This is a genomic window from Rhizobium sp. CFBP 8762 (assembly GCF_014841565.1).
Lineage (GTDB): Bacteria > Pseudomonadota > Alphaproteobacteria > Rhizobiales > Rhizobiaceae > CFBP-8762.
In genome coordinates, this window is the sequence record NZ_JACYUD010000002.1 from 57,157 (window position 1) to 114,395 (window position 57,239).

At 56.7% G+C, this 57,239-nt stretch carries 56 protein-coding genes and 1 riboswitch (1 of these 57 running past the window's edge); of the genes, 29 read left to right on the forward strand and 27 right to left on the reverse strand.

Annotated elements, in window-relative coordinates:
- Positions 1-35 precede the first annotated feature (35 nt).
- The 3 genes from IFT84_RS05465 to IFT84_RS05475 form a co-directional block, all read right to left on the reverse strand.
- Complete coding sequence (locus tag IFT84_RS05465) at positions 36-722, reverse strand: hypothetical protein (RefSeq protein ID WP_192117667.1); 687 nt, start codon at positions 720-722, stop codon at positions 36-38.
- 78 nt (positions 723-800) lie between these two features.
- The gene (locus IFT84_RS05470) at positions 801-2,144 is read right to left on the reverse strand and encodes an O-antigen ligase family protein (protein WP_206757391.1); all 1,344 of its coding nucleotides are present in this window, start codon (positions 2,142-2,144) and stop codon (positions 801-803) included.
- Positions 2,145-2,148: 4 nt separating this feature from the next.
- A complete protein-coding gene (locus IFT84_RS05475; RefSeq protein WP_342212835.1) occupies positions 2,149-2,922 on the reverse strand; it encodes a glycosyltransferase family 25 protein in 774 nt (257 codons plus the stop codon).
- 335 nt (positions 2,923-3,257) lie between these two features.
- Between IFT84_RS05475 and IFT84_RS05480 the strand changes: the two genes are divergently transcribed.
- A complete protein-coding gene (locus IFT84_RS05480) occupies positions 3,258-4,103 on the forward strand; it encodes a transglutaminase-like domain-containing protein (protein ID WP_192117670.1) in 846 nt (281 codons plus the stop codon).
- Here the strand turns inward: IFT84_RS05480 and IFT84_RS05485 are convergent.
- A complete protein-coding gene (locus IFT84_RS05485; RefSeq protein ID WP_192117671.1) occupies positions 4,054-4,962 on the reverse strand; it encodes a transglutaminase family protein in 909 nt (302 codons plus the stop codon). The two genes, IFT84_RS05480 and IFT84_RS05485, sit on opposite strands and share 50 nt — an antisense overlap.
- 189 nt (positions 4,963-5,151) lie before the next feature.
- Here IFT84_RS05485 and IFT84_RS05490 point away from each other — a divergent pair, with 189 nt between their 5' ends.
- Genes IFT84_RS05490 through IFT84_RS05500 form a run of 3 tightly spaced genes read left to right on the forward strand, consistent with a single transcriptional unit; the run spans position 5,152 to position 7,126 of the window.
- Entirely contained in the window at positions 5,152-6,066 is a 915-nt protein-coding gene (locus IFT84_RS05490; RefSeq protein WP_192117672.1) for a DnaJ C-terminal domain-containing protein, read from the forward strand.
- Between the two features lie 3 nt (positions 6,067-6,069).
- Entirely contained in the window at positions 6,070-6,384 is a 315-nt protein-coding gene (locus tag IFT84_RS05495) for a chaperone modulator CbpM (protein ID WP_192117673.1), read from the forward strand.
- Between the two features lie 13 nt (positions 6,385-6,397).
- Positions 6,398-7,126, forward strand: coding sequence for a YoaK family protein (locus tag IFT84_RS05500; RefSeq protein ID WP_192117674.1), 729 nt, complete (start codon positions 6,398-6,400; stop codon positions 7,124-7,126).
- 3 nt (positions 7,127-7,129) lie between these two features.
- On the opposite strand, the gene IFT84_RS05505 is transcribed toward IFT84_RS05500, so the two are convergent.
- Both IFT84_RS05505 and IFT84_RS05510 read right to left on the reverse strand, forming a co-directional pair.
- Positions 7,130-7,609, reverse strand: coding sequence for a DUF2938 domain-containing protein (locus tag IFT84_RS05505; RefSeq protein ID WP_192117675.1), 480 nt, complete (start codon positions 7,607-7,609; stop codon positions 7,130-7,132).
- Positions 7,610-7,688: 79 nt separating this feature from the next.
- On the reverse strand, positions 7,689-9,596 hold the full coding sequence (locus tag IFT84_RS05510; RefSeq protein ID WP_446737578.1) for an AI-2E family transporter: 1,908 nt from the start codon (positions 9,594-9,596) through the stop codon (positions 7,689-7,691).
- 384 nt (positions 9,597-9,980) lie between these two features.
- Between IFT84_RS05510 and IFT84_RS05515 the strand changes: the two genes are divergently transcribed.
- The 3 genes from IFT84_RS05515 to IFT84_RS05525 all read left to right on the forward strand — a co-directional run bounded on the left by IFT84_RS05515 (position 9,981) and on the right by IFT84_RS05525 (position 12,774).
- Positions 9,981-11,441, forward strand: coding sequence for an amino acid permease (locus tag IFT84_RS05515; RefSeq protein WP_192117677.1), 1,461 nt, complete (start codon positions 9,981-9,983; stop codon positions 11,439-11,441).
- Between the two features lie 11 nt (positions 11,442-11,452).
- Positions 11,453-12,394, forward strand: coding sequence for an asparaginase (locus tag IFT84_RS05520; RefSeq protein WP_192117678.1), 942 nt, complete (start codon positions 11,453-11,455; stop codon positions 12,392-12,394).
- Between the two features lie 149 nt (positions 12,395-12,543).
- Positions 12,544-12,774, forward strand: a complete 231-nt coding sequence (locus IFT84_RS05525) for a hypothetical protein (protein WP_192117679.1) — start codon at positions 12,544-12,546, stop codon at positions 12,772-12,774.
- A gap of 318 nt (positions 12,775-13,092) precedes the next feature.
- On the opposite strand, the gene IFT84_RS05530 is transcribed toward IFT84_RS05525, so the two are convergent.
- From IFT84_RS05530 to IFT84_RS05540, 3 genes are all read right to left on the reverse strand, one after another.
- Positions 13,093-13,239 carry a DUF1127 domain-containing protein gene (locus IFT84_RS05530; protein WP_192117680.1) on the reverse strand — a complete coding sequence of 49 codons (147 nt, stop codon included), beginning with the start codon at positions 13,237-13,239 and terminating at the stop codon, positions 13,093-13,095.
- Between the two features lie 198 nt (positions 13,240-13,437).
- Complete coding sequence (locus IFT84_RS05535) at positions 13,438-14,058, reverse strand: cytochrome b (protein ID WP_192117681.1); 621 nt, start codon at positions 14,056-14,058, stop codon at positions 13,438-13,440.
- 32 nt (positions 14,059-14,090) lie between these two features.
- Positions 14,091-14,516, reverse strand: coding sequence for an Lrp/AsnC family transcriptional regulator (locus IFT84_RS05540; RefSeq protein ID WP_192117682.1), 426 nt, complete (start codon positions 14,514-14,516; stop codon positions 14,091-14,093).
- Between the two features lie 161 nt (positions 14,517-14,677).
- Here IFT84_RS05540 and IFT84_RS05545 point away from each other — a divergent pair, with 161 nt between their 5' ends.
- The 4 genes from IFT84_RS05545 (at position 14,678) to IFT84_RS05560 (ending at position 19,544) form a co-directional block, all read left to right on the forward strand.
- Positions 14,678-15,337 carry a peroxiredoxin gene (locus IFT84_RS05545; RefSeq protein WP_192117683.1) on the forward strand — a complete coding sequence of 220 codons (660 nt, stop codon included), beginning with the start codon at positions 14,678-14,680 and terminating at the stop codon, positions 15,335-15,337.
- Between the two features lie 383 nt (positions 15,338-15,720).
- Complete coding sequence (locus IFT84_RS05550; protein WP_192117684.1) at positions 15,721-16,602, forward strand: LysR family transcriptional regulator; 882 nt, start codon at positions 15,721-15,723, stop codon at positions 16,600-16,602.
- Between the two features lie 179 nt (positions 16,603-16,781).
- Positions 16,782-18,200 (forward strand): aspartate ammonia-lyase, encoded by a 1,419-nt coding sequence (gene aspA / locus IFT84_RS05555; RefSeq protein ID WP_342212836.1) that lies wholly within the window; start codon positions 16,782-16,784, stop codon positions 18,198-18,200.
- A 39-nt stretch (positions 18,201-18,239) separates the two neighbouring features.
- Positions 18,240-19,544: a dicarboxylate/amino acid:cation symporter gene (locus IFT84_RS05560; RefSeq protein ID WP_192117686.1), complete on the forward strand. Its 1,305-nt coding sequence runs from the start codon at positions 18,240-18,242 to the stop codon at positions 19,542-19,544.
- 106 nt (positions 19,545-19,650) lie between these two features.
- Here the strand turns inward: IFT84_RS05560 and IFT84_RS05565 are convergent, their stop codons facing one another.
- The 6 genes from IFT84_RS05565 to IFT84_RS05590 form a co-directional block, all read right to left on the reverse strand.
- A complete protein-coding gene (locus tag IFT84_RS05565; protein WP_192117687.1) occupies positions 19,651-20,694 on the reverse strand; it encodes a siderophore-interacting protein in 1,044 nt (347 codons plus the stop codon).
- A gap of 40 nt (positions 20,695-20,734) precedes the next feature.
- Positions 20,735-22,015 carry an LLM class flavin-dependent oxidoreductase gene (locus IFT84_RS05570; RefSeq protein ID WP_192117688.1) on the reverse strand — a complete coding sequence of 427 codons (1,281 nt, stop codon included), beginning with the start codon at positions 22,013-22,015 and terminating at the stop codon, positions 20,735-20,737.
- A 2-nt stretch (positions 22,016-22,017) separates the two neighbouring features.
- Positions 22,018-22,791 carry a 3-oxoacyl-ACP reductase gene (locus tag IFT84_RS05575; RefSeq protein WP_192117689.1) on the reverse strand — a complete coding sequence of 258 codons (774 nt, stop codon included), beginning with the start codon at positions 22,789-22,791 and terminating at the stop codon, positions 22,018-22,020.
- A 47-nt stretch (positions 22,792-22,838) separates the two neighbouring features.
- A riboswitch (TPP riboswitch) is annotated at positions 22,839-22,947 on the reverse strand.
- Positions 22,948-22,985: 38 nt separating this feature from the next.
- Positions 22,986-24,815, reverse strand: a complete 1,830-nt coding sequence (locus tag IFT84_RS05580; RefSeq protein ID WP_192117690.1) for a putative bifunctional diguanylate cyclase/phosphodiesterase — start codon at positions 24,813-24,815, stop codon at positions 22,986-22,988.
- A 41-nt stretch (positions 24,816-24,856) separates the two neighbouring features.
- Positions 24,857-25,342, reverse strand: a complete 486-nt coding sequence (locus IFT84_RS05585) for a hypothetical protein (protein WP_192117691.1) — start codon at positions 25,340-25,342, stop codon at positions 24,857-24,859.
- A 247-nt stretch (positions 25,343-25,589) separates the two neighbouring features.
- Entirely contained in the window at positions 25,590-25,874 is a 285-nt protein-coding gene (locus IFT84_RS05590; protein ID WP_192117692.1) for a hypothetical protein, read from the reverse strand.
- 215 nt (positions 25,875-26,089) lie between these two features.
- On the opposite strand from IFT84_RS05590, the gene IFT84_RS05595 reads away from it, so the two are divergent.
- From IFT84_RS05595 to IFT84_RS05605, 3 genes are all read left to right on the forward strand, one after another.
- The gene (locus tag IFT84_RS05595; RefSeq protein WP_342212837.1) at positions 26,090-26,794 is read left to right on the forward strand and encodes a TIGR02117 family protein; all 705 of its coding nucleotides are present in this window, start codon (positions 26,090-26,092) and stop codon (positions 26,792-26,794) included.
- Positions 26,795-26,870: 76 nt separating this feature from the next.
- Positions 26,871-27,617, forward strand: a complete 747-nt coding sequence (locus tag IFT84_RS05600) for a GntR family transcriptional regulator (RefSeq protein WP_192117693.1) — start codon at positions 26,871-26,873, stop codon at positions 27,615-27,617.
- Positions 27,618-27,637: 20 nt separating this feature from the next.
- Positions 27,638-28,774 (forward strand): M24 family metallopeptidase, encoded by a 1,137-nt coding sequence (locus IFT84_RS05605; RefSeq protein WP_446737579.1) that lies wholly within the window; start codon positions 27,638-27,640, stop codon positions 28,772-28,774.
- 10 nt (positions 28,775-28,784) lie between these two features.
- Here IFT84_RS05605 and solA read toward each other — a convergent pair whose 3' ends face one another.
- From solA to IFT84_RS05620, 3 genes are read right to left on the reverse strand one after another with little or no spacing between them, the layout of a single operon-like run.
- A complete protein-coding gene (gene solA / locus IFT84_RS05610; protein ID WP_192117695.1) occupies positions 28,785-29,930 on the reverse strand; it encodes an N-methyl-L-tryptophan oxidase in 1,146 nt (381 codons plus the stop codon).
- A 26-nt stretch (positions 29,931-29,956) separates the two neighbouring features.
- Positions 29,957-30,595 (reverse strand): 2-dehydro-3-deoxy-6-phosphogalactonate aldolase, encoded by a 639-nt coding sequence (locus tag IFT84_RS05615; RefSeq protein ID WP_192117696.1) that lies wholly within the window; start codon positions 30,593-30,595, stop codon positions 29,957-29,959.
- 41 nt (positions 30,596-30,636) lie between these two features.
- Positions 30,637-31,575 (reverse strand): 2-dehydro-3-deoxygalactonokinase, encoded by a 939-nt coding sequence (locus IFT84_RS05620; RefSeq protein ID WP_192117697.1) that lies wholly within the window; start codon positions 31,573-31,575, stop codon positions 30,637-30,639.
- A gap of 239 nt (positions 31,576-31,814) precedes the next feature.
- Between IFT84_RS05620 and IFT84_RS05625 the strand changes: the two genes are divergently transcribed.
- The gene (locus tag IFT84_RS05625; RefSeq protein WP_192117698.1) at positions 31,815-33,338 is read left to right on the forward strand and encodes an aldehyde dehydrogenase (NADP(+)); all 1,524 of its coding nucleotides are present in this window, start codon (positions 31,815-31,817) and stop codon (positions 33,336-33,338) included.
- A gap of 48 nt (positions 33,339-33,386) precedes the next feature.
- On the opposite strand, the gene IFT84_RS05630 is transcribed toward IFT84_RS05625, so the two are convergent.
- Positions 33,387-33,989, reverse strand: a complete 603-nt coding sequence (locus IFT84_RS05630) for a DUF922 domain-containing Zn-dependent protease (protein WP_192117699.1) — start codon at positions 33,987-33,989, stop codon at positions 33,387-33,389.
- Positions 33,990-34,127: 138 nt separating this feature from the next.
- Here IFT84_RS05630 and IFT84_RS05635 point away from each other — a divergent pair, with 138 nt between their 5' ends.
- The 10 genes from IFT84_RS05635 to IFT84_RS05680 all read left to right on the forward strand — a co-directional run bounded on the left by IFT84_RS05635 (position 34,128) and on the right by IFT84_RS05680 (position 43,926).
- Entirely contained in the window at positions 34,128-35,369 is a 1,242-nt protein-coding gene (locus IFT84_RS05635) for an ABC transporter substrate-binding protein (RefSeq protein WP_192117700.1), read from the forward strand.
- Positions 35,370-35,508: 139 nt separating this feature from the next.
- Positions 35,509-36,381 (forward strand): carbohydrate ABC transporter permease, encoded by an 873-nt coding sequence (locus tag IFT84_RS05640; RefSeq protein WP_192118284.1) that lies wholly within the window; start codon positions 35,509-35,511, stop codon positions 36,379-36,381.
- A gap of 2 nt (positions 36,382-36,383) precedes the next feature.
- Positions 36,384-37,292, forward strand: a complete 909-nt coding sequence (locus tag IFT84_RS05645) for a carbohydrate ABC transporter permease (RefSeq protein ID WP_192117701.1) — start codon at positions 36,384-36,386, stop codon at positions 37,290-37,292.
- Positions 37,293-37,296: 4 nt separating this feature from the next.
- The gene (locus IFT84_RS05650) at positions 37,297-38,385 is read left to right on the forward strand and encodes an ABC transporter ATP-binding protein (RefSeq protein ID WP_192117702.1); all 1,089 of its coding nucleotides are present in this window, start codon (positions 37,297-37,299) and stop codon (positions 38,383-38,385) included.
- A 64-nt stretch (positions 38,386-38,449) separates the two neighbouring features.
- Entirely contained in the window at positions 38,450-39,196 is a 747-nt protein-coding gene (locus IFT84_RS05655) for a sugar phosphate isomerase/epimerase family protein (RefSeq protein ID WP_192117703.1), read from the forward strand.
- A 10-nt stretch (positions 39,197-39,206) separates the two neighbouring features.
- Complete coding sequence (locus IFT84_RS05660; RefSeq protein WP_192117704.1) at positions 39,207-40,358, forward strand: Gfo/Idh/MocA family protein; 1,152 nt, start codon at positions 39,207-39,209, stop codon at positions 40,356-40,358.
- A 113-nt stretch (positions 40,359-40,471) separates the two neighbouring features.
- Positions 40,472-41,557: a glycosyltransferase gene (locus IFT84_RS05665; RefSeq protein WP_192117705.1), complete on the forward strand. Its 1,086-nt coding sequence runs from the start codon at positions 40,472-40,474 to the stop codon at positions 41,555-41,557.
- 5 nt (positions 41,558-41,562) lie between these two features.
- On the forward strand, positions 41,563-42,654 hold the full coding sequence (locus IFT84_RS05670) for an acyl-CoA dehydrogenase family protein (RefSeq protein WP_192117706.1): 1,092 nt from the start codon (positions 41,563-41,565) through the stop codon (positions 42,652-42,654).
- A 1-nt stretch (position 42,655) separates the two neighbouring features.
- Positions 42,656-43,357: a PIG-L deacetylase family protein gene (locus tag IFT84_RS05675; RefSeq protein WP_192117707.1), complete on the forward strand. Its 702-nt coding sequence runs from the start codon at positions 42,656-42,658 to the stop codon at positions 43,355-43,357.
- Positions 43,330-43,926, forward strand: a complete 597-nt coding sequence (locus IFT84_RS05680) for a class I SAM-dependent methyltransferase (RefSeq protein ID WP_192117708.1) — start codon at positions 43,330-43,332, stop codon at positions 43,924-43,926. Before IFT84_RS05675 ends, IFT84_RS05680 begins: the two co-directional genes overlap by 28 nt.
- On the opposite strand, the gene IFT84_RS05685 is transcribed toward IFT84_RS05680, so the two are convergent.
- Both IFT84_RS05685 and IFT84_RS05690 read right to left on the reverse strand, forming a co-directional pair.
- Positions 43,927-44,238, reverse strand: coding sequence for a DUF2218 domain-containing protein (locus IFT84_RS05685; RefSeq protein WP_192117709.1), 312 nt, complete (start codon positions 44,236-44,238; stop codon positions 43,927-43,929).
- Positions 44,239-44,281: 43 nt separating this feature from the next.
- Positions 44,282-45,343: an AI-2E family transporter gene (locus IFT84_RS05690; protein ID WP_192117710.1), complete on the reverse strand. Its 1,062-nt coding sequence runs from the start codon at positions 45,341-45,343 to the stop codon at positions 44,282-44,284.
- Positions 45,344-45,581: 238 nt separating this feature from the next.
- On the opposite strand from IFT84_RS05690, the gene IFT84_RS05695 reads away from it, so the two are divergent.
- The 4 genes from IFT84_RS05695 (at position 45,582) to IFT84_RS05710 (ending at position 49,195) form a co-directional block, all read left to right on the forward strand.
- Positions 45,582-47,459, forward strand: coding sequence for an MFS transporter (locus IFT84_RS05695; RefSeq protein ID WP_192117711.1), 1,878 nt, complete (start codon positions 45,582-45,584; stop codon positions 47,457-47,459).
- A gap of 19 nt (positions 47,460-47,478) precedes the next feature.
- Positions 47,479-48,183 carry an SDR family oxidoreductase gene (locus IFT84_RS05700; RefSeq protein ID WP_192118286.1) on the forward strand — a complete coding sequence of 235 codons (705 nt, stop codon included), beginning with the start codon at positions 47,479-47,481 and terminating at the stop codon, positions 48,181-48,183.
- A gap of 20 nt (positions 48,184-48,203) precedes the next feature.
- Entirely contained in the window at positions 48,204-48,632 is a 429-nt protein-coding gene (locus IFT84_RS05705; protein WP_192117712.1) for a copper chaperone PCu(A)C, read from the forward strand.
- 68 nt (positions 48,633-48,700) lie between these two features.
- On the forward strand, positions 48,701-49,195 hold the full coding sequence (locus IFT84_RS05710) for a YciE/YciF ferroxidase family protein (protein ID WP_192117713.1): 495 nt from the start codon (positions 48,701-48,703) through the stop codon (positions 49,193-49,195).
- Between the two features lie 51 nt (positions 49,196-49,246).
- Here the strand turns inward: IFT84_RS05710 and treY are convergent, their stop codons facing one another.
- The 6 genes from treY to IFT84_RS05740 all read right to left on the reverse strand — a co-directional run.
- On the reverse strand, positions 49,247-51,718 hold the full coding sequence (gene treY / locus IFT84_RS05715; protein ID WP_192117714.1) for a malto-oligosyltrehalose synthase: 2,472 nt from the start codon (positions 51,716-51,718) through the stop codon (positions 49,247-49,249).
- Between the two features lie 3 nt (positions 51,719-51,721).
- A complete protein-coding gene (gene treZ / locus IFT84_RS05720) occupies positions 51,722-53,551 on the reverse strand; it encodes a malto-oligosyltrehalose trehalohydrolase (RefSeq protein WP_192117715.1) in 1,830 nt (609 codons plus the stop codon).
- 126 nt (positions 53,552-53,677) lie between these two features.
- Entirely contained in the window at positions 53,678-53,884 is a 207-nt protein-coding gene (locus tag IFT84_RS05725; protein ID WP_192117716.1) for a hypothetical protein, read from the reverse strand.
- 84 nt (positions 53,885-53,968) lie between these two features.
- Entirely contained in the window at positions 53,969-55,429 is a 1,461-nt protein-coding gene (locus IFT84_RS05730) for a PepSY-associated TM helix domain-containing protein (protein ID WP_192117717.1), read from the reverse strand.
- Between the two features lie 39 nt (positions 55,430-55,468).
- A complete protein-coding gene (locus tag IFT84_RS05735; RefSeq protein WP_206757392.1) occupies positions 55,469-55,870 on the reverse strand; it encodes a DUF2946 family protein in 402 nt (133 codons plus the stop codon).
- Positions 55,871-55,991: 121 nt separating this feature from the next.
- On the reverse strand, positions 55,992-57,239 hold the 3' portion of the coding sequence (locus IFT84_RS05740) for an NAD(P)/FAD-dependent oxidoreductase (RefSeq protein ID WP_192117719.1). It continues 84 nt past the right edge of the window; 1,248 of the gene's 1,332 nt are visible here — the last part of the coding sequence; its start codon lies beyond the right edge, outside the window; the stop codon is at positions 55,992-55,994.

Consider the following 57,239-nt stretch of genomic DNA (forward strand, 5'->3'; position numbering starts at 1 on the left):
TCAACGTTATGCGATTAAATTATCGGGGCGGAGCTTCAGCTGGATTTTGCTGGCCATATCGAGACTTTCGCGCCGATCACGCTTTTGTCGATTTGAAACAGTCTGATCCGGGATTGTCCACCCAGAAGGCACAGGTACACACCAAGTTCCGCCAGCTCTTCGCTTACCTGTGCAGCGCCTGAGGTCCAACTCCCAAACAATCCATAATGACGCTCGGCAGCCGTCAGCATGATCAAGCACCCTGCCATGAGTACAAGCTCGGCCCACGGCATGGCCCGCTCCTTCATCATGTCAAAGATGCTGCGCCAGCCTTTGTTCAGCAGAAAGATACCAGCAGACAGCGTGATTACGAGAGCTAAAAACGGATAGACATAGGGCTTGTACCAGAGGACCGACGACGAGTACCACGGCCCGATGTCCGTCATATCAAGCGGAGCGCGCAATACAGCACCCCAACTGAGTTCGCGCCCGATGCAAAGCACCCACAACGGTGCAATGGCAAGCCAGACCCAATTATCCAGCAGGTCCTGGCCCGAGACATACCAACTCACTGCGAGAAACAGTCCCAGAAACAGGACCACGTCCTGCGTGAGTTCTATTGGTCCATTCTCCCACCCAAACCACTCTGGCAGCAAATAGCCTAAAGGGATTGCAGCGATTAAAAAGAAAACAGCAACGCATCGCTGAGCAAATAATGCCCTGCTTACACCAGAATGATACATAAATTACACCTCGGCGCTGAGTGCGCCTAAAAATATGAGCAAATAAATACCTCATATTTTTAATAGGTCAACTAATGTTCAGTTTACCAAAGTTGGCTCGGCTGTTTGGGACGGTTGTTGCGCGGTCTGCATTTTTATAGCGCAGAAGAAGGCAAATGCCCCGGTCAGAACGAAAAAAGCTTCGCCAATTGCCAGCCGATTGTTGGAGTTGCTGCCGATGGTGACCAGGAAATAAAAAATGGAAATCCAGTAGCATGTCCACGCACTTCGGCTGATCAAACCCCGGCGGTAGCATGCCCGTACCTGATTGAGGAATCCGATCAGGATGATATCAAACACGACAAGTCCAAACAGCCCGTGCCTCACGAGTATTTCGAGATAGGCATTGTGCATCAGCGTGAAGCCAACGGATGCATATTGCGTTTGGTCCCAAAGGCGAATCCAGCTGTTACCGTGACCGACCCATGGAGCAGCGGAAAACAGCTCCCACGCATTGGACCAGATCTGCAGCCGCGCGTTCATGGAGAACGGGACGTCCGGCGATCGAATCGCTTCGGTCAAGCGTTGGCCAACGGCTTCTCCCGTCGCAATATCCTCAACAATATCAATGGCGGAAACGGCAGTCGGCCCTGCCGTATGCCACATATTGTCTCGGGACACCGACACACCAATAACCATAACGGCAACGAAGCCACCCGCCAGCGCCACGCCGACCCTTCGGCTAACACGGATGTGAGTCATGGCCGAGATCGCGATCAAAGGGATGGCCAGTGCCATGGCAAGCCAGACACCTTTGGATTTTGAACCGAAAATATTAAACAGGCAGAGAATCTGGATCAGTGGCGAGATGGCGCAGGCCACCTTTCCCATCCAGCTGGCGTTGATCCCCCGTGAGATCCAATACATCAGCCAGTAGAAGGCGCCAATTGTGAGAAAGCCGCAAGCGACAGCCCCGTGGATCTGATTTTTATGCAGAAGCGGCGTAACGTTAACACCGGTTATGATCGTTCTGTATTGGGTGGTGACCAGCAAACACATAAGGGTCACGATGAAAAAAATGGAAATTGTTTCCGCCAGACGGTGGCGTACTTGATACAGGGCGACGCCTAGAATGGGAAAAAACATAGGAAATACATAGAGCCATTCCGACGAGCCCTTGTCATGCAGCGGCGTCATCGCCAAAAGCCAGACAAAGCGGGTGAAGGCATACAAGCCCCACCCCATACACAACCAAGCCAGCCAATTGACCCGGACGAAAGCAAGCTCACGCCGAAAAGCAGCGCTGCCCAGTGCCGCCAGCAGCAGCATCGCATAGCGATACGCATCGCTTTCCACCAAAGCAGCGGACAGGATGACAGCCCACAGGAAACACATCGCAGCCATTGTTCCATGGACACGTGTTCTAATGCCGGTTTTGACCATACATTCACATCCTGAGCGCGTAAGCGATCCGACAGAGATAATCGCGAGCGCGAAACAGGTGTGTCGTAACACGCTTAAGGCGAGGAATCTTGGTTTTTCGATATTGTGACGAGTTTCCGATGGCCGTATCCCGTCGGTAAGGCCCCAGTGTGGTCACGTTGTGCTGGACGGTGAACGTTTCCACGCCGGTCTCCCAACCGCGCTCCAGCGCTATGTCGTAAGGTAGTTTCATGGTTGCAATGGCGCTCAGCAACGATGCAGCGCCTGTTCGTGTTACATAATAGCAGGCAGCAGAACCTTGCGGACCATGCAGGCAGCGCCCTACCCTGTCGCCCAACGTGGTTTTCAGCTTTTGACGAAACCCGCGCGCGCGATTGTTGAGCAGCTTGACAATGCCGGCTTGCGGCAGGGCATCATGGATCGCCAAGGCACGATCTATAATATCCGGCCTTAGTTCTGCATCGTCTTCCATGACGATAGCGATCTCAACCTCTTTAGGTGTTTGTAGAAAAGCCTGCATAACGTTCAGATGGCTGCGGTAGCACCCGTATTCTCCCGGCATCATGACATGACCGTGCAAACGAAGAAAACTGGCTGTATCGGTATCGATACGGTCTTCCACCGGAACACATGCGCCGTCGACGGCGGGAATACGTGTTAATGGTAAACCCATTTGCTGGGCCATTGTACTGACTCGTTGCCAGCGCTTTTCGGAGCGATCAAGATTGATAATGTATATATTCGCTCGCAAAGACGACTCACCTTGTTCCGATTGCAATTGCGTCGTTCCAAACGCGTACTAGATCATATGCGGCAAAACGAATTAACAAATAAGTCCACTGTGTGCTAAGCGACGGTTACATTCAATATGCGGAATATTTCATAGAGTTATTTCAGTCACAGAAGTGACTGGCGTCTATATACAAGTAAATTAGCCACATCTACCCCCCAAGATCGGGGGGAACCGTCGGAGACCCGCTTAAAACGTTTTTTGCGAGTTGGTATTTGAAAAGCTCTGTCATACGATACGGAGCCGATGGACGGATGAACCTCCAATCGACCGCAAGCGCCCGGTTGAGTGACGGCATGGTGGCGACGAGGGACTGAACCCATATGCTAATTCGCTACGGCTATGACATTACCGTTTACTGCTATGGGCCGACGCCTATGGTGACGCAGCTTGCACCGCGACGGGAACGCGCAGCGGATGTGCGCTCACCGGATGTCATCGTGACCAATCCGCCCATTGAAACGACGACCTATCTCGATCTTTTCGGCAACACATGTCGCCGTTTCATCGCCCCCGCTGGCCGTTTGCAAATCTGGGGCGATGGCAGCATGGAAGACAGCGGCGAGTTGGACCCCTTCCACCCGGAAGCACAGGAAGTGCCCGTCGGTGATCTGCCCGATGAGTGCCTTCTTTACCTGACGGGCAGCCGCTATTGCGAGACCGATCGGTTGAGCCAGATTGCGTGGGATCTATTCGGGCAAATTGCACCCGGCTGGGGGCGCGTTCAGGCCATTTGCGATTTCGTCAATCAACATATCACGTTCAGCTATCAGAATGCCCGCTCAACCCGCACGGCACTGGATGCCTATCAGGAGCAGATCGGCGTATGCCGGGATTTTGCCCATCTGGCCATTGCGTTTTGCCGGTGCCTGAACATTCCGGCCCGTTACGTCAATGGCCATCTGGGTGACATCGGCGTGCCGTTGTTGAACCCGATGGACTATAGCGCGTGGATGGAAGTGTATCTCGGTGGTCAGTGGCACACATTCGATCCGCGCAACAACAAGCGTCGAATCGGTCGTATCGTCGTCGCCTATGGTCGCGATGCGGCGGATGTTCCGCTGATCATCTCATTTGGACCCCATGATCTGACCAATTTCCGGGTGTGGACCTACGAGATCAACGAGGACATCGAACCGACCCATCAGGGCTCGGAACCTCCGTTGTAACATTCACCTGTACCGACATTCCAGCGTAGTCGCTCGCATCCCCGCTGTAGCTGCCCGTTAAAGGAGCAGCCTGGCGGGAATGCCTCGCCACCGCCACTCGAATCAGGTCGCGGTTGCCGACAATGCCATTGGTTGGATCGAACTCGACCCATCCAGCCCCTGGAAGATAAATCTGGCACCACGCGTGGGTGGACCCGCCCCCGAGGTTGCTTGCCCCGTCCCGGTCCGGCACGTAGATATAACCGGTTACAAACCGCGCGGCCAAACCCAGTGCGCGCGCGGCCTCCATCATCAACAGTGCAAAATCACGACAGGTTCCGCGCCGGGCCTGCAACGTCTGCACCGGTGTCTGGGTGCCGCTCTCCACCCGTCGGGCATAGACAAACCCCTCGCGAATGGCATAGCACATCGTCATGAGAAGACGTCCGGTCTCGGTTGGCTGGCCGACCCGAAGAAACTGCCGCGCCCATTTTTCGACCTCGTTCTTGGGGTCGGGGTAATGGCGCTCGATGGTGCGCTCGAGATCAGGCAATTCCTGCATGTCGTAAACAAAAGGATAGGTCAGTGCGGCTTCGTCAATCTCGAGCTGCAAGTCTACCTGTGGTGTGTGTTCCAGCCGTATCAAGGTTTCAAATCGCAGTGTTGTCGCCGGGGTTGTGAAACCCACCAGCGCAACGCAGTTTCCAAAAACATCGTGAATCCAGCGCACATAGGCAGGCTCAGGCTCTACGTTCAGCGTGGCTTCCAGCAAAAGCTGATCAAAACTGTCGCGCGGCCGGAACATCAGTCGATGCTCACCGAACGAAACCGGCTTTTTATAATGGTATTCCGTGATGTGCCGAACGGCAAAAATGGTCATGGTACGGGCTGCTTTGCGTTGCCGGCGAGCAATGGCTTGAGGGAGGAAGCGGGTGCGGTTCATACCATGAAATAAAAGTGCGACAAACAAAAGTTCGTATCACAGAAGCAGTCGTAAACCTGTCGACATTTAACGCTGCGCCGCGATATCCTATATAAACACAGGATAACCCGAGACAAGGAGACCTGAATGAGCCGCGATCCCTATGAGATACTGGGCGTAGCGCGGGACGCCACGCAGAAGGATGTGCAGAGTGCGTTTCGCAAACTGGCGAAAAAATATCATCCCGATTTGAACCCAGGCGATACCAAAGCGGAAGCACGTTTCAAGGAGATTTCGACAGCAAACGAAATTCTTGGCGACGAGGAAAAGCGCAAACGTTTCGACCGCGGCGAAATCGATATGGACGGAACCGAACAGGCACCGCGCAGCTACTATCGCGATTATGCCAATGCCGGTTCCAGCCGCAGTGCCTACGGCGATGCGAAGGGGTTTTCAAACTTTGGAGACCCGGAAGATATCTTCTCCAGTTTCTTTTCCCGACGTGGAGGCGATGGCGCGTCCTCGCGGGCTAAGGGGCAGGATCGGCAGTATTCCATGGAGGTGGATTTCATCGACGCGGTAACGGGGACCAAAACACAAATCAAATTGGCAGAAGGCCCCGCCCTCGATATTCAGATTCCTCCAGGAACGCGGGACGGCCAGACGCTGCGGTTGCGCGGCAAGGGCGACGCAGGTTTCGGTGGTCAGAAAGGCGACGCGCTGATTGACATTCATGTCCGGCCTCATCGTTTCTACACCCGCGACGGAGATGACATCCGGCTTGATTTGCCAATTAGCCTAGGTGAGGCGGTTCTGGGCGGCAAAATCAGGGTGCCGACGCCATCTGGCCCGGTCAGCGTGACGCTGCCTGCACATTCCAACAGCGGAAAGGTGCTGAGGTTAAAGGGCAAAGGTGTTCCAAAAGTCAAAGGCGGTAGCGGGGATGTGTATGTGACGCTGAAGGTAACGCTGCCGGAGAAATCCGACACCGAGCTGTCGGATTTTATCACCCAGTGGCAGGCTGCGCATTCATACGATCCTCGCAAAGGTATGGGAGAGTGAGCGATGAATCGACTGGAATTCTGCGAGTACCTGCATGTTGAACAGGGGATCGTTGATGTCTGGGTTGCGCAGGCGTGGCTTATCCCGGATATCAGCGGTGGCGAAGCCTTCTTTCGCGATTCGGACCTGGCCCGAGCGCGGCTTATTCTGGACCTGTCCGAGCGTATGGGTCTGAACGAGCCGGGTGTCGATGTTGTGATGGACTTGGTTGATCAACTGCACAGTCTTCATGCGGTGCTGACAAATATTATATCGGCTATCGAGGTGCAGGAACCCGACGTGAAGATCAGCATCCTCCGCCACGCTCGGGAACGCTAGCGGTGGTTGACCCATGTTGATCCGCCAAGGTGTTGACCGCGATGAACGGATTGATCGTCGGTTGGCCATGTCGCTTGCCGGTATTGCGGGTGCGCTCAATGCCGCTGCGTTCTATGCAGTCGGTTTTTTTGCAGCAAACATGACCGGCAACGTTTCATTGCTCTCAGACCATATCGCTCTTGGTGACTGGATATCCGGATTTTTCTACCTGTTTGTGGTTCTCGTTTTTATTCTTGGGGCGGTCGTTTCTACGGTCGCTATCGATGCAGGCCGAAGCCGCCATCTCGGGGCCATTTACGCCTATTGTATACTTGCCGAAGCGTTTCTGCTTGCATTGCTGGGCGCGGCAGATCTCTGGTTGCTGTCCACCTTGCGCGCCCCGGTGCTTGTGCTAGGGCTGGCGTTTTTGATGGGGCTACAAAACGCCGTGGTGACCCGTATTTCCGATGCGCGTGTCCGGGCCACGCATGTCTCGGGTATGGCAACGGATATCGGTATCGAACTTGGCATGGCACTGGATATTGCACGCGGTCGGGTTCACGACGCAGAAGCCGCTCAAAACCGCTCCAAATTGCTTCTGCATGTGTACACGGTTCTGGCATTTCTGATCGGGGGTGTCGCTGGTGTGCTGGTGTACCGTATAACGGGCGGATGGCTGCTTATCGCAGCAGCGGCGCTGCTTGTTGCAATCGCTTTCTCAGGCATTGCAGACGTTCGCCGTCAGAGGCGCACAGGAAATTAAGGGTCAACGAACCAGCAGGGCGGTACAATACAGGCCAACCGCGAATACAATATGCGCCAGTATGTTGAGGCTTCGGACCTTGTTGGAGTTTGGCGTTTTGGAAGCAGCCCAACCCAGCCCCAAGCCCGGTTGCAACAGGAACCATCCTGCCCCCACGGTGATGAGGCCGAATATCAGAGCAGGCAGGAAAGTTGGATTTGCAAGCCACTGCGTTCCAGTAAACACCACCAGCAGAAACGCGTAGACAATACCAACACCATAATGGCCGATCCATCCTAACGCCAACTCACCGCTGTAAGGCGGAGCATCCGCGATACTGTCGTGAAACACTTTGCCGCTTTTCAGGTGCCAGAACCAGCGCCCAACAGGTGCCCAGTTTGCACGCGCTTGGCCAAAAAATGCCGCCAGTATCAACGCCCAGATGTCCATCAATACGGTCGCGCCAATACCAATCGCAACACACCGCCAGAAAATATCGATCATGAACTGCCCCGAAATGAAAGTCCCACAAGACAATCATCTCAGACAGTTAGATGCAAGAGGCGGCGATTTCGATTTTCTTTTAAACTTCTGCAAGAGCGTTGGTTTTGAACCGTGGACGCGCCATTTTTCGCAGCACAGGCTTCAACTTGACGGGACCGACTTCACTCAAGGCCGCTTTCACAGCTTCGGTGAGCGTGATGGCGACGAAGTCCGCATTGATATCCGCGGCTTCGATCACGGGATAATCCTGCCCGTTGCACGACGGCATCAGGATGCCAACACGCACATCCGGGTTCAGCCGCTTCATCCGTCGCACCGCCAGACGGGCATGGGACTTTGAGCCGCCGTTGAGGAATGTGATCACCACCGTATCCAGAGCTTTGATCGGCAACTGTCCAATGGAGCGATTATCGGTGGTAAAATGTTCGGCCAGTGTCGCTTCCGCTCCCTGTATTTCCAGAGTTTGAGACAGCATGGCAGCGGCGGCATCGTCAATTGCACCTCGTCCGCCGATACACAGAATTGTGCGACCCGTACCATCAGGAAGTTCGAGTTCGGCCGCCTCAGGATCGATATCGCTCGCGTCGTTCTCATCCTCATCTTCGTTTTCTTCCTCGGTTGCGGTATCCGAGAGATTGTCGACGAGCGTCATAGCACTGCTTGCAAACAAGTCGATCTGTTGATCTGACATCACCCCACGCTGTCTATCCCGCTCCCCGAGCAGCAATGCGGGTAAACCAACCTGATCATAGTAGTCAACCAGGTATTCTTCTTCCAAAAATTCCTCGGCATTATCCGTTGCTTCATTCGGATCGCCGGACAGCAGGCGTTGATACAGCTTCTCCTGCGGCTCCAGCACCGGCTCATTGCCCAGCAGAACGTCAAGGAAACTGAACTGCGGAACGTAGCGCCCCAGAACGACCAGACATACTGTCAGCGGTGTTGATAGCATAAGCCCTAACGGTCCCCACAGCCACGACCAGAAAATCGCTGAAATGATGATTGCCAAGGGAGACAGCCCTGTATGCGAACCATACAGCCAAGGCTCCACAACGTTGTTGCTCACAAGTTCCGTAACGATGAACAGCGTTGCCACCCACAGCAACAACGACCAGCCGGGCGCAATGGCCAGTGCCAGAAACAGCGGCAAAACCATGCCAATCACTGGTCCGATATAGGGCACAAAGCGCAGCACCAGCGTCAGCAGCCCCCAGAGGATAGCGTTGGGTATGCCCAGAAGCCAAAGGCCAATCGTAATCGGCAGAGCGTAAAGACAATTCACCACCAGTTGCATGAGTAAATATTTGCCGACGCGTTTGCCTGCATCTTGTAGCGCGGCTGTCGTGCGGTGCAGATCGCCCAGTCCGACCAGACGAATGAACCGGTCCCGCAAGTCCTCGCGCTCCAGCAGCATAAAGACGACAAGCACGATCACCAGACCAGCCGTAGCAAATGGGCTGATCAAGGGCAGAATGAAGTTGCCAAGGGTCTGGATCGGGTTTGACCGGGAGACGATCTCCACCGGCATCGGTTCGCGCTGTGGCACGGCCGGTGTAGGCTCGGCCTGGCTCTCGGTGGCACTGTACTGCATCTCCGCACCAACCCGCTCAACGATCTTGCTGATGTGGTCGAATACGCCGTTACCAGCCCCCGCTTGCCGAAGAGCCTGAACCTTTTCGACAATGTTACGCTGGTAGGTCGGTATATTTTCAGCCAGATTCGCAACTTGAGTAGCAACAACAAAACTGAAAAGCCCGATTGCACAGAACGACGATACAACAGCGATGATGACGGCAGCGATTTTTGGTACTGAGCGCTTGCGCAGGAACGATACAATTGGTGCAAGCGTGAAGGTCAAAAGCAACGACAGTGCAAGCGGTACGAAAATTTCCTGCCCAACGCGTAAGATGACCGCCACACCAATGAGTATCAGAATGGTACGACCAGACAGCGCACGGCTTGCCAGCGTCTCGTCTCCTACATACACATCCGGCCGTCCCCCCGAAACGAGCTTCGAAACACCCTTATCCACGGTCATCCCCATTTTTGTCTGAACTTGCCCGCCCGCCTCGGCCACATTCGGGGCAATATCACGCAGAACTTCGCTGCAAGCCGTTGGTTCCGTTGATTAGAGCGTATTTTGCTAAAAAATGAAATCTTGCTGCTAATGCCGAAGTTTACAGGCCGATATCTCCGGCATGGCCTTCGATCGTGGTTGACTGAAGTCTTCTTGACGATTTGCTGAAATTCCTGTTTAGACCCCCGGAATCTGGCTTGCAGCATCACAGAATCCGAGCGAAGGCCGAAGTTGTGTTTATGCGGCCTCTGATGTCACAAAACTAAACGTGGTGCTTGGGGAGGAGCTTTCTAAATGGACAAGAACATCGAGGCGATGGCCAAACGTGAGGTACAGACGCAAGAGGATCGCGGCTTCCACAAGGCTTTGAAAGGTCGCCAGATTCAAATGATAGCCATTGGCGGTGCTATTGGAACAGGCTTGTTTCTCGGTGCCGGTGGCAGGCTCGCTGTTGCTGGCCCTGCATTGGTTTTCGTCTATGCGATTTGCGGATTCTTTGCATTTCTGGTGTTGCGTGCGCTCGGTGAACTCATCATGCACCGCCCTACTTCCGGATCGTTCGTCTCCTACGCACGGGAATTTTACGGCGAGAAGATGGCCTTTGCGGTCGGCTGGATGTACTGGCTGAACTGGGCAATGACCTCGATTGCAGATGTTACCGCCGTCGCGCTCTACATGAATTTCTTCAAGCTCTACGTGCCGTGGCTCGTGGGTATTGACCAGTGGGTTTTCGCCCTGCTCGCACTAATCATTGTGCTGGCAATGAACATGTTGTCGGTCAAGGTGTTTGGTGAACTGGAATTCTGGTTCAGCATCATCAAGGTCGTGGCGTTGCTGACATTCCTGTGTGTCGGGGTTTACTTCGTCGTGTTCGGCGTGCCGATCGCTGGACAGGCGGCGGGCTTCAGCATCATCAGCGATAATGGCGGTTTTTTCCCGAACGGCGTACTGCCTGCCTTCGTTATCATTCAAGGCGTGATATTTGCTTATGCCTCAATCGAAGTCATCGGGACGACAGCCGGTGAAACGGAAGACCCGCGCAAAATCATGCCACGTGCCATTCGCACTGTTGTTCTGCGTTTGCTGATCTTTTACGTCGGCTCGGTCATGCTTCTCGCACTTTTGATGCCCTACACATCCTATCAGGCTGGCGTCAGTCCATTCGTTACTTTCTTTGGCGCGATTGGCGTCAAGGGCGCGGACGTGATCATGAACCTGGTGGTGTTGACGGCGGTGCTATCGTCACTCAATGCAGGCTTGTATTCGACCGGTCGTATCCTTCACTCCATGGCAGTTTCCGGTTCTGCTCCGGCAGCGCTTGCGAAACTCAACAAGGCGGGCGTTCCCTACGGCGGCATCGCTGTCACCGCAGCGGTCACAGTCCTTGGTGTCGCGCTAAACGCAGTCGTTCCTGCGGCTGCCTTTGAAATCGCCCTGAATTTGTCTGCCATCGGCATTATCGCAGCCTGGGCGGTGATCGTGCTGTGCCAGTTGAAACTCTGGAAGTTGTCCCGGCAAGGCAAGCTGGAGCGTCCGGAATTCAGAATGTTTGGCGCGCCCTATACGGGCATCATCACACTTGTATTCCTGTTCAGCCTCTTCATTCTGATGGCGCTTGATTACCCTATTGGTACCTGGACGCTGGCCTCGCTGGTGGTGATCGTCCCTGCCTTGATAGGCGGCTGGTATCTCATGCGAAACCGCATCTATAGTTTGGCGAAGGAGCGAACGGACGAATCGCTCAGCCACAAATAAGCCGGGTGATCATGACTGAAACGAAGAAGCCGCTCATCGCCGTTATCGCAACCGGCGGCACCATCGCGAGCAAACGCGGTGCCGATGGTGCCAGTACCCCAAGTCTCAAAGGCGCATCGCTTCTGAAACTTGTGCCCGCTGTGGCGATTGAACTTCGTGTCGTGGAGTTGATGGCAAAGGATTCGTCCAGCCTCACGCTGGCCGATATGCAGGCAGTCAGCGATGCTGTTGCCGAACAACTGGCAGACGACGCCATTTCCGGCGTCGTCATTCTCCATGGTACCGATTCCATGGAGGAAACGTCGCTTTTGGTTCAGGTGCAGAACCGGTTGACCAAACCGGTCGTCTTCACCGGAGCACAACGCACGGCCGATCACCCCGAGGCTGACGGACCGGCAAATCTGGCAGCCTCACTGGAGGCTGCATGCAACACCGACAATGCCGCACGAGGTGTTCTCGTCTGTTTTGGTGGCCGCACGCTTCCCGTTTGGGGCCTGTACAAGTTTTCAGCCGATGCAACGGAAGCCTTTCGGCAGAGCCGTCAATCAAAAATGACCGAACGCGTGACGCTGAAGGGGCGCGTGGGCGGACTACGGGTGGATGTTGTCGCGATCTCCCCCGGTTGCGACGGCGTTCAGATCGACGCCAGCGTTGCTGCGGGGGCAAATGGCATTGTCCTTGCTGCACTCGGCTCGGGCAATGCCACAGCAGAGGTGGTTCAGGCAGTCGCCCGCTGCCACGCCAGACGTATCCCGGTGATTGTATCCAGCCGCGTTCCGGATGGCCGCCTCGTGGCGGCCTATGGTGGCGGAGGCGGAGGTCATGACCTCGGTCTGGCTGGCGCAATCCATTCCACCACGCTTAGGCCCGGCCAAGCGCGTATCCTGCTGGCAGAGCTGATTGCCTCGCAAGCAGACCGTGAAACGATCGCGGCTGCCTTCAGCCACGACTGACACTGCCGAGCTCTTCAAAAGATACGCGAACACGTCCGGTTTCCTGAAATCTGTTTGCCTCCATGGACCCAATTACCGACCGACCAGTCCCTTTCCGCAACACTGAAATTAAAAGCAGAAAGCAAAGGCTAGGACGTACGCCAATATGGGTGGCTCTTGCCGGTGCAACTGTTGGGATCGTTTTGTCATGGGTGGGGTTGAATGGGTTGGAAGCCAGCACGCTGGGCGTCAACCAGACCCAGATGATGTTTCAACTCACCATAGATGCCGAGGTTATGGCGCTGGCAGGTGCGTTGGGCTTTGCCATCGGCGCTATTGGAGGCGCGGCCCCTGCTTTCATGGCAACGCGGTTGCCTATAGCCGCAGCCCTCCGGTCTTGATTTCCGCCCAAGCGAAAAAGCCTGCCGCGGGAGGAGGTGCGGCAGGCTTTTCGAAAATAACCGAACAGCGGCTGGGAGGAGGAGTGCCGCTATTCCATCAGCAACCTCTGGGAGGAGGAGTAAGGCTGCTGAACTATCGAAGCTCTATGGGAGGAGGTATATCACTTCGATAAATTCACTATACATTTTCCCTCCCGACAAAACAGAGCTGGTTTTGCAACACACCTATGCGCCGCGTGCATGGCCAATCCATGGAGCAAAACAAAAAGGCCGCCCACCTTAACGGTGGACGGCCTTTTAACAGCAGGCACAAACCGATTAACGGCCTACGGCAGCTCTTGCAACGCTGCGAATGTCCTGACGCTCGATACCAAGGTCCTGCAATTCACGGGTTGTCATACGGCCAAGCTCGTTGATGGTCTGGCGATACTTGCGCCAAGTGGAAAAACTACGTGCTACATTCATGGTGTTTTCCTTTCCGAAAACCGATGACGTCAGCACCTTTTCGGGTCCGGCGTCTTTCTATGTCTGGAATATACTGCCAGTGGACCGGGGAAAACAGAGACAATGCCTCAAGTCACCTATGCGTTTTGTGCAGGGGTTATCGCAGGACTGGCTAAAAACTGCGCGTTTTGGTCGCACTTGGTCAGCTAAAAGGTGGCTTTAGCGCAAACGACCGGCCATGCGGGTTAATACCTCGCCCCCAGAAACCCGGCTAGAAAGCAGTGCCACTGCAATATGTCCCAGCATGAGCACCAGCAGCGCCCAGGACAGCGGTCCATGCAAGAGATCGGCTGGCGCTACCAGCCACGGTATCTCTTGGCCTGTTGCAGGAATGATCTGACAGCCCCATTGCAGCCACCCCTTCCCGTTTCCGTAGGCACGGGCCACGGCTAAGGCCGGGATAATAAACATCAGACCATAGAAGGTACGATGAACAATAGCCGCCATCAAGCCGCTCCAGCCCGCAGCTTTCGCCGGTCGATGTGTTTTGTTGAACAGCGCCCAGATGGCGCGGATGACGACAAGCACTACGACACACCCCCCAACCGTGCCGTGGTAGGGCCCAAGCTCCGTTATTGCCTTGACGAGGGGATGGGGTCCAAAGATACGCCAGATCAGAATGATCATGAACTGCCAAAGCAGCAAGTAGGCCATTCCCCAGTGGAGAGCACGGCTGATCAGTCCATACCGCTGCGGGTTGTCGATCCAGATATTCTGCACGTTGGATGTCACCCGTTGTTTCACCTTTTCCGGGCGTCCCTTGCCAAGATAGGGCAGCATCGTCAAGTCACGTCATAAGCTATTGACGAGGCTTAGACGGAACTCAATAGTATGCTGGTTTCACTGTTCAACACGCCTTCTATGGTACGCACTTGCCGCAGCACGCGATCAAAATCACTCAGTCCCTCCACGCGGATTTCGGCAATCAGGTCCCAGGCTCCATTAGTGGTATGAAGCGAATGCAGCTCCGGCATCCCGCGCAGAAACTTGATGACCGTCGTCGTTGAGCGACCGCTGACCTCGATCAGCATAATTGCGCGAATGGTCGTGGGGCTGGCGTCTTCGCGGGCACGGATTGTGAACCCCAGCACGGCACCGGTATCGAGCAAACGATCAAGCCGCGTCTGGACAGTTGCGCGGGAGATTTTCAAAATCGTGGCCAGCTTGGATACGGGCGCGCGCCCATCCTGGCGCAAGATAGCGATGAGTTGACGGTCGATACTGTCGAACTGGTGCATGAGAACAGATGGTCCAGATTTGCAAACGTTCTGCCACTTTAGCTATTCTTGCCGCAGACCGCTACGGATCACCCATTTTAAACAATGACTTCAAACAGAAATAGAATTCCTTGAAGAAGCCGGCCCTTCGGGTCATGCTGGGATTTTCAGAGGAGTGAACCATGAGCCTTCGCATTAACGATCCCGCACCCGACTTCACCGCCGATACCAGTCAGGGTACCATTCATTTCCATGAATGGATCGGTGATGGCTGGGCGGTGCTGTTCTCACACCCCAAGAACTTCACCCCCGTTTGCACAACGGAATTGGGAGCCATGGCAGGGCTAGAAGGTGAGTTCACAAAGCGTGGTGTCAAGATCATTGGTATCTCGGTCGATCCGGTGGAGAACCACTCCAAGTGGAAATCCGATATCAAGATTGCGACCGGTTTTGACGTTGAGTACCCACTGATCGGCGATCATAATCTAAATGTTGCCAAGCTGTATGATATGCTTCCATCCGATACGGGCACTTCGTCCGAAGGCCGCACACCCGCCGATAACGCAACGGTGCGCTCCGTTTATGTCATCGGGCCTGATAAAAAGATCAAGCTGATCCTGACCTACCCCATGACCACGGGCCGCAACTTCGACGAGATCCTGCGCTCCATCGACTCTATACAGTTGACGGCGAAACATCAGGTCGCGACACCGGCGAACTGGAAACAGGGAGATGATGTGATCATCACCGCGGCAGTGTCGAACGAAGACGCGACCGCTCGCTTCGGCTCATACGATACCGTGCTGCCCTACCTGCGCAAGACCAAACAGCCGGGCGCATAATCTAAACAAACCGCCGGACTTGCATCCGGCGGTTACTTTAAAGAAGCGCTATTGTGCCCGCAACGAACACAAACGCAGAGGCCACGCAACAGCGTGCAAGCCCTATCTGACAGCCGCCTAAAAAGGTGCGCCAGTGTGCGGCGTTGCCTCTGGCTCCTGCTGGCGCATTGTGGTCAAATGATAATGCCATGGACACTCTCCTCACTAAACCCAGAATAATCCGGCGCTCCCGCCACCTTGGACATCATGGTTACCGATCGCTTAACGATCAACAACTCAGCAGGTTCCAAGCGGATTGAGCGCACTGTAAATTTACCAAGGCGTTGATGAGGGTCTGTGATAGGACACGCTAAAAGAACCCTTTGCGGCACAGGCACGCTCACATGGAAATCAAATGGCTGGAAGATTTTTTAAGCGTTGCGACAACTCGCTCATTTTCCCGGGCCGCTGAAAGCCGCAACATAACCCAGTCTGCATTCAGCCGCCGCATTCGTGGGCTGGAGGTCTGGCTCGGCGCTGATCTTTTCGACAGAAGCACATACCCTATCACACTGACGGCCGAGGGGCGTCAGTTTCGGGAAACGGCAGAAGAGGTGGTCCGGCTGTTATCTCTCAGCCGCGCGGAAATTACCACTAGAACGCCCACGCCAAACGTGCCCGTCGTTGCCGTCACCGCCCTCCACGCTCTGTGCCTGACCTTCCTGCCCCGCTGGCTGAATGAGGTCCGCCTGTCCGTGGGCCCCGTTGTCAGCCGCGTCTTGCCGGATAATTTCCTGACCTGTGTTCAAGCTCTCGTTGAAGGCGGCTATGATTTTCTGTTGACCTTCCATCACCCCAGTATCCCCATTCCATTACATCCGGATAAATTTCCCCATATCGTGGTGGGACAGGATCATTTAGTGGCGGTTGCGGTTCCGGCACTTGGCCGTCGGCTGGTGTCGAACGACACGCGGCTGCCCCTGCTACAATATTCACGAGGGTCCTTTCTCGGACTTCTCGCATCCATAGCGCAAAGCCAGCCGGGTGCACCGCCAACCTATGTTGCGCATACCAATGAGAACTCTATGGCTGAAGCATTGAAGTTCATGGCGCTGGAAGGTCACGGCATTGCATGGCTGCCGGAAAGCCTCGTCGCTCAGGAATTGGCGGACGGGCAGCTTCACAGCATTGCACCTGCTCTGCCCATGGATATCCGTTTGTACCGAAGCGGAGAGCGTTCCCGCCAGATCGTTGACAAAATCTGGCATGCGTTGGAAATGCCATGAACAAAGGTTATGCGCAACGTGCATAACCCAGTCGTATTTTGCATTTGTAGAATATAGGCATACACGCTAGGCCGTTATTTCAGAACCTAAACACCGGGATTACCGAAGCACACGGTATGTTCATGGGCCGAGCTTTGCACGGTGACTGTGACCGGTTTGACGTCTGGAGGGCAACCGTCGTGAAAAGTTTCGCAATCCGTATCGAGCACGATCTTCTGGGTGATAAAGATGTACCGGCCGATGTCTATTATGGCGTTCATACGCTGCGCGCCGTTGAGAATTTCTCCATCACCAGCCAGACTATTGGCGATTGCCCTGATCTGATTTGTGCCCTTGCATCGGTGAAGGAAGCAGCCGCTCTGGCCAACCGGGATCTGGGCCTATTGGATGCGCGCCGAACCGACGCAATCGTAACCGCCTGCCGCGAAATCCGCGCCGGAGCCTTCCACGAACAATTCGTCGTCGATCAGATACAGGGCGGAGCCGGTACATCCACCAACATGAACGCCAATGAGGTTATCGCGAACCGCGCGTTGGAGCATATGGGGTATGCACGCGGCGATTACAGCCAGATTCATCCCAATGAACACGTCAACATGGGCCAGAGCACCAATGACGTGTATCCAACCGCGCTCAAGATTGCCACATGGTTTGGCATTCGCTCGCTGCTCGATGCTATGGGCGTGCTGCGGCACGCATTCGACGCCAAGGCTGTCGAGTTCGCCGACATTCTGAAAATGGGTCGCACCCAGCTTCAGGATGCGGTGCCGATGACGCTGGGTCAGGAGTTTCGTACCTACGCCGTCATGCTTTCGGAAGATGAGGCGCGGCTGGAAGAGGTTACGAACCTCATCCGTGAGATCAACATGGGTGCCACGGCCATTGGCACCGGCATTACCGCGCACCCCCGCTATGGTGCGCTGGTGTGCCAGCATCTTGCAACCATCACCGGCATCCCGCTGGTGACCGCCCCGGATCTCATCGAGGCGACGCAGGATTGCGGCGCCTTCGTCCAGGTTTCCGGCGTTCTGAAACGCGTGGCGGTCAAACTGTCGAAGGTTTGCAACGATCTTCGTCTGCTATCGAGCGGTCCACGCGCGGGTTTCGGCGAAATCAACCTGCCAGCGCGTCAGGCCGGTTCATCCATCATGCCGGGCAAGGTCAATCCGGTCATTCCCGAAGTGGTCAATCAGGTTGCGTTCGAGGTCATCGGCAATGATGTGACCATCAGCTTTGCGGCAGAGGCCGGTCAGTTACAGCTGAATGCTTTTGAGCCCGTGATTGCCTACAGTCTGTTCCGCAGTCTGGCCCATTTGCGAGCCGCTTGCCTCACCTTGCAGGCAAACTGCGTTGTGGGTATTACCGCCAACCGTGAGCGGCTTCAAGCAAGCGTCACCCACTCCATCGGCATCGTAACCGCGCTCAACCCTTATATCGGCTATCGCAGCGCGACTGAAGTTGCGCTGGAAGCCCATGCGACCGGACGCGGCGTGTATGAACTCGTCCTTGAGAAGGGCCTGATGCCGCGCGAGCAACTGGATGCCGTTTTGCAACCGGACATGCTGACCAAACCACAACTGTTCGAGCCTCGCCACTAAGCAAGGTTCTATCGTTTATACCACCGGGAGAGATCCATCATGGCGCATGTGCAAGCCGAAACGAAAACCAGCCGCCTTACCCTCTATACCGGCGTTGGATTGCTGGCTGGCATCGCGGTCGGCTACGCGCTGAACCTGTGGGCAGATGGACCGGACGAAACGGCGCGCATCGCTTCCTACTTCACGTTGATCACCGATATCTTTCTGCGCCTGATCAAGATGATCATTGCGCCGCTGGTCTTTGCTACCATCGTTTCCGGCATCGCCAGCTTTGGCGAAGCGGGCAAGGTTGGCCGCGTTGCCGCCAAAGCCATGGGCTGGTTTCTCATTGCCTCGCTCATTTCTCTGTCGCTGGGACTGCTGGCTGCCAATCTCTTTCAGCCCGGCGCAACCATGGCGCTGACCCTGCCGGACGCGGCTGCCAAAACCGGCTTGCAGGCGGCTTCTCTCAATCTGCGAGATTTTCTGACGCATGTGTTTCCCACCAGCATCTTTTCGGCGATGGCCGGCAACGAAGTCCTGCAGATACTGGTGTTCTCGATCTTTTTCGGTTTCGGTCTGGCCAGCATCGATAAACGATTGTCCGCTCCCATGATCGTCGCGATTGATGCGCTGTCCGCCGTTATGTTTCGTATCACCGATTACGTCATGCGCGTCGCGCCCATTGCTGTGTTTGCCGCTATTGCAGCCGTGATCACGCAGCAGGGCCTTGGAATTCTGCTCGATTATGGAAAATTCATCGGCTCGTTCTATGTCGGCCTCGCTGCTCTCTGGGCAATTCTGATTGGTGCAGGATGGTTGTTTCTTGGAGCGAGTGTCCGCCAGCTTCTGGTCTTGCTGCGCGCGCCCATGTTGATTGCATTCTCAACGGCCAGCAGCGAGGCCGCTTTTCCAAAAACTATTGAGCAACTTGACCGCTTCGGGGTGCGCGATCGGGTCACAGGCTTTATTCTGCCTCTTGGCTATTCGTTCAATCTCGATGGTTCCATGATGTATCAGGCGATGGCGGCGATGTTCATCGCACAGGCTTACGGCATCGAACTGGACCTTGGTCAACAGTTGATGATGCTCCTGGTCATGATGGTTACCAGCAAGGGCATTGCCGGTGTCCCTCGTGCATCGCTGGTCGTCGTTGCAGCAACCGTGCCGATGTTCGGACTGCCAGCGGCTGGCATCCTGCTCATCATGGGTATCGACCAGTTGCTGGATATGGGTCGCACCGTCACCAACGTGCTCGGAAACGGGCTCGCGACCGCGTCCATCGCAAAATGGGAAGGTGAACTGCGCGATGTTGACGATGAAGAGCCAACGGCGGGCATGGACCTTGCTAAAAGCGCGGCTTGAAAATCCCGTGCGCCTGTCATGACACACAAAGGTCGCTTGCTCTGTTTGATTGCCCGCGTCAGGTCTTCAACCAACATTGACGCTGACAGGTCGGTTTCCCGGTCGGCTACCAATAGACGGAAATGTAGCTGTCTTGACCCCGGATTTTCAACGCGGCCGAAAGCTCTGAGCGAACATGGGCTACCTGCTGCTTTTCGGCGGCAAACCAGAAAAACGCGTCCGTTTGATGGTGAGTTACGTCGATGGCGATGTCAGCGAGTGATCGGTGCGTTTCACGGTGATGCCATGTCAGACGGATCCCTGGTGGTGCCGTGATGGGGTAATCAGTCGATCCATCGCCGGTCGCGAATACAACGATACCGCTGGCATCATGCGGCAGATTCTCGAGGATTCGTGCAATAGCCGGAAACGCCGTCTCGTCGCCGAACAGAAAAACGCGGTTCGACTGTAACAACCCGCCACCGCCCGGGCCCATGATCCCAACCTGCGCGCCCATCGGGTTCGCCTTCAACCATTCGGTCACCCGTCCTCCATCGTGAAGAAACACGTCAAACATGATTTGGCCGGTGTGAAGGTTCATGTCCCGGATTGTGTAGACAGGCCGGTGCAAGGCCTTTTCGTCCTTCGGCCACTGCGTTTGACCATTGGGTGCAACACTTGGCCACTCCGGTTCGCCAAGGCCCGCCGGTGGCAGGATCAGCCGGAAATGGATGGCTTCGCCGACGAAGCTATCAAGACCCGACACCTGTAGCGTCACGCGCATGAAGTTCTTGCAATGCTGCGTAAGACCGGCGACTGTGGCGTACCGGAAGTTTTTCGGCAACCCCCCGCCAGCCTCGGGGGCGTCAGACCATCGCACCTGCTCGGCGATTTCCAGATGCGTCTCCGCCAGATGCTCCAGAATTCCGCCTTTCAGCAATGCCACCGCTGAGTCCATGCTTGCCCGTATCTCCAAACGAAGCCCACTGACCAGATTGATCGCGCTGATATCACCTATTGGCGTGCGGCAGCACACGGATTCGGCGCTGTTGGTAACTATAGGAAACTCATGCTCGGCAGCCTCGTCCACAATCAGCTTCTGCATGTCGATAAATGCCATATCCTGCAACAGAGCCGTTGCAGCAAGGGTATATTCCGGGGCCTCGGACATGCAGTTCTAACTCAGTCTATTCGTTCGCTTGCGCCTAAGTCTATCCATAGCTTGCCAGCCCCAAATGGCCACGCAGAGTACGGGTCGTGTAATTCCGGCGGAAATGACCCCGCTTCTGTAGCACTGGCACAACTTGCTCAACAAAATCAACGATACTGGCGGGAAGCGCTGGAGGCATCAGATTGAAGCCGTCTGCCCCCTCGTTTTCAACCCAGTGCACCATGGTATCGGCAATGGTATCCGGCGTACCCACCAGTGTGCAATGCCCGCCGCCTGCGGCGAGAAGCCCCAGCAACTGGCGAAGTGTCGGTTGTCGTGTTTCGATGATCCTTAAAATCGTTGCGTAGCGCCCTTTTGGGCCGTTGAATGCCTCCAGAGGCGGCAGCACTGGTACGGGCGCATCCAGTTCCCAGGATGCACAATCCTGCTCCAGAAAAACCGAGAGCTGGCGGAGCGCCGCTGCAGTCGGTAGCAGGCCATCCAGTTCTCGCTGTTTGGCCTTGGCTTCTGCCTCGGTTGAGGCCACATAGGTTACCAATCCCGGCATGACCGGCACCCGCTGCGGCCTTTGGGCCGCCCGAACGCGGGCGCGGATATCGCGATAATATGCCTGAGCCGCAGAGAGATCGTAAGCGACGCCGTAAATTGCCTCGGCATAGGTGGCAGCCAAGGCCCGGCCTTCGGACGAAGCTCCAGCCTGAAACACCACCGGGCGCCCCTGCGGGCTGCGAGGGACGGTGAGCGGACCGTCGATCCGAAAATGCTCACCCGTGTGGTGAATGGCTCGTACCCGCTCCGGGTCGGCATAGAGGCCCTGACGGTCCATCACCAGCGCGTCGTCCGCCCAACTATCCCACAATGCTAGCATCGCTTCGGTAAATTCTTGCGCCCGCGCGTACCGCCAGGTGTGTGGCGGCATCCCGTCATACCCATGATTGCGGGCCTCGGCGTCAAACATGGACGTCACCACATTGCAGCCCACACGCCCGTGTGAAATGTGGTCCAGTGACGCCAGCAGCCGGGCTGCATGAAACGGTGTATAGAAGGTGCTGGATACCGTGGTAATCAAGCCCACATGCTCGGTAGCTCTCGCCATGGCCGACAGCATGGTAAACGGTTCCAGAAACCAGCGCGGTCCATCCTCCAGGCCCAGCGTAGAATGTCCGTCAGCAAAGAATACGGCGTCGAATTTGCCGCGCTCGGCGGTTCGCGCCAGCTCTTCATAATAGGCAATGTCGCCAAGCTGCTCGACCGAGGATTGCGGGTGACGCCATGCTGCTTGATGATGGCCGCAGCCAAAAATGAACAGGTTAAGGTGCATGGTCAGTTCTTGACCAGCCCGCCATCGACGATCAGATTTTGGCCGGTCACGGCCCGCGCCCAAGGCGACGCAAAAAACAACACCGCATCCGCGAACTCCGCCGGGGTTGTTACCCGACGCAACGGCGTATTGGCCGCAATGTAGTCAAACACCGCTTCTGGCGTTGCAGCAGAGGCATCTGTAGTGCGCAACAGCCCGCCCGATACCATGTTGACCGTAATGCCATGGGGACCGAGATCGTGCGAAAGCGTTCGGGTAAACGCCAGAAGCGCAGCCTTCGCGGCGGTATAATCGTGATAAGGTACTACCGGATTTTGAACCAGATTGGTTCCAATATTGATGATGCGGCCAAAGCCAGCCAGCTTCATCCCCGGCAGCGTCGCCTGCATGGTATTGAGTGCGGCCCGAAGCGCACCCTCGGTTTGGCTGTGCAGATCGTCCCATGTCAGAGTTTCAGCATGCGGCCGGGCATCGCCGTTAAAGGAGAAGGACAGCAGCGCATTGTTGACGACGCTGGTGACCGGCTGGCCGAAATGGCTGCTAGCCTTATCAACCATAGCGAAAACGGCGTGCGCATCCCGCACATCCGCCTGCACGGCCAGCGCTTGTCCGGCAAATTCGGTGGCAAGCGCTTCGGCAGCATCGCGGCTGCTGAGATAATTGATGACGACCTTCGCACCTGCCTTAAGAAAGGCGCGGGTCAAGTGTTCGCCCAGTCCACGGGCACCGCCTGTAATCAGCACAAGTTGCTGGTCGAGTGTCAAAGACTTGAGCATGGCATTCCCCCGGTTTCTGGCAGCGAGGGCACTGGCGGCTTTGCATACGACAAAAACCCAGACATCCCTTCGCCAGTATGAGCTGGATCAGGTTCAACGGGTATCATCTCAGCCCGGACGGTGATCTCACCGCCCCGGACACCCCGTGTCACATCACAGATCTACCATCGCACACCTGCTAATGGAAGGCCTTTTCAGGCGAGAACCTCACCTTTCAGCCGCGCCATCAGAGCCTCCGGTTTCAGTGGTCTGTCGAACAGATACCCTTGACCCAGATCACAACCGGCCTCGCGCACCACATGCCGCTGCTGTTCAAGTTCGATGCCCTCGGCAACAATCTGAAGTCCCAACCGGTTCGCAAGCGTGCAAATCGTTTCGATAATGGCGATGTTATCGTGGCTCTCATTATCGCTCTGCACAAATGATTGGTCGATCTTGATTTTGTCGAACGGAAAGCGGTGAAGGTAACTGAGCGACGCGTAACCCGTCCCGAAATCATCAAGCGAGATCACACATCCGAGCGCCCGCAAGTCGCGCAAGACGCTCAATGCCGCCGTATCGTTTTCAATCAGTGTTGTCTCGGTTATTTCGATTTCCAGCCGCTTGGCGTCCAGTCCATTGACCTCCAGACATTCGCGCACATGGGCAACCAGCCCCGGGTCCGCCAGTTGCTTGGCAGAAACGTTGACGGCAACAAACGCGTCGCCTGGCCAAAGCTTTGCTTGCCGGCAAGCCTCGGCAATCACCCACTCGCCGATTGTGCGGATATGTCCGCTACCCTCGGCCAACGGTATGAACTCCGCTGGTGAGACCAGACCGAACTCAGGATGGTTCCAGCGCAGCAAGGCCTCGAAACCCATGGTCCGGGATGTCTCGAGGTCTATTATCGGCTGAAACATTAAATACATCTCCTGCCGCTCGACCGCCACTTGCAAATCCTGCTCAAGACGCTGGCTCCGCATGAGGTCAAGCTTCATGTCGGGATGAAAAAGCGTGAAGACGCCTTGGCGTTTGCACTTGTCATGTTGCAAGGCAATGTCGGCATCCTTGAACAGGGTGGAACTGTTGGTTAAAACGCCGCTGCTGCAACCCAGCGCAACGCCAATCGTCATGTTCTGGGCATCGATCAGAACCGGCTCCAGCATCGCGGCCTTCATGGCTTTGCAGTAGGACGCCGCCCGGACCAAGGCGTTTGCGCCGGTATACAGGACGGCAAACTCATCTCCCCCGATGCGCGCGATATGGTCGGCGCTGCTGGCAACGTCCCGCAAACGCTTCGATACGATCACAAGCACACGGTCGCCACGGTCGTGGCCGAGCGTGTCGTTCAACACCTTGAATTGATTAATATCAAGGATCACGATTGCGCATTCCATATGCGCCGATCTCAACAATGCTTCATGAAAGGATAGTCTGTTGCCGATCCCGGTCAGGGTATCTGTGCTGATGGCCTTATCCAGATGGCCAATCTGGCGAAACGCGAAAACAATCAGCAGCGCGCCAAACAGCACGAGCGCCAGCAGGATAAGGTAGAGGCCCGCCGACACCAGTTTGAGATCGGACTGCATGCTCATAACACGGTCGCCTGCGCGCGAATGGGCAAGCGCTGCCAACCGTTGCGTCGGCGAAACCGATGTCTTTAAAGCATTAATGGCATTGAGCGTGCTCTGCCTGTTGACTGGCGGTACCATCAAGGTTTGCATCCCCCTGACGTCCTGTTCCAGCTTTTGCAACACAATCATATCGGATGGCATCACGCCCAGCGGCGGCGTGGATACCATAACTTTGATGCGGCTTTGCAGGATATTATAGCGCAGTGCTATTTGGTCGATATCGTTGTTGCCGACACCGTCGTAGAGCGCTACAATCAGCCGCAATAGTTCCGCAGATACCTGCGTCATATCGAACGTCGAATTATAGCGCGATGTCTCGATCAATCGATTTTGATATCTGAATGCCAGCAGCGAAAATGACACCGCAAGCATGGCCAGCCCCGCGGTAACGGCTGTCAGAACCAGCCGCATTTTGCGATATCCACGCTGGGGAAAAGGGTCTAGGCTGTTTTTCATTCCGGTATTTCGATCTTATCGAGCTGCCATACAGAGCGGGTGTAGTAAATCGGGTGTTGCAGCGAGGACTCGCCGTCGAAATTGAATAGAATAAAAACAGGTCCTTTTTCACTGATCGACAACGTTTGACCGTTCATGCGTGTCGCCAGTATTGCGCCACCGTCCACCATGATATCAACATCCGATTCAACAACGTAATCGTTGAGGGCCACGAAACGTAATTTTTTTGCCGTAATATTCTTGGCCGACAAATAGTCTTTCAGCAGGACGCCGGAGAACCGAGCAGGCTCGGCATGCCATGGAGTCGTTGTCGAAAACGCTGTCTGTGGCAGGCTGTCGAGATCCGAAACACTGACAACAAGAGCAGTTCCCTCTGTCGTTGACACAGACGATCGAGAGGCTTCTGCTTCGCTGGCACTGGTCAGGTGCGGAGCGATAAAAATAAATGCGGCGCTTATGAAAACAAACGAAAGAAAACGCATACAAAATAGATCCCGGTCAGTGTTGCTTTCACAATGTAACAACCCAGCGTCCGTATATCTATTATTATAATCATAGGAATCTCTAAATTGGCAACTGGACGAAATTAGAGATAACAAACAGTAATGAGCGACTGTAAAAGTCCGCACGCAGACGGTATATACTACCGATGGTTGATTTTTGATCGTTACAACCTTTTGGCGCAGGTGGCCGGAGTCCCCGACCACTGCGCCGCTGTAGCAAATGACGTTACTTGTTTTTCAGCAACCACATTTTTCCGGCCATGGTAATTTCGTGAACCTGCTCGTCACCCTCATTTGTCGCTGATTCCTGCAACAGGCCCATTTCTTTCAGCTCTGTCAGCGTCGTGGTCGTCAGAAACTTTACCTTCTGAGGGCGTTCCTGAAAGCGGTCCGACTTTGCGTAGGTAATTGTTGCATTCAGATGGGTCCATTTCTTGGCAGGCTGGGGGTGCAGTGTCCCCTCCTTTGCAAGCTTGAGCCCTCTGATTTGAGTCGGTGTCAGCGTGGTCATATTCTATCCTTGATACCTCGGGTGTGAGGTTTAGCTATCGAGCCGCCCTGCGGGCCGTGCTCTGCGTCAATGCCCTCTCATGACAGGTTGTTGAGAGAAAAGCGATAAAGGACGCTCAAAAACTGCCCGAAACCGTATCTCAGTTGTCGAATACACTGGATGTCGTCCTCCCAAACGCGATAGAGGACATCGTCAACTGTTATGGAAACCCGGATGTGAAACGAAAGATCCTGAAATTCGTCCTCACACCAGTGCTTTTCATCGTGCTGGCGCTCGTGTTCGGGGTAGTCATTCCACGACCTTTCCATTCACAGCCGATTGTGGCCGGTTCGGCCCGTATTCTGGTTTTGAGCAATCCGATACACACAGATATTGCCATACCCGTTTCAGCAGACCTGCTGAAACGGTTTGCATTCTTAAAGGCGGATGGTCTGCTAGCAGAGGCATCAGGAGCCCAGTATATCGTTTTTGGCTGGGGCGGTCGCTCTTTTTATACGGAAACGCCCACCTGGGCGGATCTCAAGTTCTGGCCAGCGTTCCGTAGTCTGACCATTGATCGTTCCGTTCTCCATGTTGAACTGACGGGCGATTTCAACCTGCCGCAGGAAGGCGTGTTGCCGCTGGAGGTCAGCCCAGACGGCATGACATCATTGCTGTCCTTTATCGAAGCCAGTTTCACAAGAGGACCGAACGGGCCTGTCGTGCTCAGCGGCTTCTCCTACGGACTGAACGATCTCTTCTATGAGGCAAATGGGTCCTTCAATGCCTTGGTTGGCTGCAACACCTGGACGGCTGCGGCGCTTCACCGTGCCGGGTTTGTCACCGGCGCCTGGACGCCATTACCACCGCTGTTGACCCGTTCGCTATCTCTGCACAACGAACCGCGCCGAAGGCAGGGTCGATATGCTGCGCCCAAATGACTATGGCCTTCGTTGCCAGAATCTGTTTGGTTTGGTCAACCTGTTGACCGGATCCCGGCAAACCAATGGAACACTTATGAAGCCAATCCCCAAATCTCGTCCCACGCGTCAGGACGCAACTGGTGCGGAAAGCGCTGATCCGGCACGTGCACGCGGTTCCGGCACGCAAACCGTCTACGCGGCAATTCGTAATGAGATTCTCGCCATGACGTTGCAGCCGGGTAGCGCGCTGGATGAGGTGAAACTGTCGGAACGGTTCGGCATGTCCAGAACCCCGGTTCGCGAAGCGCTCTTGCGCCTGTCGGCCGATGGTCTGGTCACGACGCTTCCCAATCGTAGCACAATCGTATCGACGATCGATTTCGCCAGCCTGCCGACCTACTTCGACGCGCTGACATTGATGTACCGTGTTACGACGCGCGGCGCAGCCGCCCGCCGAAATGACGCCACCATGGCGGATATCCGACTGCATCAGGCAAGTTTCGCCCGCGCCGTGGACGCCCGCGATGCGTATGCGATGATCGAGGCAAACCGGGATTTTCACGTGGCCATCGCCGAACGTGCGGGCAATACGTACTATACCGCTTTTTTTGCGCGCCTGTTGGACGAAGGCCGACGCATTCTGCGGCTGTATTACTCGACATTCGACGATCGCCTGCCCCGGCAATATGTCGATGAGCATGAGGAAATGATCTCTGCGATAGAAGCCGGTGATATCGAGAAGGCGGACGCTTTGTCCATGGAGCACGCAGCGCAGATCGTGCGCCAGATACAGGACTATGTCGGCCGTGAAACCACAGCACGCCAGATCAAGAATCTGTGATTGCAGTATAATCGATGACTATGTTCACACCCGCCTCTCCCATTGGTGACGCCGAACGCCGGTTGCGGCTCGCTCGCCTGCAACAGTGCCTGATCGACAATCGTGTCGGCGGTCTTCTTCTGGGTTCAACCGAAAGCCTGCGCTATTTTACCGGGTTGGTCTGGCACGCAAGCGAACGTCTCGTTGGCGCGGTGGTGACGCCCGCAAGCTTAACCTACATTGTCCCCGGATTTGAACGAAGCCGTGTCGACAGTTTGCCCAAGCTCGATGGCGATATTCTGACATGGGAAGAAGACGAAAGCAGCGCAGCGCTGGTTTCGCGTCTGATTGACCCGGCGGCATCACTCGCGCTGGATGATGCACTTCCTCTCTTCGTCTATCATGCCCTGGTGAGAGTCTTCGGTGCCTCCCGGCTGACCGACGGCGGACGTATGATCCGTGATTTACGGCTGTGCAAGTCGTTAAACGAGATCGCGCTCATTCAATATGCTATGACGCTGACAATGGAGGTACAACGCCGCGCCCATGCCATTATCCGTCCGGGCATCCGCGCGTCGGAGGTTGCGCGCTACATCGATGATCAGCACCGGGAACTGGGTGCCGATAATGGATCGACGTTCAGCATCGTCTCGTTTGGCAAGGCGACGTCCCTGCCCCATGGTGCTGACGGTGACCAGACCTACCGGGCCGGTGATGTTGTTCTGGTTGATACCGGCTGTCGCATCGATGGCTATCATTCCGATCTGACCCGCACCTATGCTCTGGATGAGCCAAGCGCGGAGTTTTCACGCATCTGGCACATCGAGCGGGAAGCGCAGCAAGCCGTGTTTGATGCTGCCCAGCTGGGAGCTCCCTGCGGAACGCTGGACGATGCTGCCCGCGCCGTACTTGTCTCCCATGGCCTTGGCCCCGGCTACGATCTTCCGGGCCTGCCCCATCGCGCCGGTCATGGTCTCGGACTGGAGATACACGAAGAACCCTACCTGGTTCGCGGTAATGTCACGTCTTTGAAGGCGGGGATGTGTGTGTCCAACGAACCGATGATCGTCATTCCCGGCCAGTTCGGCGTGCGGCTGGAAGACCATATTTACATGGCTGATGATGGTCCACACTGGTTTACCACACCTGCGAAGGGGCCAACAGAACCCTTCGCCTGACCAATGACCGTCAGCGGACAGAAAAATGGAGCAGTTTCTGAAACGAAAATGCTTTGATTGGCAACGCAGTCTCGCCATTCAATGCGAGATCCGCCAATATTTCACCAATGACGCTGGTGAACTTGAAACCGTGTCCCGAACACGGCGAAGCGACAACAATGCGAGGGTCGCTGGGCAGCAGATCAATGAGAAAATCCTCGCTCGGCAACATGGTGTAGCGGCACGTGATGGCACGGACCCGAAGCCCCGCCGCCGCAGGCAGTCGGCGGGAAATGAAATCATCCAAGAGTGCTACATCGGCGTCGTTGACGGGTGGGTTGGGACGGTCGGGATCAATTGTCTCGCGGAAATGCGCGTGTTGCCCAACCTTTATGCCATCGACACCGATCATTGGGAAACCGAAGAAACTCTCCACGCCTTCGTCTCGCAGGAAAGCAGGCATTCGTTGCGGCGTCGTAACAAATCCGTCCTTGGGCTGGTACCACGCCACCACCTGGCGGATCGGAACCGCATGGTCCCGCAAGGTCGGCACCAGTTCGGAAATCCACGAGCCGGTCGCAACAATGACTTTCGACGCCCGGTAACGGTCTGTGGCTGAAACGATGGTAACGCCGGTTTCGTCCGTTTCGATCCTCAAAACCTTTTCACCGAAATGAAAGACAGCTCCGTCGCTCGCCGCAAGTCGAATATAGCCCATGATGGCGGCTTCCGGGCGCAAATAGCCGCCTTGCGGGTCCAGAACGGCAACCTCATCATCGTCCAGCGCAAAGGCCGGAAAGCGATTGCGCATTTCGTCTGAGTCCAGAACCTGATGCGCGAGGCCGTAGAGCGCGCAGGAGGATTTCGTTCCACTCACGATCTTGCCATCCGGCTTGCCGATCTGCAGCACGCCGGTCAGCGTTAGCACGGTTTCCCGTAGCCTGTTTTCCAGTGCCCACCAGTTTTCGTAGGCGCGCTTCAGCAGCGGCACATAGGACGGGTCTTCGAAATAACCAAGGCGGATCAACCGGCTGTCGCCGTGAGACGAACTCAGCACATGCGCGGGAAAGCTCGCGTCAAAACCGATGACCTTGGCACCCCGCGCCGCAAGATGCGAAGCAGCAGCGCTACCCATGGCACCAAGACCGATGACGGCCACATCAAACTGATCGGACATATGTCTTACCCTGTATTGCTGACAGCTTATTCGTGTGCAAAAGCGGCATCATAAGCCTGAATGGCAGCTTTAGCGCGGGTCCGTACGGTTTCCACGCCATCTCCCGGTTTATAGAGGCTTGAACCCAGTCCGAATGTGCGAATGCCAATTTTGGCATAGTCTGCAAAGGATATGTCCGATACGCCGCCCACCGCACCGATGATTGCGTCTTTCGGCAGAATTGGCTTGATCGCGGAAATGCCCGCAACACCCAGCGCACCCGCTGGAAAAAATTTCAGCGCCGACGCGCCACTTTTCAGCGCCAGCAGGGCCTCGCTCGGCGTGAAGACGCCTGGCATGGACACCAGCCCCCGCTCGGTCGTGCGGGCAATCACCTCCGGATCGACATTGGGGCTGACCATCAACTTGCCGCCCACATCGGCCACGCGGTCCACATCTTCAACGCTCAACATCGTCCCGCCGCCAATAAGGCAGCTCGCGCCAAAGGTTTTGGCAATTTTCTCAATCGATGAGATCGGATCGGGAGAGTTGAGCGGCACTTCGATGGCCTCGAACCCTTCCTCGATCAACGCGCCGACGATACCCTCCACCTCGTCCGGGCGCACACCGCGCAGAATGGCAACTAGGCTGCGGCGCAAAATCGGCCAGGCAATACGGTTGGTCATCATGTTTCCTCGTTAGACAGTCATGGTCCTGTCAGCGTGTTTCAGCCCCAGAGCTTCAGCGCTGCTTCAAAAAGTCCGGTTCTCACACATTCGTCAGCATCCACCGTGGCTATGCTAAAACCGGCACGCACGAGAGCGCTCTCATAGAGTGCCGTCAGCGAGCCGGAGGCAACCAATGTAACGCCCTGCCCTGTACCGTAGCGCTGCTTGATGGCAGAAATTTCTGCGCCAATCAAAAGGCCGGAGAGATGCGCAGCGCCGTCGCTCTTGTCCTCAAACCCGAGAAGTTGCGCAGCGCGGACAGAAAACAACTGACCGAATGCCATGCCGGGGTTTCCCAGGGCGGCATCCACCGCCCGCACAAAGGCGGGGTGCTCGCCATCCGGGCGCGCGTCATCAACTGCGTGAGACAAGATAGAATGTTTGGAAATGACCGCGAACAGTTCACCGGTCATGAATGTGGCAAACCCTCTGACCTCTCCGGTTTCCAGCAGTACCCATTTGCTATGGGTGCCGGGCATGCAGACAAGTCCGGTTTGCATGCGGCGCGACACGCCCAGCAGCTGTGTTTCCTCTCCGCGCATGACATCGGGCGCGTCCACATCGCGCTGCGCAAGCCCCGGCAGGATGCGAACGTCGCCCAGGGCGGAGGATACCGAGACGGCATGGTCGGACAGCTCACCCAATGCCGTGGGCGTTGCCAGATAGCTGGCTTCCTTCCATCCCTGCTTCGCACCTGCCATCCCGCAGATCAGCACAGGCAGTTTCGCAGGTGCTGCCAACGCCTGCAAATGGGCACTTAGAACAGGCTCGAATCCCGTTTGAGAACAGTGCATCATGCCTTCATGGCTGCGGCGTTCACCAATTACCTGCCCGTCGCGCGCAACCAGCCAAAGGCGGAAACTGCTCGTTCCCCAATCCACGATGGCGCAAAAAGCATCGCCTGCTACAGGCGGGGACGCGGGCTGCTGCGCGGTCATGACGGTTCCTCTCCCAAAATATGCACGACCAGTGCCCTTGGCCCGCAAGCTGAAACCCGGATACTGCCATTGCCAAAAGGGGTCAATGCCACGAGGTCGGCTGATCGCGTGTTACAGCACAAAAGTATGACTTTTGTCTGAAAAAATGTCGTTGGTGTATAGCCTGTGGCGATGACTGCTGTATAACCCGTTCCAACACAGGCAGGCGGCACGGTCGCTGACGTTGGAGGACACGACATATGACATTGACAGGCGAAATTCTCATTGGCGGCAAGGCCCTGCGCGGCCAGAACGGTGAAATACTCGGCGTGGATGCGGCATCCGGCAACAAGCTTCCGGTCTCATTCGGCGGCGCAACCAGCCAGGATCTGGAACAGGCTGCTGCGCTGGCTTGGGATGCATTTCCGATTTACCGTGAAACATCACTGGAAGACCGCGCTGCGTTTCTGGAGACCATTGCGCAGAATATTCTGGACATTGGCGACACGCTGGTGGAACGCGCCATGGCTGAAACCGGCCTGCCTAAGGGTCGCATCGAGGGTGAGCGCGGGCGCACCGTTGGCCAGCTTCGGCTTTTTGCAACGGAAGTCCGGTCCGGCAAGTTTCAGGAACTGCGTTTCGATGCTGCCGACCCGGAGCGTAAGCCCGCGGCAAAGCCGGATCTGCGCCTTCGCAACATTGCTATCGGCCCCGTTGCGGTGTTTGGCGCTTCCAACTTTCCGCTCGCCTTTTCGGTCGCCGGTGGTGATACGGCCTCGGCGTTGGCCGCTGGCTGCCCCGTCATCGTCAAGGCGCACTCGGCTCACCCCGGCACATCGGAACTGGTCGGCCGTGCCGTTCAGAAAGCCGTTGCCGATTGTGGCCTGCCTGTAGGCACCTTCGCTCTGCTGTTTGATTCCGGTCGTGAAATCGGTCAGGGTCTGGTGGCCGATCACCGCATCCGCGCCGTTGGCTTTACCGGTTCGCGTGTCGGCGGAACTGCTTTGATGAAGATCGCGTCCGAGCGCAAGCAGCCTATCCCTGTCTACGCCGAGATGAGCTCCATCAATCCGGTCATCCTGTTTCCAAACGCGCTCAAAAATCGCGGCGCAGCGATCGGCACGGCATTCGCGGCCTCGCTGACGCTGGGTGCAGGACAGTTCTGCACCAATCCGGGCCTTATTCTGGCCGTTGAGGGTGAAGGGCTGGATGCGTTCATCAGCGCGGCAAGCGAGGCTTTGAGCAAAGCCCCGGCTCAGACCATGCTGACTGGCGGCATTTGCAAGGCCTATACCTCCGGCGTCGAAAAGCTCGGTAGCCATGGCAAGGTCAAGAAATTGGCCGAGGGTGTAGCTGGCGAAGCAACGCAGGGCCGTGCGGCATTTTTCGAGACGACGGGTGCCGATTTTATTGCGCATCACGAGTTGCAGGATGAAGTCTTTGGCGCTGCCGGTCTTCTTGTTCGCTGCAAGGATACGGCTGAACTTCAGGCCGTTCTGGATGCGCTGGAGGGGCAGCTCACCGTTGCGCTTCATGTCGATGAGGCAGACAACGCGCAAGCAAAGACGTTGTTGCCAACGCTGGAACTGCTGGCAGGCCGTATTCTCGTCAACGGTTTTGGAACCGGTGTGGAAGTGTCACCAGCCATGGTACACGGCGGTCCTTACCCGTCAACGTCCGACGGCCGCTCGACCTCGGTCGGCACTTTGGCAATCTATCGCTTCCTGCGCCCGGTTTGCTATCAGGACTTGCCCGCAGCCCTGCTGCCAGCCGCCCTGGCCTAAAGGCAAAGAGAAGCGGGAGAGGCAGGCCCTCTCCCGCACTCAACGCAATCAAGGTTCACGATCTCCGTTGACCAGATCAAGAATAAGCTGATGCACGCGCCCGCCATTGCTCAATTCCTGACCATCGAACTCCCGGCTCTTGCGGCGCTGCTCCTGCGATAGCGCGCCCAGACGAGTGGTCATCTCCGTCTTGATCTTCATGCAGTTCGGGTCATCCGGTACGGAAAGCCCCAATGTGGCGGCCTCTATCTTGCGCACCAAGTCGCGGATCATATCACCATGCACATGTTCATGCGCGGTTACGCCGGAGATGAACACCGCCCAGCGCTCTGGCATTGTGCCCGCCAGTTTGGCCGAGGGCTTCGGCAGCTGGTAGGTTATCAGCAATTTTGGCCGCGCGGTCACCAGCGTACAGGCATCGCCTTGCCGCTCGTAGCGCCGGGTCCAGGTCAGCTTGAAACTGGTGGCTGCAATGGCCCGCGTGGGTCCAAGCTTCGGTCCGCGTTCACCAATGGAGGCATAGAGTTCCGCTCCGGTCGTGCCGGTGATCGGATAAGACTTGATGACTTCCTCTGCGGTCCAAGCCTGCGCACTTCCGACCAAAAAAAGCAGGCAGGCGACGACGACACTTGCACTTCGTACTATGGTCATCAGGCATCAGCTCCACTGTGATGGAGCGATGTAGCGTGGTTTTGAACATATGAAAACCACCAATATCATCACAGGGGTTGCAACGTTTCAGAAATTAGACTTTACTACCTGTAACGTTTCAGATCTGGGAGGAATCGAATGCGTTATGCCCTGAAAGCCGTTTTAACCGGCTCCACTTTCCTGTGCTTTTCAGCAATTTCACACGCGGCAAACCTTGAGGTTACCCATTGGTGGACCTCCGGGGGCGAGGCCGCCGCTGTCAAGGTCCTGGCGGACCAGTTTAACAAAAGCGGCACGGATACATGGGTTGACGCCGCTATTGCCGGAAGCGGCAACGGCGCGCGACCCGTTATCGTCAGCCGTATTCTCGGTGGCAATCCCATGGGCGCTACACAGCTTAACCATGGACGGCAGGCCGAAGAACTGGTGCAGGCGGGCCTGATGACGGACCTGACCGAATTGGCCGAAAAAGAAGGCTGGGCGACATTTGTTCGCCCTGCCAGCCTGCTGGAATCCTGCACATTCGAAGGCAAAATCTACTGTGTTCCGCTCAATATTCACTCATGGCAGTGGATGTGGACCAATCCACAGGCCTTTCGCGATGCGGGCGTCGAGCCACCGAAAAATCTTGAAGAGTTCATAGCCGCTGCCCCAAAACTGAAAGAAAAAGGTACCGTGCCGTTGGCAACCGGCGATACGTGGCAGGTCAGCGCAATCCATACGGTTCTGACTGCCGCCGTGGGTGGCAAGGACCTCTACCTGAAGGTCAACAAGGACCACGATGCAGAGGCAGCACGCGGTCCCGAAATGCGCAAAGTTTGGGAAGCCTTCGCGGCCCTCAGGGCCGATGCTGATCCCGGTTATGTCGGGCGATCCTGGAACGAAGCCACCGCCATGGTCATGACCGGTAAAGCCGGAGGGCAGATCATGGGAGACTGGGCGCAAGGCGAGTTCAGTCTGGCCGGAAAAGTTGCCGGACAGGATTACGACTGCCTGCCCGGCCTCGGCGACAAGCCGCTGCTCGAAGCCGGTGGCGACGCCATCTATTTCCCCAAAAACAAGGACCCGGAAGTGACCAAGGCACAAATGCGGCTTGCCAGTATTATATTGTCCAAGGAAGCGCAGGTCGCCTTTAATCTTGCCAAGGGATCTGTTCCCGTGCGCGGCGATGTGGATATGAACGCCGCTAATGCGTGCATGAAAAAGGGCATCGCGATTCTCGAAAACCCCGACAATATCATCCCGTCCGGTGACATGCTCCGCGCACCCGATACGCAAGGGCAGATGGAGGGGCTGGCCGCAGAATTCTTCGCCGATCCCAATATGACCATCGAGGATGCGCAGGAGCGATACGCACAAATCGTCGAACAGGCTCAATAAGCTATCCCGCAACGGTTGAGTAAAGGCCGGATGTGTCCGGCCTAGCCCCGCATATAGCGTTGGGAAGGAGGAGGATGTTGTGAGCCAGACAGATACCCTACCGGTACAGCCGAGTGCCCGTCCTGCATCGCGAAAACCGATGATGCTGTTCAAAAACCTGAATGCCAAGATTGCAGCACTGCCGCTGATCCTGACGGTTCTAATTGTCTTCGTGGGCTGTACAGGCTGGACGGTGGTGTATTCCTTCACCTCGTCCAAATCCCTGCCCGTGATCAACTTCGTGGGCTTCGACCAATACGTGCGGCTGTTTCGCTCATCGCGATGGCTGGTTTCGGTCAAGAATATCGCCATTTACGGCGTTCTGTCGCTGACCTTTTCCATTGTCGTCGGTTTTCTTCTGGCCGTGCTGATGGACCAGAAAATCCGGTTCGAAAACACCTTTCGCACCATCTTTCTCTACCCCTTCGCCCTGTCCTTCATCGTGACCGGCCTTGTCTGGCAGTGGATGTTCAATCCGTCGCTCGGCATTGAGAAGATCGTGCGCGATATCGGCTTTGAGAGTTTCAGCCTGCAACTGCTCTCTAATCGTGATTTCGTCATCTACGCGATTGTCATTGCCGGTTTGTGGCAAGGCACCGGTCTGGTCATGGCACTGATGCTGGCAGGTCTGCGCGGCATTGATGAAGACATATGGAAAGCCGCGCGGGTAGACGGCATTCCCACCTGGAAGACGTATGTTTTCATCATCATTCCCATGATGCGGCCCGTCTTTGTTACCACCCTTGTTCTCATCGCTGCCGGTATTGTCAAACTCTATGATCTGGTGGTGGCGATGACCATGGGCGGGCCTGGCATCGCGTCCGAAGTCCCAGCCAAATATGTCTACGACTTCATGTTCGGCTGGGCCAATCTGGGTCAGGGGCTGGCCGCGTCTACAGTCATGCTCACCACCGTTCTCATCATCCTCGTGCCGTGGGCGCTGATGGAATTCAACGGCAGAAAGGGGCGGTAATCATGTCCGACGCAACCATAGCGCTAGCCGGTTCCGAGCCGTGGGGCAAGCGCCCCAAGCGCCGCTTTGCGCCCAAGACTATCATGCTCTACGGCGTGCTGATTGTCGCAGCACTCTACTATCTCCTGCCGCTTTACGTGATGATCGTCACCTCGCTGAAAGGCATGCCGGAGATCCGTTTGGGCAATATCTTCGCGCCGCCGGTGGAAATCACGTTTGAGCCGTGGGTCAAGGCATGGAGTTCGGCCTGCACCGGTCTTTATTGCGAAGGCATCCGCACGGGCTTCTGGAATTCGGTGCGCATTGCCATTCCCAGCGTGATCATCTCGATCCTGATTGCGTCCGTCAACGGCTACGCTCTGTCCAACTGGAAGTTTCGGGGGTCGGAGGTGTTCTTCACCATCCTGCTGTTCGGCGCGTTCATTCCCTATCAAGTCATGCTCTACCCGCTTGTGATCATCACCCGAGAACTCGGCATATTCGGCACGCTCACCGGTATCGTGGTCATTCACACCATATTCGGTATGCCGATCCTGACACTGCTGTTTCGCAACTATTTCAGCTCTTTGCCGCCGGAACTGTTCAAGGCTGCGCGGGTGGATGGAGCCGGGTTCTGGCGCATTTTCTTCCAGATCATGTTGCCCATGTCGGTTCCCATCTTCGTTGTCGCCGTCATTCTGCAGGTCACCGGCATCTGGAACGACTTTCTGTTTGGCGTGATCTTCGCCGGCACACAGAACTTTCCCATGACCGTGCAACTCAACAATGTCGTCAATTCTGCCCAAGGGGTGAAGGAGTACAACGTCAATATGGCTGCTACCATTCTCACCGGAGCTGTGCCGCTCATCATCTATTTTTTCTCGGGCAAGTATTTCGTGCGTGGCATCGCCGCGGGTGCGGTGAAGGGGTAAGCGCATGACAAACAGTGTGTCCATTCGTGATCTGTCGTTGAGCTTCGGTGCTGTCACCGTGCTGGAACAGTTGAATCTCGATATTCGCGAGGGAGAGTTTCTGGTGCTGCTTGGCCCCTCCGGTTGCGGCAAGTCGACACTCCTCAACTGCATCGCCGGTCTGCTGGAGGTAACCGAGGGCCAGATTTTCATCAAAGACAAAAACGTGACGTGGAAGGAGCCGAAGGACCGGGGCATTGGCATGGTGTTTCAGTCTTACGCGCTGTATCCGCAAATGAGCGTGGAAAAAAACCTGAGTTTTGGCTTGCGCGTCGCCGGCGTGCCAAAAGCCGAAATTGACAAGCGCATCGCCCGCGCTGCCGAAATCCTGCAGATCACCCCTCTGCTTAAACGCCGCCCCGCTGCGCTGTCCGGCGGACAGCGCCAGCGTGTTGCCATTGGTCGCGCGCTGGTGCGCGATGTCGATGTGTTTTTATTCGATGAGCCGCTGTCCAATCTGGATGCCAAGCTGCGCTCTGAATTGCGCGTGGAAATCAAACGCCTGCACCATGCGCTGGGCAACACCATGATCTACGTCACCCACGACCAGATCGAAGCGCTGACGCTGGCCGATCGTATCGCCGTCATGAAAGGCGGTATCGTGCAGCAACTGGCCGATCCGCTGACGATCTACAACCGTCCGCGCAACCTTTTCGTCGCTGGCTTCCTCGGCTCACCGTCGATGAATTTCATTCAAGGCCAGATTGCGATTGTCGCAGGGCAACCCGTTTTCAAGTTCGGCAACACAGATGTGTTGCTTACAGCCTATCCGACCGAAACGCGATTAAGAGACGCACAGCTTGCCACGCTGGGCTTGCGGCCTGAACACATACGGCTGGTGGACGATACAGCGCAGGGCGAAACGTTTGAGGCGGTTGTCGATATCGAGGAGCCCATGGGCGCAGACACGCTGGTGTGGCTGAGGGTTGCGGGCACCGCCCTGTCTGTGCGCACCGAGGCAGGCCGGCGGTTCACGCCGGGTGAACGACTGCGCGTGCAATTCAATACTGCAATGGCGTCGCTCTTTGATGGCGGTACACAGGATCGTCTATAAGCCGTTGTTTAATATAGCCTATTAGAGTTGACAGCTGTCAACTCTCTGTAAAGAGGAAAAAACGATGACCGCAATATCCTACCAGCTCTACAGCTCGCGCAATTTTGGACCCATCGAAAAAACGCTGTCGATGCTGGCGGCCAAAGGCTACAAAAATGTAGAGGGCTACGCGGGGCTGTATGACGATGTTCCCACGTTGAGAGCGGCTTTGGATTCCGCTGGTCTTGCCATGCCCACCGGCCATTTCAGCATCGCCATGCTGGAAGACGAGCCGGACACCGCACTCGACATTGCCCGTCAACTCGGCATGAAGCGCATCTATTGCCCCTATCTCACCCCCGACGAACGCCCAACAGACAAAGACGGCTGGAGCGCGCTGGGCGCGCGGCTCGCTGCCGCTGGAGCACCCTTTACGGCTGCCGGTCTTGGCTTTGGCTGGCACAATCACGATTTTGAGTTTGCGGCACTGAAAGACGGGTCCATCCCTCAGGAACTAATTTTTGCCGCCGCTCCCGATCTGGAATGGGAAGCGGATATTGCGTGGATTGTGCGCGGCGGGGCAAATCCGATGGAGTGGATCAAGCGCCACGGCCAGCGCATAACCGCAGCCCATGTCAAGGACATCGCCGTCGCGGGTGAAAACACCGATGAAGATGGCTGGGCCGATGTAGGCCATGGGCGGATGGATTGGCAGGCCATTGCGCTGGCGCTGAAAGCCACGCCGGTCAAATACCTGATCGTAGAACACGACAACCCATCCGATGACGTGCGCTTTGCCGAAAACTCGCTTGCCACCGTCCAGTCCTTCTAAGGAAATCAGCATGAGACAAACTTCAGAGACACTTGGTATCGGCATTATCGGGTGCGGCAACATTTCCACGACCTATCTGACTTTTGCGCCTTTATTTCAGGGCATTGAGGTCCGGGCCTGCGCGGATATGAGCCAGGAGGCCGCGCAAACACGCGCGGCAGAGTATGGCATCCGGTCTTCCAGTGTGCAGGATCTGCTGGCAAGCGACGATATCGATATCATCCTCAACCTGACAATTCCTGATGCCCATTTCGCTGTTACGAAAAGCATTCTGGAGGCGGGCAAACACGCCTATTCCGAGAAACCGCTGGTCTTGACGCTGGAACAGGGACAGGAATTGAAGGCGCTGGCCGATGCAAACGGGCTGAAAGTCGGTTGCGCACCCGATACCTTTCTGGGCGGCTCGCATCAGCTTGCGCGCAAGACAGTGGACGATGGCACACTCGGGACCATAACCTCCGGTACAGCCCATATCATGGGGCACGGCATGGAGCATTGGCATCCCAACCCGGACTTCTTCTTCAAAAAAGGCGGTGGGCCCATTCTGGATATGGGACCGTATTACGTCACCAATCTGATTAACCTCATCGGCCCGGTCAAACGCGTGGCGGCCTTGTCCAGCATCCCATCACCCACGCGCACCATCACGTCGCAACCCCGCCATGGTGAAACTCTAACCGTTGAAACGCCGACAACCATTCACGCGCTGCTGGAATTTGCATCAGGCGCCGTCGTGACGCTTTCTGCCAGTTGGGATGTGTGGTCTCATCGCCATGGTTACACCGAGCTGTATGGCACGGATGGCTCGCTCTATCTGCCGGACCCCAACTTTTTCGGCGGGACGCTGGAAGCCAGCGGCACAGACAAGACCGTTGCTGCGGTCGAAGGCTGGAGCCATCCCTTCAACCCGGACAATTACGAAACGCCGGAAGGCATGGTCGCCAATTACCGAACGGCCGGTCTGGCAGACTTCGCCCTCTCGATCATCGAGAAGCGCGACGCACGGTGCTCACTGGAACGAGCGCTGCATGTGGTGGATGTGTTGACCTCCATTCTCCGCTCTGGCGAAGAAGGGCGCTTTATCGATTTGACGACGACCTGCACCCGCCCGGCGGCGCTCGGCATAGAGGAGGCCACCGCGCTTTTGCGGACTGGATCGTAATCGTACAGGCGTCATTCCTATTTTGGCCTGTCCGGCGGATGCAATTCTGCTCTGCCGGATAGGCACTCGCGTTAGCCGGGAACCTTTCGCTGTCTAAAGTCTTGACTACCAAGATGAAAACACAGGCTGATCCAGTTCCCAGATACACACCGGTGGTTGCCATTCCGGCCAAGAACGAGGAAGTGCGCTTGCCTCTTCTTCTTCGGGCTTTGAACCGGCAATCCCACTCTTCACTGTGGGCGCTTCCGCTCCGGGTCATCCTTGTTTTGAACAACACGACGGATACATCCGCATCGGTCGTAAGCGCGCTTACAGATGAGTTCAGACATCTCGATATCCGTATGGTCCAAATCGATTTTTCGCCGGACATGGCCCATGTGGGATCAGCGCGACGCATGGCGATGGATACCGCCGCCGACATCACCGATACCGGTGAGACCATTGTCTTAACAAGTGATGCCGATGCAGAGCCCGATGGCGAATGGGTCACCAATACGCTGCGCGCCATAGCCCAAGGTGCCGATGCTGTCGGCGGGCACATATTCGGGGACGCCGAGGAGGAGGCCCGCTTAGGCGTTCGTTTTCAGGAACGTGCCGCTCTTCATGCGCGCTACAGCGCCTTGTGCGACGAACTTTGCTCTCAGATTGATCCCGTCGCCCATGATCCCTGGCCGCGCCATCATGATCATACGGGGGCCAGTATCGCAGTGCGCGCCGATGTGTATAGAGCGGTTGGGGGCATGCCGGCACTGCCGTTCCGGGAGGATCTGGCGTTCATATCGCGGGTCTGTGCAAGCGGATACCGACTTCGCCACCCCATGGATATGAAGGTTACCGTATCGGCCCGTACCATTGGCCGCGCGCCGGGCGGTATGGCCGACTGCGTGCGCACGTGGGCGGAGGATGCCGAAAAAGGCCTGCCGTTGCTGGTTGCCTGCCCAATCGCACTGGAAGAACGCCTCCATGTCCGGCGTCAGTTGAGAAAACTGATCGACGAACCACTCCCGCGTTCATTGTCTGTTATGGCCGGGTTACGCCTTGATCCTGCCGTCTATCCGCTTACTGGCACGTCAGCGGTATCCATTGCGGCGCTGATTGAGCAATTTAACAGCGAACATATTGATCCGCCGCAAACCGTGTCCGTGCATGCGGCAATCACGCATCTCGAAGAGCGTCTTTCATGCCGAGCGGATGCCTGATGGTCATGACGTTTTCGAGTTCCTCTCTGACAGCAGACATTGCCCACCATGCGGCGGATTTTGACCGGGATCGCGCATTTCCCCACGCCGCATTCGATACTCTGTCGAGCCAAGGCCTACTGCAGAAACCCCCGATTGCGGCGGCGGATATCGCAACGTTGTTACGGGTGCTGACCGCAGTGGGGCGCGGAGATCTGAGCACCGGACGGATATACGAAGGTCACGTCAACGCCTGCTGGCTGATAGACGCAGCCGGGACCGTCGAGCAAAAGAACCATGCAAACGCCCTGTTAGCGAAGGGTGCGCGTTTCGGCGTGTGGAACACGGACGACCCGTCCGCACCTCTAACCCTTGAAAACGACCGCCTGTCCGGCGGGAAGAACTACGCATCCGGCGTGGATGGCTTGACCCACGCTATCGTTACCGCACCGCGTGACGCGGGGCGGCAGATGATTTTTATGCCTTTAGACGGGCTGCATGTAGACCGCAGCTGGTGGCATCCGGTGGGTATGAAGGCTTCGGGTAGCCATATTGTGGATATGAGCGGTGTCGAGGTGCCGCCGGACTGGTTGCTGGGTGGCGTTAACGCCTATATCGCGCAACCCTGGTTTACAGCTGGGGCGCTGCGTTTTTTGGCTGTGCAAACGGGCGGCATACACGCGGTGTTTGACACCGCGCTTCATCATCTTCGCCAGACCGGAAAAGCGGACAATCCCTATCAGGCGCACCGCCTCGGCCGCATGGCGACAGCGGTGGAGACCTGTTGCCTGTGGCTGGAAAAAGGCGCTCGCGACTGGAAGGCCTGTGCGGACGAACCCGAAAATCAATCGCGTGCTGCCACGTTGATGGCAACCGTCAACGGGGCAAGGCATATGGTGGAAAGTGCAGCGCTGAACGTCCTGCAGGAAGCCGAGCAGGCCATTGGCGCAGCCGGCATGATTTCGCCTCATCCGTATGAACGTCTGATGCGAGACCTGCGCACCTATCTGCGCCAGCCCAACCCGGATGGCGCGCTGGCCGCATTCGGGAATGCCGTCATATCGGCTGCATGGCAACCGGCGCAAAATGAAGAAGGCCATAATAACGATGACTGTTGAGATGAGCGACGTTCAGGGGCCGGTTCTGGTCATTGCGCCTCACCCGGATGATGAAACCTTGGGCTGTGGTGGAATTATTGCGGCACTGTCGGATCGCGGAGAGACAGTCCACACGGTTTTCGTAACCGATGGCGGCGCATCGCATCGCAGTTCCAAAACGTGGGACCGGTCCCGCCTGTCCGCTGTGCGGGAAGACGAAGCCCGCGAGGCACTCCGACATCTTGGCGCCGAGATGCAGCCTCGCACCCATCTGCGTTTGCCGGATGCGGCCATTCCGCATTCAGGCTGTGCTGCCTACGAGGCATCTGTAGCGCAACTGGAGTCGATCCTGATCGCGCTGCGCCCACGCACGGTGCTTGTGCCTTGGCGGCGTGATCCGCACTGCGACCACCGCGACGCTTGGGAGCTGACCATGGCTGCCCTTGAACAGACCGGCCAGCAACCGCTGGTGCTGGAATACGCAATCTGGCTGGACGAACTGGGTGCGCCGGAAGACCATCCGCGCGCCGGTGAAATGGATCGGGTAGCCATTGATGCACAGCCCTATATGGAGCGCAAACGCACTGCCATTCGCGCCCATCGCTCCCAACTCGGCCTGTTGGTGCACGATGATCCGGATGGGTTCGTTCTAACCGAAAACACGATTGCCCGCTTGATCGGGCCGGAGGAAGTGTATTGGCGCGACTGCCCCGTCAAGCCATAGATGCCGCCGGTTTTGAGACGAAGTTTCAGGACAATATAGATCCTTGGAATTACGCGGGATCACGGTTTGAGGCGTTTAAGCGCTCCGTTCTCCTGCAGGCCTGCGGGCATCGTCCCTACGCCAGAGGGCTGGAACTCGCCTGCGCCATAGGTGAGACAACCAAGGCGCTGCGGCCTTTATGCCTCAATCTTCTGGCGCTTGACGCCTCACCCACGGCGCTGGAGGAGGCTCAGCGCAGAACGGCGAATCTCACGCGCGTCGAATTTCGGCAGGGTTTGCTGCCGGACGATCTGCCTTCCGGCACGTTCGATCTGATCGTCGCCTCGGAGATCGTCTACTATCTGCCGCCACGGGATATGGAACGGCTTTTGATCGGGTTGAAGCAAAGGTTGGCTGCGGGGGGACGGATCGTTCTGCTTCACCATACGCGCGATTTTGGTGATGCCGCCTTTCGTCCAAGCATGGCGCAGGCACACTGCGTACACTTCCTTGGCCAAAGCATGGTCTTACGCATGCGGCGCAACACCATGCAATTTCAGGCGGTCGCATTTGAAGCGCGCAAGCGCTGATCAGCCTGGTTGCCAGGCAATCTCTAGCTTTTCGCGGAATGCGAAACGTACCAGATGGGACGCGACCACCTCTTGTAGCTGGGCGAGTTGATCAGCGTCCGGGGACGTCAGCTCCATCTTGAGGGTGTTGCTGTCCGCTTCCAGCCGGCAAACACCGATGGAAAAGATGACTTCACCCTTATGCTCGTCAAACGTAGCCGGTATCTTGTGCTGGAAGTGCTTGCACAATTGCTGAAGATAGCGCGAGGCGCTGGCTGTTTCCACATGGGCAAGGCTGTTTACGCCGGTCGCGGCAGCGGTTTCTTCTGTCATTATATGCACTCCAAAGTTCGTTAGAAATCTAGAATATATGAGTTCATTCATTATGGTGATGTTTTTCTTCAACCTGCTCCTGAGAAAATAGCGACCAGGACGAGATAAACATGGCCGCGATCAGCGGACCGATGACAAAACCATTGATGCCGAACAAGGACATGCCGCCGACCGTGGAAATGAGCACGACATAATCCGGCAGCCGCGTTCCAGCACCTACCAGGGGCGGGCGTAGCAAATTGTCGATCAGACCGATGACGAGTACGCCCACGGTAATCAGGATCACTCCCTTGCCCCAGGACCCCATGAGGATCAGCCAGATGGCAGCGGGCGCCCATACCAGCGCAGCGCCGACAGCGGGAAGCATGGATAGGAATGTCATCAACACACCCCAAAGCAGCGCCGCCTGTATTCCCAGTGCCCAGAATGCGATGCCGCCGATAGTGCCCTGCACAATCGCGATGATGATATTGCCTTTGACCGTGGCGCGGATCACGGCTGTGAATTTATCGAGGAACTGGCGTGTATAGTCGTCCGTCAGTGGAATGGCACGGCGGATCTTGCGGCCAAGGTCTGCCCCATCGCGAAACAGAAAGAACAAAAGATACAACATGATGCCGAAACTAACGAGAAATTGCAGCGTATCCTGCCCGAGGCTGAGCAGACGCCCGGCAAAAAGCTGACTGGCACGCATGGCAGCCGATGTAATCTTTTCCCGCCATTCGGCGAAACCACCCAGTTCGACAGACTTCAGCCATTCATCTACCGAGGTTGGCAGCATGGACTGGATGCGGATCAGATATCCGTTTACATCGAATTCGCGGTTGCTCATCTGCTGGTAGAGGCTGTTTCCCTGCTGAACCAGTGAACCCGTGATGATCATCGCCGGAACAATGACCAGGCAAATGCACAGGAGTACCGTCAGCAAAGCCGCAACATTCCGCCGCCCGCCAAGGGCGAGCCCCAGCCGCACATGCACAGGGTAAAACACGATGGCGAGAATAACCGCCCAGAGAATGGCCGTATAATAAGGGATCAGCAGCCATATGAAAGCGATGGTTATGAGTGCGAGCAGAATATAGAAGGACGTTCGCTGGACTGGCATGACATTGCGTAGGGCGTGAGGTGCTTATGGCTAGAACTCAAGCATGTTTGGACGCAAGAGGAAAGCCCTGTTCTGGCGGGTGATCGGGTCATCGTTCTGGTGCATTTTCGTGGGTGTACAGGTCTGGCGAAGCGGGTTTTTTTCTGTCATCTTGAATGGGCGAGTCAAAGTTCAGCCATCGGGGAGGATGGTGGAACAGGGGATTACGGCTCGCGATGATCAACTGGGAGGAGATCCAATGGCACATGTGGCAAGCGTGGAAACGGCCAAGGCGCGACCGATGACTGGCGAGGAACGCAAGGTTATCTTCGCATCATCGCTCGGAACGGTTTTTGAGTGGTATGATTTTTATCTGTATGGCTCGCTGGCCGTCTACATTGGTGCCACGTTCTTCAGTCAATATCCAGAAACCACCCGCAATATCTTCGCTCTTCTGGCGTTTGCCGCCGGGTTTCTGGTACGCCCGTTCGGGGCGCTGGTGTTTGGGCGGTTGGGCGATCTCGTCGGGCGCAAATATACGTTTCTCGTCACCATTCTGATCATGGGTATCTCCACCTTCCTCGTCGGTATTTTGCCGGGCGCAGCGTCCATCGGCATTGCGGCGCCCATTCTGCTGCTGGTGCTGCGCATGTTGCAGGGACTTGCGCTGGGCGGCGAATATGGTGGTGCTGCAACCTACGTAGCCGAACACGCCCCTCAGGGGCGGCGCGGCTATTACACGTCGTGGATACAGTGCACCGCCACGTTGGGGCTGTTCCTGTCGCTGGTGGTTATTCTGCTGGTGCAGTTTGCCGTCGGCCGGGAAGATTTTGCCGTCTGGGGCTGGCGTATACCGTTCCTGCTGTCCTTTGTGCTTTTGGGCGTATCGGTGTGGATCCGTCTGAAAATGAATGAATCTCCTGCCTTCAAGAAAATGAAGGAGGAAGGCAAAGGTTCGAAAGCGCCGTTGACGGAAGCGTTTGGCCAGTGGCGCAATGCCAAAATTGCCCTGCTCGCTCTGTTCGGTGCTGTCGTCGGGCAAGCAGTGGTTTGGTACACCGGGCAGTTCTACGCGCTGTTCTTCCTGCAGAACATTTTGAAAGTGGATGGCCAATCGGCCAACATCATGGTGGCCGTGGCCCTGCTTCTGGGCACGGGCTTCTTCGTTCTGTTTGGCTGGTTGTCGGACCGGATCGGTCGCAAACCTATCATTATGGCTGGCCTGCTGCTCGCCATGTTCACCTATTTCCCGCTGTTCAAAGGGTTGACACAGGCGGGCAATCCAGCGCTCGCGGAAGCACAGCAGACCATGCGCGCAACGGTAACTGCAGACCCGGCAGACTGCACGTTCCAGTTCAACCCAACGGGAACGGCAAAGTTCACTACGTCTTGTGATATCGCGACTGCGTTTCTGACGCGCAACTCGGTACCATATGATGTCGTCAACGGCCCTGCCGGAGTTCCGGCCACCGTAACAATCGGTGGGGACGTGACCAACAGCTACAACGCCAGCAGCCCTGAAGCCAAGGCTAGTGCTGTAAGCTTTGAAAAGCAGCTGAACCTTGCCCTGCAAAGCCACGGCTACCCGCTGAAAAGGACAGCAGCACGGGTGCCTGAAAGCAAGCTGGATGCGTTTGTTGCAGCCAACCCGGAACTCAATCTGGATGCTGCTGCAATCCGCGCCGCCGGCGGAACGACCGTGCCCACGGACCGTTTGATTGCCGACAAGCTTTTGACTGCCGATGAAGCAGCCGGAGCCACGGAGGCGACCGTCTATACGGTGGAGAATGGCGGTGCGTTCACCATGTTTGCCGATGCTGCCCGGGTGAACTGGGTTGCAATCATCGCAATCCTCACCATCCTCGTCATCTACGTTACCATGGTCTACGGGCCAATTGCCGCCTTGCTGGTAGAGTTATTTCCAACCCGCATTCGCTACACCGGCATGTCCCTGCCCTACCACATTGGCAATGGCTGGTTTGGCGGTCTTCTCCCCGCCACAGCCTTCGCGATGAGCGCCGCCAAGGGCGATATCTACTATGGCCTTTGGTATCCGATTGTGTTTGCAGCGCTGACACTGGTCATCGGCGTGTTCTTCCTGCCGGAAACCAAGGACCGTGATATTCATACAGACTGAGACATAAAAGCNGCGGCATATCATGACAGACAAAGTAGCGATCATCACCGCTGGCGGCAGCGGCATGGGGGCGGATGCGGCGCGGCGGCTGGCGCAGGACGGGTTTCAGGTCGCCATTCTCTCGTCTTCCGGCAAAGGCGAAGCGCTGGCGCAAGAGCTTGGCGGACTCGGCGTTACCGGCTCCAATCAGTCCAATGACGATCTGGGTCGTCTCGTCGACGCCACCATGGAACGCTGGGGCCGAATTGACGTTCTCGTCAACAGCGCCGGGCATGGGCCACGCGCCCCGGTTCTGGAACTCGATGACGAGCAATGGCACACCGGCATGGATGTTTACCTGCTGAATGTCATCCGCCCGACGCGCTTGATCACGCCGATCATGCAGAAACAGGGATCGGGTTCGATTATCAACATTTCCACCGCATGGGCGTTTGAGCCGTCTGCGATGTTTCCGACCTCTGCGGTCTTTCGCGCCGGACTGGCTGCCTTCACCAAGCTTTTTGCCGATACCTATGCCGCCAACAATGTGCGAATGAACAATGTTCTTCCCGGCTGGATTGACAGCTTGCCGGGCACGGAAGAGCGCCGGCAAAGTGTACCCATGCAGCGCTACGGCAAGGCGGAGGAAATTGCCGCAACCATTGCCTTTCTGGCATCCGAGGGTGCGGGCTATATTACCGGCCAGAACATCCGCGTCGATGGCGGTTTGACCCGGTCTGTGTGAAACACATGTTAGGACGTCTCATGAAAATCTGGATGACAGTCTGTTTCGCCCTTGGCGCAATCTGTGGCCCGGCGCTGGCAGCGGACTCAATAACGATCACAGACGGGCATGCGCCTGCCATGGTCACAGGCGCGAAAGTGGGTGGCGGATACCTGACCATTTCCAATGCTGGTGATGAGGAAGACAGGCTGGTGAGCGTAAGCTCGCCCCGTGCAGCGCGGGTGGAGGTCCACGACATGACTGTCGACAACGACGTTATGAAAATGCGGGCTGTGACCGGCGGTGTTGCCATTCCTTCGAAGGGCGCGGTGGCCTTCCAGCGCGGTGGGCTGCATCTGATGTTCATGCAGCCGCAAACGCCATTTCAAGCGGGAGAAACGGTGCCTGTGGTTCTGAATTTTGAGAAGGCCGGAGCCGTTTCGGCGGACTTGTCCGTGGATGCGCGGTAGCCTGATGAGGTCTACGGAACAATAACGAGAACCGACCGGTTGTTGGGCATGGAGAAAAGGAGAATTCCATGGCCGAGAGCAAAAAACTAAACGATCTTTTTCATGACACCCTCAAGGATGTCTACTTTGCGGAAAAGAAGATACTGGAAACCCTGCCCAAGTTGGCCAGCGCCGTGAAAAGCCCGGAACTGAAGGCTGCCTTTACGAAGCACCACGGCGAGACGCAGGGCCAGATCGAAAGACTGGAGCAGGTTTTTGGCATTATCGGCAAGACGCCTGAAGCCAAGACCTGTGATGCCATCATGGGTATCACCGATGAAGGCGATGAGATCATGGACGAGTACAAAGGTTCGCCCGCTCTCGACGCTGGCGTTCTGGCCGTCGCTCAGGCAGTCGAGCACTACGAAATGTCCCGCTACGGCACGCTTCGCACATGGGCTGAGGAACTTGGCCATGACGATGCGGCTCAACTGCTGCAGGAAACGCTGGATGAGGAAGAGGCAACAGACGAAGCTCTGTCGGAACTTGCCGAAGCCCGCGTAAACGCTGCTGCTGAAGGCTGATACAAGTCTTTTTTGAACAATGGCCGGGAGTATCTCCAGGCCATTTTTGTTTTAGCTTGTTAGAATGGCCACAGGGCAGGCTTTCAACAAGTCCGACACGCGCAGTTCAGCTGTGCCGTCCATCTCTTCACCGGTCATGATGTTGCGAAGTTCGCCCTCTCCCACCGGTAGCGAAATGGCGGTATCGCCCCAGAACTGATCACCACCCAGAGTCTGCTCGTTCTGCAACAGGCCCAGCGTCAGCCGCGGAACAGCGACGATTACCCGTTTGCCCTCATAGACCCGTGCGAATGCAACAATATGATCGCGTCGAGTACCGGTCACGACCAGCGCAATGTAGTCGCCCCTATCGAAGATATCGGGACTTTCGCCTCTAAGCTTCAGTCCCTTGGCGACCACACGCTGTTTTAGAGCACCTTTGCCGAGCAGAATTCCTTTCGGGGGCATGGTCATTTCGGAATCGAGCATGGCGGCAAGCCTGTCGAATGGCACCGTGCGGCGATTGTCCGGGTCTACGAGGCTGAAATCCAGCGCCTCGGCACCCTGATAGATATCGGGTATGCCAGGGGCCATGATTTTGAGGGCCGTCTGTGAAAGGCTGTTGAGAAGTCCAGCCCAGATAAACGGCTGCAACGTCTCGCTGAAATCCGCCAGAAAGGCGTGATTATCGGAGCTGAGCAAGCGCTCCGCATAGGCCTTTACAGCGCTTTCGTACTCGGCGTTCTCTTCGCCCCAATCAGTCCGGCGCTTGGCTTCACGCAAGGCTTTTTCTACGTAGGCGGTAAAGCGTTCGCAGAGCGCTTTCAGCGCCTTTGCATCGTGCCAGTCCAGCGCCACCGGCCAGACGCCCGCCAGCGCCTGATACAGCATCCATTCCACGGGTCGCTCTGGTGCTGCGCCATCGGTCAAGACCTGCACATTATGCTCGTTCAGGCTGCGCCAGCGATCGACGGCCACAGCCCACAGTTCCGGCGCTTCCGATAGCGCATAAAGACGGGCGCGGGCGTCTTCGCCGCGCTTGGTATCATGGGTGGACGTGGCCGTCAGCGCGTGCGGTTGGTTTGCGAGACGCTGCTGCATCGCCGTGTGGAAATCCGCCACGCACCCGCCACGCAGATCCGGCTCACCGCCCACCTCGTTAAGGGCCAACAAGCGATTGCTGCGGTAAAACAATGTGTCTTCCAACGCCTTCGCCATGATGGGACCGCTGAGCTGCTGGAAGCGGGTGCGAAACTGGGCGGCGTCCCTGCTTTTTTCCTCGCCCATGAGAAGACGCGTCAGGACGTTAAGCATCGCAGGGTCTATCCTGCTGCCGACATCCCCAAGAATTCTTTTCAACAATGCTTTATCCGCATCGTCCGCTCCGTGATCCGCGACGTAAGTGCGGTAGACCGGAAAGGCGATGATGGTCTCGACGATCGCTGCTCGGACTGTATCAGGCGTGAGGCCATCGGCAATTTTGCCCACAAGATTGACCAGCCGGTTCAACTCGCCCGCAAAATTGCGCGTGAGCATCAGCAGCTTGGCGTCATGCCGCTCGGCTTCAAACTCCTCCGGCTGCACCAGGTTTCGACTGTAGGAGTCGGTCAGTAAGTCCGCCTTGGTTTCATCCACCAAAACACGCGAGAGAGCAGTGATGAATTCATAGCCCGTGGTGCCGGAAACAGGCCAGTCGGCGCGAACATCCTCGCCCTCACCCAGAATTTTCTCAACGACAAGATAGGTGTCTGGTCCAACTGCGGCACGCAGACGGTCCATGGTCGCTTTCGGATCGGCCACACCATCGATATGATCGAGACGCAAGCCATCCACCTGGCCGTTCTTGACGAGTTCAAGCGTCAGCCTGTGCACATCATCGAAAACATTTGGGTCTTCGACCCGCACGCCGACAAGCCCGGTCACTTCAAAAAAGCGGCGATAGCTGAGCGAATTGCGCGCCTCTTTCCAGAAGATCAGCTCCCACGGTTGAGCCTCATGCAAAGCGCGCAGGTCGGCTCCGGGCTTTGCCATCGCATACGTGTGCGGGTGAAGCGGTAGCTTGTTCTCAAAATAGGTCAGCACCGGTTTTCCGTGCTCATCCTCGCCCAAGCCGATTTCACCGGCGGCAAGCGCGTTCTCAAACGGCTGGCCGAGACTGGGCAGCGTCAAACGCCGCGACCAGTCTACATCGAAATGGTTTGCGTAGGGGCTGTCCTTGCCGAGCGCCACGACACTCGCCCACCACGGATTTTCCAGCGATGCGGCCATATGGTTTGGTACAATATCAATGATCAATCCAAGGCCCGCATCTTTCAACGCTGCGCTCAGGCGATCAAAACCCTCACGCCCGCCCAATGACGGATCGAGCTCGTTATGGTTGGTGACATCATAACCGTGGGTGGAGCCAGCCGTTGCCGTAAAAATCGGCGAGGCGTACAAATGGCTGATCCCCAGCTTTTTCAGGTAGGGCAGAATGTGAATGGCGCCGTCAAAGGTCATTCCATTGCGAAACTGCAAGCGGTAGGTGGACGTTGGCAGGGGCATAAATCAGCCTTTACGTTCAAGTCTGACAATCAGGGAATGGGCGGGCAAGCGACCCTCGGCGGGCTGCCTGGACGTCTGATCGGACGGCTGGGCGTACAACACCTCTCCCTTCAGACTTGGAGTAGTTTTTTCCTGATCGGTAAAGTTGGCGCACATGCGCAGCACGGCTCCCACCAGCGGCCACTCCACGGCAACCACACCTTCGTCAGCAAACAGCACCCGTCCGGCCCCTGCATGTGGCAACAGCGGAACGATGTGCTTTTGTCTGAGCGCCAGTAGAGTCCGCATGCTATCCATCCATTCCGCACCGTCAGCGCTGTCGCGTCTGGTCCAGTCCAGCTTGGAGGCGTCGAAGGTGGCGGGCGAATTGGGATCGGGAATGCGAGCAACACTCCCCTCGTCAGCAAATGCAGCGAAATGGGCGAACTCATGCCGCCTGCCCTCACGTACCGCGTCGGCCAAATCGCCGGTATAGTCCGCAAAGAAGCAGAACGGGTTGGTTTCCCCGTATTCCTCACCCATGAACAGCAGCGGGATATGTGGTGACAGCAGCAGCATGCCGGTCAAAACCTGCAAAACAGGCTTGCTGGAGAGCGAAATCAGGCGTTCTCCGAAAGCGCGGTTTCCCACCTGATCGTGGTTCTGGATGAAGTCTACGAAGGCGACCGCCGGCAGATGCCGGCTGGGCTCGCCACGTGCCTTTCCATGGCTATCCTGCTCACCCTGAAACACGAAGCCTTCGCTCAACGCGCGCCCAAGTTTGGCCCAATGATCCACGGCGAAATCCGCGTAATAGCCCTCTGTCTCGCCGGTCGCGATGACGTGAATGACATTGTGGAAATCGTCGTTCCATTCGCCCGTATAGCGCACGGGCAAGCCCCGATCATCCCGCGTGTGCAGGTGTGTCACGTTGCGGTTGTCTTCGGTGGTCAGGTGAATGTGGCGATCCGGGTAACCGAAGCGGATACGCTCGGCGATCTCAACGAGAATATGAACCGGCGACGTCTCGTCCCCGATTTGATCGATTGCATCGAAGCGCAGCCCATCAAGGTTGTATTCTTCCAGCCAGTAAAGCGCGTTCTCAACGAAAAACTGGCGGACCGGAGGCTTCTCGTAGGCCATGGCAGCGCCCCATGGCGTGGTGCGCCCCTCGGCGAAGAAGCCGGGCGCATAGGCGGACAGATAGTTCCCATCCGGGCCGAAATGGTTGTACACCACGTCCAGCAGCACCATGATGCCAAGCCCATGGGCAGCATCAACCAGTGCCTTCATGTCGTCCGGCGAGCCGTAGGCACTGTGGGGAGCATAAGGCAAGACGCCATCGTAGCCCCAGCCGCGCGCGCCGGGGAACTGGGCGACGGGCATGATTTCAATGGCGGTAATACCGAGTTCAGCAAGATGCGGCAGGTGGGCAATGGCAGCCTTGAATGTGCCTTCGTGCGTAAACGTGCCGATGTGCAGTTCGTAGATGACTGCCTCCTCCCAAGGACGCCCTGTCCAACTTCCATGGATCCAGCGGTACGCCTTGGGATCGATCACCAGTGATGATCCATGAACGTCCGCTTGCTGCGCGCGTGAGGCCGGGTCTGGTACTGAAAGCCCGCTTTCCAGCCGATACTGATAGGGCGTACCGGACACAACGCCATCCCGCGTGGTCTCGAACCAGCCCTCCGAGACTTTCGTCATCGCAACGTCTTGTCCATTCAGAACAAGCGTTATCTGAGTCTCGCCCGGTGCCCAAAGCCGAAATTGGGTTTCACCCGAAGGCAGTATTTGTGCGCCCCATTTGAAGGGATAGGCACGAGAATGTTTGGGAGCAACGCTGATCGTCATGCGCGCCTCCCATGGAAAGCGCGTGGATATATAGCCATATAAGTGAACCCCTGTGTGTCATTCGACAAACGGGGATCGGTCGCAAAAGTTCCGCCTATTAGCGCTTGTTTGTTGAGCGTGTGCCGTTCAGAGAACATTCTGCCAGGGAGATATGAACGCCTGCTCAACCTCACGCCGATAGGCGAGATCGGCGTGGGTTTCGTTTTCCGGTTCCTGGTCTTCTGCATTCTTGCGGCCTTGCGGCTGCGTGGATTTCTCATCGATACGCCGGGTAAAGTAGCCGAGCGTCATGCCACCGAGATAGAACATGGTAACCTCACGGGGTTGCGTCACATGCCTTGCATTCGACACGATGATGCCGCATTTTCCGAGAAATGAAAGTACAAATTCTACCTCGGTTGTGGAATTCTTTTCGTATCAGGCGAGATTAAGCCGAAAGCCGCGTGTCAACGCGACGTCGAGCGCCAGCATGACGACGAACGACAGACCCACCAGAGGAAACACGACACCGCCGGCAAACAGCAGCAACAACAGGCCGCGAAACACCCGCCTGTCCTGCGGCAGCGGTGGAACGCCAAGCTTTCCTTCCGGCCGCCGCTTCCACCACATGACACCTGCTGAAACCGCCAGGAGCACAATCGCGAGACAGACCACCAGAAGAACGAGCTGGTTTGCCAGACCGAACTGCTGCCCGAGATGTACGTTGATGCTCCATTCCAGCCAACGGCCCAACGGCCCGTAGTCGGCATAGCTCATGTCAATCAACGGTTTGCCGCTAAACTGATCGAGATGGACCACGCGCTGTTTTTCCACATCGGCGGGGTAGATCGACCCCGTATAGACGCCCGTCGGGCCTTGCGGAAGGTTGACGGCATAGCCTTGGGTGAGGCCCAAAGCATCCAATGTCTCGACAGCTTTGTCGATACCGATCGATGGCGCATCAACGACAGGCGCGTGCATATCATGTGCCATGGTGGTTGTGTGGGTCGACATGTCGTGTTCGCCCATCGCGTCACCAGTATGTGGGGATTGAGCCATTCCAGGCATGTGAGACAAGGGCATTTTTGCCTGTTCCATAGACCAGGACGTTGGGGCCACGGAGTTCAGTTCTTCGCCAGACATGGGCACGCTGACACGCACTCCGGCGGGATAACCAAAGTTGTTGCCGTTGGCCCATTCATTGACTTTGCCGCCCCATACCCCGGACCATGGCATGCCGGTGAATGCCAGAAAGACGAGAAAAACGCCGACAAAAATGCCGGTGACGGCGTGAACATCGCGCCAGAAAATTCGCTGCTTCGGCTTTCCCCGAACGGTGACGACACCTCCGCGCTGGCGGCGCGGCCACCAAAGATAGATACCGGTCGCAACCAGCAGGATGGACCAGCCTGCCGCAATTTCGATACAGGCGCGCGCTACTGAGCCGAAAAACTTAAGGCTGTGCAGATAGCGCACGGTCCACATAATCGTGCCGCGATCCGGCAATGTTCCGAGCACTGCGCCACTATAAGGGTCGACGTAGACTGCAAGTTTTTCACCTGCGTCAGTCTGCATGGTTATTTCAGCCGATTGCTCCAATGAGGACGGCGTGGTGAACTTGACCACCGTACCCGGTTGCACCGCGCTGGCTGCGGCAATGAGCGTAGACGGGGCAAGCGAAGCCGCGCCTGCGGGACGTTCGACGGATTTCAGATCGCGATAAACGATCCCTTCTATTTCATTGTGAAAGAGATAAAGTGCGCCAGTGATCGACAGGCTGATCAGGAACGGCAGCACCAGCAGCCCGGCGTAAAAGTGCCAGCGCCAGACCGCCCGGTAAAGGGCGTTTGAAGAGGTCAGTGGGCGAGCCACGGACTCTCCGATGGACAGATCGGACATGAATGTATCCTGCAAGGAGGAAAGAACAACGATCCAGCGTCACGCTGGAAGCGACGACCTCACCGGTGCAGGCGGCCCACGCGCATCCCTCAAAAGATGCAGGGTAGATGGTGTTAGGCGAGAAAGCCCGTTAAAAAAATTCCCCGCGTAGAGAACCCGCTGAGCCGATGGCTCAGCCTCCTGGCTGGATGTAACCAGAGCAAAACCGTGCCCCACGGCGGCGCACAACAGCCCGCAAGGACAGGATTTTTGTTGATGCACGGGATCCGGCAGCTCAGACTGGATAGCCACCGTAGAACCGTGCTCGACGCAGATGGTGAATGCCGGATCATGGGTCTGCGCCTGCGCAACGCTTGCGGCAAATCCACCAAACAGACCCTGTAGAGCCATGAGAAAGGCCAGCAGCGCTACCGACAGGCTGCCGCTGGTTCGATCCGCCATGATCTGCCGCACGATTCTCATGGGGCGACTGTCTCAGATTTTGCGCCCCCTGTCACTGCGACAGGATGCCCGCAGATGGAACGGCATTGACACCCGGAACGATAATCCAAGGCTCGGCAAGTCAAAAGCCGCTGATAAGCTCGATTTTCGATCCATCGGAAAAGCGGGAAAAGCGGAAATCATGCGGATCCACAATTGGCGGCTTCCCTGTGACGATATCGGCCATCAACCGCCCCGCTGCCGGACCGATACCGAACCCGTGGCCCGAAAACCCGGTCGCGATATGGAAGCCCGGTATCGCATCCACGGCAGAGATAACTGGCACCGCATCCGGTGTTACATCGATATAACCCGCCCATCGTTGGGCAATCTCTGCTTTTTCAAAAACAGGGAAAGCCTTCTTTATGTTGGCCAGCGCCTTGTCCGACAGTTGCTTCGATGGTTTGGGATCCAGAACACGGTTGTATTCAAAAGGGCTTGGCTCATCCAAAGTCCAGCGGCTCGGCAGCCGCGTCTCATCGAGAAATCGACCGCCCAACCGAAATTTCAGAGACCTCCATTCGCTTTTCAAGGCGGGCAGGAAGCTGCGGGCGTAGCGAAACGAGTTCGGCACGATATCCACCACATTTTCATGGCCGGACGCGATGGTATATCCACCGTCCTGCCGCTTGCGCACCGCAAATCCATCGGACCAAATGGCCTGCTCCGGCCCGCCCTCCAGCGGCTTCGTCCGCAATACCGAGTTGAGGACCTTCAACTGCGGCAGCTCGATGCCGGAATTACCGGAAAACAGGCTGGACCAGGCGCCGCCCGCCAACACCACGGCGGAACAGGCAATCGATCCCCGTTCGGTCACCACGCCGGAGATGCGGCCACCCGTTGTTTCGATACCGCGAACGGCGCATTCGGTCAGGATCGTCGCGCCTTTCTCGCGTGCAGCTTCGGCGATGGCCGGTGCAGCCTTCTGCGGCTCGGCTCGCCCATCGGCGGCGGTATAAAGCGCACCTTTGATATCCATATCCGCGTTCGGGAACATGTCCTTGAACTCGGCCTTGTTCAGCATGCGCGAGTCAAGCTGATACCCTTCGAGATTGCGGTTCCAGCGTTCGTGCTCGGCGTACTCCTTGTCGGACGCGCATGCGAATATAATTCCGGCGCGGGTGTATCCGGTTGCACGGCCTGTGCGGGCGTCCAGCGTGTTCCACAGTCTCAGGGCTTCTGCCATCAAAGGCACTTCGCGCGGATCTCGCCGCGAGATGCGCACCCAGCCCCAATTTCGGCTGGATTGTTCGTGACCGATTCCGCCCTTTTCACAAACGGCAACGCTGTGTCCTCGCTCGGCGAGTTCCAGCGCCGTCGAGACGCCGAT

Bases quoted from the DNA above. Each gene is read 5' to 3' on its own strand.
- IFT84_RS05465 (WP_192117667.1), bottom strand. From the start codon at position 722: ATGTATCATTCTGGTGTAAGCAGGGCATTATTTGCTCAGCGATGCGTT.
- IFT84_RS05470 (WP_206757391.1), bottom strand. From the start codon at position 2,144: ATGGTCAAAACCGGCATTAGAACACGTGTCCATGGAACAATGGCTGCG.
- IFT84_RS05480 (WP_192117670.1), top strand. From the start codon at position 3,258: ATGCTAATTCGCTACGGCTATGACATTACCGTTTACTGCTATGGGCCG.
- IFT84_RS05485 (WP_192117671.1), bottom strand. From the start codon at position 4,962: ATGACCATTTTTGCCGTTCGGCACATCACGGAATACCATTATAAAAAG.
- IFT84_RS05490 (WP_192117672.1), top strand. From the start codon at position 5,152: ATGAGCCGCGATCCCTATGAGATACTGGGCGTAGCGCGGGACGCCACG.
- IFT84_RS05495 (WP_192117673.1), top strand. From the start codon at position 6,070: ATGAATCGACTGGAATTCTGCGAGTACCTGCATGTTGAACAGGGGATC.
- IFT84_RS05500 (WP_192117674.1), top strand. From the start codon at position 6,398: ATGTTGATCCGCCAAGGTGTTGACCGCGATGAACGGATTGATCGTCGG.
- IFT84_RS05505 (WP_192117675.1), bottom strand. From the start codon at position 7,609: ATGATCGATATTTTCTGGCGGTGTGTTGCGATTGGTATTGGCGCGACC.
- IFT84_RS05515 (WP_192117677.1), top strand. From the start codon at position 9,981: ATGGACAAGAACATCGAGGCGATGGCCAAACGTGAGGTACAGACGCAA.
- IFT84_RS05520 (WP_192117678.1), top strand. From the start codon at position 11,453: ATGACTGAAACGAAGAAGCCGCTCATCGCCGTTATCGCAACCGGCGGC.
- IFT84_RS05530 (WP_192117680.1), bottom strand. From the start codon at position 13,239: ATGAATGTAGCACGTAGTTTTTCCACTTGGCGCAAGTATCGCCAGACC.
- IFT84_RS05535 (WP_192117681.1), bottom strand. From the start codon at position 14,058: ATGCTGCCCTATCTTGGCAAGGGACGCCCGGAAAAGGTGAAACAACGG.
- IFT84_RS05540 (WP_192117682.1), bottom strand. From the start codon at position 14,516: ATGCACCAGTTCGACAGTATCGACCGTCAACTCATCGCTATCTTGCGC.
- IFT84_RS05545 (WP_192117683.1), top strand. From the start codon at position 14,678: ATGAGCCTTCGCATTAACGATCCCGCACCCGACTTCACCGCCGATACC.
- IFT84_RS05550 (WP_192117684.1), top strand. From the start codon at position 15,721: ATGGAAATCAAATGGCTGGAAGATTTTTTAAGCGTTGCGACAACTCGC.
- IFT84_RS05560 (WP_192117686.1), top strand. From the start codon at position 18,240: ATGGCGCATGTGCAAGCCGAAACGAAAACCAGCCGCCTTACCCTCTAT.
- IFT84_RS05565 (WP_192117687.1), bottom strand. From the start codon at position 20,694: ATGTCCGAGGCCCCGGAATATACCCTTGCTGCAACGGCTCTGTTGCAG.
- IFT84_RS05570 (WP_192117688.1), bottom strand. From the start codon at position 22,015: ATGCACCTTAACCTGTTCATTTTTGGCTGCGGCCATCATCAAGCAGCA.
- IFT84_RS05575 (WP_192117689.1), bottom strand. From the start codon at position 22,791: ATGCTCAAGTCTTTGACACTCGACCAGCAACTTGTGCTGATTACAGGC.
- IFT84_RS05580 (WP_192117690.1), bottom strand. From the start codon at position 24,815: ATGCGGCTGGTTCTGACAGCCGTTACCGCGGGGCTGGCCATGCTTGCG.
- IFT84_RS05585 (WP_192117691.1), bottom strand. From the start codon at position 25,342: ATGCGTTTTCTTTCGTTTGTTTTCATAAGCGCCGCATTTATTTTTATC.
- IFT84_RS05590 (WP_192117692.1), bottom strand. From the start codon at position 25,874: ATGACCACGCTGACACCGACTCAAATCAGAGGGCTCAAGCTTGCAAAG.
- IFT84_RS05600 (WP_192117693.1), top strand. From the start codon at position 26,871: ATGAAGCCAATCCCCAAATCTCGTCCCACGCGTCAGGACGCAACTGGT.
- IFT84_RS05605 (WP_446737579.1), top strand. From the start codon at position 27,638: ATGTTCACACCCGCCTCTCCCATTGGTGACGCCGAACGCCGGTTGCGG.
- solA (WP_192117695.1), bottom strand. From the start codon at position 29,930: ATGTCCGATCAGTTTGATGTGGCCGTCATCGGTCTTGGTGCCATGGGT.
- IFT84_RS05615 (WP_192117696.1), bottom strand. From the start codon at position 30,595: ATGACCAACCGTATTGCCTGGCCGATTTTGCGCCGCAGCCTAGTTGCC.
- IFT84_RS05620 (WP_192117697.1), bottom strand. From the start codon at position 31,575: ATGACCGCGCAGCAGCCCGCGTCCCCGCCTGTAGCAGGCGATGCTTTT.
- IFT84_RS05625 (WP_192117698.1), top strand. From the start codon at position 31,815: ATGACATTGACAGGCGAAATTCTCATTGGCGGCAAGGCCCTGCGCGGC.
- IFT84_RS05630 (WP_192117699.1), bottom strand. From the start codon at position 33,989: ATGACCATAGTACGAAGTGCAAGTGTCGTCGTCGCCTGCCTGCTTTTT.
- IFT84_RS05635 (WP_192117700.1), top strand. From the start codon at position 34,128: ATGCGTTATGCCCTGAAAGCCGTTTTAACCGGCTCCACTTTCCTGTGC.
- IFT84_RS05640 (WP_192118284.1), top strand. From the start codon at position 35,509: ATGATGCTGTTCAAAAACCTGAATGCCAAGATTGCAGCACTGCCGCTG.
- IFT84_RS05645 (WP_192117701.1), top strand. From the start codon at position 36,384: ATGTCCGACGCAACCATAGCGCTAGCCGGTTCCGAGCCGTGGGGCAAG.
- IFT84_RS05650 (WP_192117702.1), top strand. From the start codon at position 37,297: ATGACAAACAGTGTGTCCATTCGTGATCTGTCGTTGAGCTTCGGTGCT.
- IFT84_RS05655 (WP_192117703.1), top strand. From the start codon at position 38,450: ATGACCGCAATATCCTACCAGCTCTACAGCTCGCGCAATTTTGGACCC.
- IFT84_RS05660 (WP_192117704.1), top strand. From the start codon at position 39,207: ATGAGACAAACTTCAGAGACACTTGGTATCGGCATTATCGGGTGCGGC.
- IFT84_RS05665 (WP_192117705.1), top strand. From the start codon at position 40,472: ATGAAAACACAGGCTGATCCAGTTCCCAGATACACACCGGTGGTTGCC.
- IFT84_RS05670 (WP_192117706.1), top strand. From the start codon at position 41,563: ATGACGTTTTCGAGTTCCTCTCTGACAGCAGACATTGCCCACCATGCG.
- IFT84_RS05675 (WP_192117707.1), top strand. From the start codon at position 42,656: ATGAGCGACGTTCAGGGGCCGGTTCTGGTCATTGCGCCTCACCCGGAT.
- IFT84_RS05685 (WP_192117709.1), bottom strand. From the start codon at position 44,238: ATGACAGAAGAAACCGCTGCCGCGACCGGCGTAAACAGCCTTGCCCAT.
- IFT84_RS05690 (WP_192117710.1), bottom strand. From the start codon at position 45,343: ATGCCAGTCCAGCGAACGTCCTTCTATATTCTGCTCGCACTCATAACC.
- IFT84_RS05695 (WP_192117711.1), top strand. From the start codon at position 45,582: ATGGCACATGTGGCAAGCGTGGAAACGGCCAAGGCGCGACCGATGACT.
- IFT84_RS05705 (WP_192117712.1), top strand. From the start codon at position 48,204: ATGAAAATCTGGATGACAGTCTGTTTCGCCCTTGGCGCAATCTGTGGC.
- IFT84_RS05710 (WP_192117713.1), top strand. From the start codon at position 48,701: ATGGCCGAGAGCAAAAAACTAAACGATCTTTTTCATGACACCCTCAAG.
- treY (WP_192117714.1), bottom strand. From the start codon at position 51,718: ATGCCCCTGCCAACGTCCACCTACCGCTTGCAGTTTCGCAATGGAATG.
- treZ (WP_192117715.1), bottom strand. From the start codon at position 53,551: ATGACGATCAGCGTTGCTCCCAAACATTCTCGTGCCTATCCCTTCAAA.
- IFT84_RS05730 (WP_192117717.1), bottom strand. From the start codon at position 55,429: ATGTCCGATCTGTCCATCGGAGAGTCCGTGGCTCGCCCACTGACCTCT.
- IFT84_RS05735 (WP_206757392.1), bottom strand. From the start codon at position 55,870: ATGGCGGATCGAACCAGCGGCAGCCTGTCGGTAGCGCTGCTGGCCTTT.